We start from the raw sequence: 50,966 nt of genomic DNA on the forward strand, positions 1-50,966 counted from the left end.
CTTGTGCTTTATTTGGATAGATACGAAATTTATACGCTTTATTGATCATCCTTCGTTTCACCTCCATTTCGATATATGTCTATTATACACCGAACATACATTCGTTTGTTAGTGAAGTGATTATGACAAATTGTCCGGTAACACTTTACATATGTCGAACAATTAAGATGACTTCCTGTCATCTCTTGTTCGAAGCCAATTCATCTCCCACCTAATCGCTGGGCTACGTCCTTCACGCTCCTTGAGGAAGGAGTATTCTTGGCTAAATTGATAAAACTCGTCAACTAATAGTATGGAAACAATTAAAAAACTCTCTCTAGGAGAAAACTATTTAGTGATTTTACATAACAACTATTGATTCCTTCTCCCCTAAAAATGCTTACTATAGTAAATTTCTGTAGTAAAGTGCTAAAGAATATTTTGACTTTCTAATTTAAACGAAAAAAGCACTTAAGAATGTAATTTTTACAAATCTTAAGTGCTTTTTAATTTTTTATAAAATCTTCTTATTGCCCATTATTAGCAGGAGCTTCTCCTGCATTCCCGCCAGTATCTGGTTGTGTGGTCGCTGGTGGAGTTGTATTCCCTTGACCTCCCCCATTATTTGCTGGAGGTGTCGTATTTCCTTGGCCTCCTCCATTATTTGCTGGAGGTGTCGTATTTCCTTGGCCTCCTCCGTTATTTGCTGGAGGTGTTGTATTTCCTTGGCCTCCTCCATTATTTGCTGGAGGTGTTGTATTTCCTTGGCCTCCTCCGTTATTTGCTGGAGGTGTTGTATTTCCTTGGCCATTTCCTTCATTTTGTTTCTTTTGTTCTTCTTGTTTCTTTTGCTCTTCTAGTTTCTTTTGTTCTTCTTGCTTCTTCAGTTCCTCTTGTTGCTTTTGTTCTTCTTGTTTTTTAAGCTCTTCTTGTTTCTTTAATTCTTCTTGCTTTTTCTCTTCTTCAGTTTTTTGCTGTTGATCTTGTTTAGGTTGTTCTGTTGTATCCTGTACGCTCGTATTTGGAGAAGTATCACGTTTTTCTCCTTTTATACGTAGCTCATTACCTTCTTCGACAACACTATTTGGTATTTTAAAGCGTGATTTGTCAGTAGCAAACTGACCCATCATTTCTTTAAAGATCAACTGTGCAATTTTCGTATTTTTACTACTAATATACTCGTCTTTACCATCTTTCATATACCCAGTCCATACTGCCATCGTATATTGCGGCGTATAACCTGCAAACCAACTATCACGAGTTGCACTTTCTGGAATGTTATATTGAGCTAATTGTTTTGAAGCATAGTTTGTTGTACCTGTTTTTCCAGCTACATCTAAAGAACTTATATTTGCCGCTGTACCAGTACCTGATGTTACTACTGAACGAAGCATATCAGTAATCATATATGCTGTAGAGTCAGCTATAACTTGTTTTGGTTTTTGCTCAAAACTTTGTGACTTGCCGTCTGGATAAACTACTTTCTTAACAAAATGCGGTTTTGCATACTTTCCACCATTACCAAATGTCGCATAAGCACCCGCCATTTCAGTTGGTGATACTTCGTTTGTACCAATAGCTGTAGATTCTTCTGGCGCTTTATCAAATGTAATACCTAATTTCTCAGAGAATTCCTTTGATTTATTAACTCCTACTTCTTTTGCAGTTTTAACTGCTGGAACGTTACGTGACATTTTTAACGCTTCACGCATAGTAATTGGACCTAAATGACTTCTATCCGCATTTCGAAGTTCTTGTCCAGTTGAATATTTAAATGGAGAATCATCAATTTGATGATACGTAGCCCATTTTAAGTATTCAATTGCAGGACCATAATCAAAGATTGGCTTCATTGTCGAACCTGCTGCACGATCTAATTCAATCGCCATATTATGCCCTTTAAATACTGCTTTATTTTCACCACGCCCACTACCTATAGCACGAACTTCGCCCGTTTTCGTATCCATAAATGTGAATGCACCTTGGAAATTCTCATTTGGATAATTAATAATATTTGTATTCAAAATATTTTCAGCTAATTTCTGTGCATCTTCGTCTAATGTTGTATAAATTTCTAAACCATCAGATCCAATATTAGCATCGGGCAATTCTTTTTCTACTTCTTTCACAACTGCATCCATAAATGCAGGGTATGGCATTGCTTGAAGTTCAGTTGCAGGTTTAAGACCATCTGTTACTGAAACTTTCGATGCTTCTTCCATTTCTGCTTTCGTAATATAACCATGTCGATTCATTAATCCTAGTACAACATTTCTTCTTTCTGTCGCCTTTTGAACATTTGCTTGTTTCGTTGGATCATAGTTATTCGGTGCTTTCGGTAAACCTGCAAGCATCGCAACTTCTGGTAATGTTAATTCTTTTAATTCTTTCCCATAATAGTTTTGTGCTGCTGTTGCAATTCCGTATGAACGATTACCTAAATTAATTTTATTTAAATACATTTCTAAAATTTCATGTTTTGAATACTGTTGTTCTAGCTTATAAGCTAAATATACTTCTTGCGCCTTACGTTTTGATGTTTTTTTCATCGATAAGAAGTAGTTTTTAATAACCTGCTGCGTTATCGTACTTCCACCTTGAGAACCATAATCTCCTTTAAGACTCACCAAAACTGCTCGGGCAGTACCTTTAAAGTCTACTCCGCTATGCTCATAAAAACGTGCATCTTCTGTTGCTAAAAATGCATTTTCTACCAATTTAGGTATTTGATCATACGTAACATTCGTCCGTTTTTCTTTCCCGTATTCATATACTAATTTGCCGTTTTTATCATAAATTTTTGAGGATAAAGGATTAACAAGTTTTGCTTTCTCAAGTTTTGGTGCATCCTTAATCATGACGAAGAAGGTAGCAACACCTGCCACTAATCCTACAATACCAAGTAATAAACAAGTAATTAAAAACTTACGAAAAAATGATGTTTTACCTTTTGGTTTTTGTTTTTTAGAAGCTGGCTGATTTTTCTTTTTAACTTGTCGTCGCTCCTCTCGAGAACGATAATTTTCTGACATGTTACTTTCTCCTGCCTTTCAATTCTCCCGTTGATTTACTAAAAAATATTGAGGTCACTTTCTAAACTGAATTTAATTAAGAAAGTATATTGACCTGGAGCATTCAATATTTTCCTAATTCACAGATTATAAATTTTAGAATACTTCTTATACAAACTATTTTCACTTCTATTTTTCCTAATAATGCTGCCCCTTTAAGCATAGAATGTAAAAAGTGAATTTTTCATACCTCGTATAAATAATATACCTTTTTTTCAAATGGTCAATATTTTCTTATTTATAAATCAAAGGTGAAATAAAAATAGCACAACGATATGTACTTCGTGTGAACTTCCTTATAATTACGTATAACGAACATTTAATATATTGCATATAAGTATAATACCTCTTTAATTATATGGATTTCAACACCAGAACCCCAATATCTACAAGAAATTATTAAAAATGAAAAGTGAGGAATTCCGTAATGATGAAGCTATCTCCCGTGATTTCAAAAAGTATAGTTGCTGTTGGCTATAATCCTTTTTCTATGATTTTACGCATTCAATTAAAGAGTGGAATGTATGATTTCTTTAATGTGCCTCAAAACATTTACACTGGTTTATTAAGCGCACAATCTAAAACTAATTATCACAATACTTATATTAAAAATTCTTACCGCTATACTAAAATTTAAACTTAAACAGAATGAAAAAAGAAAGGCGGTAGTCTCCCTTTCTTTTTTCATTTTCCGACTTAGCTATCTGCTATCCCTCTTATTCATTTCATCATATGCTCGAATTTGTTTTTTCAAACGCCGATCTGCTTTTTTATCATGTACAACTAGTATCGCATGTATAACTCCTGGAACCCAAAATATTAATGTTAATATGAAGTTAATTATCGCTTGAAATGGTTTGCCGCAAAATAATACGGCTACAGGTGGAAGAAGAATTGCCAATAAATACATCATCTCTTGAAAACTCCTCGTTTTGTATTTTTTATCTCTCTTCATACACTAATAAAACCAAGTATCTTTGTATTTCATCTAATAACTGTTCTACTGTTATATATTCTATTCCAATGCAAAAAAACCTACCATTTCAACTTTTCTACTTATGTAAAATTGAAATTTTACATACCTCCTTTACATGAATAATTTCATACTTTTATTTTTATCTAATCTTTCTTCTTTCTCTATGACAGTCAATCCAATCGCAGAAATAGCAGTTCCTATCGCTTGTATCCAAATACCAATGAGTGCTATTATTCTCTCATTCTTCTTATCAACTATACTGTCTTCATGTTCCATTTCGTTCTTCGATACATTAATAATACCTTGATACGCTTGAAGTCCAGCGCCTAAACTTTGCAAAGAATTGCCTAGTATTATAATTCTTTGTATCGCTTTCATCTGAAGCAAAGCTGCTTCTACTCCTAAAAAAGCTCCTATCGATTGTAAACTGTTCCCGACAATAATGAGATAATCATTCTCTTTCAATTGTTCATTTATATTAAAATATGTTCCTATTACATTTGATATATTCCCTAACGCTAATAATTCAATGCCCATTTTATCAAGCATTTCACTTTTATTCTCCAAACATATATTTTGATTTTCTTTTTCGCTTTCCTCTTCGGTATCATTACTCGCTATAATTTGTAATATATACCCGAGGGCTTGTAACGAGCTTCCTACAATTACAAGATCTGATTCAACTTTCTCTTCTCCAATAAATCCTCTTGTCGCCCCAATAGCTGCCGTAAGATTTCCACCTACTTGATACCATGCTCCCGTCACTTTTAAACCGCTTGGATTCATTCTTATCACCTATTTAGAAATTTTCTATTGCTTTCGAAATACATAAATGACATCCTCTTTCTCATATTTATTTTCTATATGTAATTTTGTGCATTCTATAATGTGTTAAAAATACAAAAAAGCACCTTTAAGGTACTTTTTATACAAAATGTGTATCACTGAAAATATCGTAATTCAATGTATATTTACATACATTCTGGGCATGTCAATGAAGATCCATTTTTATCTATTGTTATATTTAATATATATTTAATCGCATTACGTGACCATATTTCAGGTGTGGGTGATTCATTTACATACTGTGGTGCACATGAATACAGCATTGGAGTGCTAATGCTCCCGCCTGGATCTAAAGCAACAACAGCCATACCATTGGGTAACTCAAGTGCCATAGATTTCGTGATACCTTCAATTGCAAATTTTGAGGCACAATATGGCGCCAGCTCAGCTTCTCCCTCTCGGCCCCAACTAGAACTCATATTAATAATCATTCCTTCATTCCTAGCTACCATCGCTGGGACAAATGCCCTAATTACATTTACTACACCATTTACGTTTACATTCATTACATTTTCGAATTCTTGAGCTGTTACTTTCCACAATGGCGCATTTTTATTAACAATCGATGCATTATTTATTAACAAATCAGGTGCTCTATGTCTATGCAGTATATAATTTGCCCAACTACTTACTTGCTGGGAGTCTGAAACATCAATTATTTGAAAATCATGTATATTACCGTAATATCTTTTCAATTCTTCAATTTTATCGTTTGAACGCCCACAGCCATATATAGTCCATCCTAATTCATGAAATCGATCAACCATCGCACGACCTAACCCTTGTGTCACTCCTGTAATTATTACAATTTTTCCATTGTCGTTTCGCTTCAAATATCTCTCCTCCTTTACAACATTTTACACTCTTCCTTTTCATTCAGCCATTTACTAAAGTATCAACTCATTTCATACTTTAGAAGGAGTTTTTATGTAAACAAAAAGAGTAACCATAACAGTTACTCTTGCTTATATATCAAAAAATCTTTATTTATTTCGTTATTGCTTGTATATTTCAGCTTCTTTTTCCCGTATTTCTTACACTGATACATTTAAGCTACACCTAGATTACCTAATTTTATTTAAATTCTCAATCTCATTTTGCAACTTTTTGAATTGTTCAAAATGCATAGTGATAGATTGACTATTGCCATAATCAACACTATGCTTCACAAATAAAACACCAGTGTCATGAAAAATTGCTTCCAGTTCTTTTCTGATGGATACTTTCATTATATGCGCTGTTTTAATAGCCGATAAAATTGCAATTTCATTAAACTTTAATTTTATTTCATTTGGACAAAATGCTTCTTCCACCAAAATAACTTCATTGCTATAAATAAGTGCAACAAGATTACTTGATTTTGCATCTGTTAAATCTACTTTTTTTATAACATTATTCATTACATTTTGCCTCCTTTGATTTCGTATATATTAATTATACAATTGTTTTTTAAAATTAATCGACCTTACATTAATTTTAACATACTTTTATTGTAGGATTAAGCTACACTTCAAACGTTTTACTATTCCACAATTTTTGTTACATGAACCATTTGGACTATAAGGCCATATAGTAGTATTAACAAATGATTGTAAAGCGGGTGAAAACTATGCCCTCAGTTGTAGGGAATTTAGTTGTACAAAATAGTAACGGTTCATTTAATTTAGGCGATTTCTACAACGTTTCTCCGAAAGAAAATACGAAGGCTTATAATGGATCTGGTGCTTCAAACGTTGGATTTGTTGTTAATACTTTTAATGGTGTGAGTGCGACTAATACGTTTGATTCTGACCTTGCAGATCAAAACCAAGTAGGTACAGCTTAGTCCTATTTTTTTCATCGTACTGTTTAGGAATGTTAAATTTGTCTATACTATAATCAGGCTGTTACACAGCTATTATTGATTTTTGGAGTACCCTATCTTTTTCTCCCTTTCCCTGGGGCTTAGCAGCTAGTATGAGGCTAGCTGCTTTTTCATTTCATTTTTTCTGTTCCTCATCTAACAAAAATAAAAAGCTAAAATTTAAATTTCAGCTTCCTTTACGTTATTTCAATAATATCTGTAGTATTAAATACGTAAGTTTTATAAAATGCGTCCGTACATATTACAATGCGCTTTAGCGGGTTTATATGCACAACTGTCATATAACTTGTAAGTATGTATCCATCTTCAAAATATGTCACCAATATTTCTTTCTCAGACAATAATGACGTTAATAATTTATCAGAAATTCTCTCTTTTGCTTCTTTTGTTAAGAGCGGTTTTTGTACTTTAAACTTCTCTCCAACAATCATTCGCGTACTTAATAACTGTTCCGACATTACTGTAAATGGAACCCATTCTCTTTCTGCTTTCTGCAGCTTTACATCATTCATTTCTTTATCTCCTTGATCATTTATCCATTCTATTTCACATATATTGTTACTCAATTATTTTTTCATAATGATAGGCTCATATTTCCCCAGCATTAACAAGTAGTAAAGCACCCACCTTAAAATCATCATATGTGATGTATATAAGTCGAAAATCAATCGCCCGTAGACGTCGAATTGATGAAAGCTAATAACCAATGGACGATAAGCACCTCACTAATTAATGTTTCACTTTATTTCTAATTCATATACTATCGGCATTCAAAAGAACACTCGTTCTAATTATACACGAACATACATTCTTTTGAGAAGAGATATAATTATATTTTTAACAAAATATAATTCAAATCATTTTCTTATACATTTATCCAACATTGATTTTCTTCTTCATCAAATGCGTTTTTCACTTCCTATTTAATAGAAAGTTCACATATTTACTAAAAAAGCGACTTCATACAAAATGAAGTCGCTTTTTTCTAATTACGTATATTTCTATATTTATTTTTCTATCCTGACAAGTGTTCTTTCTGGAATTCAAAATACTTCATATGAACATTTATCTAATCAAATATAAAATCCCTGCCTATACGAAAAAGTTTTAATTTTTCAGATTTATTAACCGACTATAAAATGAAAGCATATATTATAAAGAACGAACTCACAAAATTTAGGAGATTTATAACGAACCACAAATTCGTTCCTTATGAATTTCTATGAAAAGAGAGCAATGTAAATACTCTCTTTTCGTACATACTGTATAAAACTATTTATAAATAATTGGTCCTAATTATTAAATATATTTTGGTTGTACTATTATATGTAACTCCTTCTCTGTTTCTGCTTTTTTTGGATTACGAAAATACTCTAATTCGTACTTTAATACTTCATACTCAACCATCCCAATCTTAATCCCTTTCGTTACCTTTAAAATAGCTAATAAGTTACTTATATCTTCATCATACGATTCAAAAACCTTCCCTCCACCTTCTCTTTGAAAAATTACTTTCATATTTTCTCCTCCTACGTAATATATTTATCTATTAAATAATTCGTTTAAAAGTATTCTTTCTTTATCCTAAAAATTTCATACTAAAAAGAACATCCTTTTTTAGTAGAATGCTCTGCTTTTCATTTCATTTCACTTCATTTCGCATCAATATTTTTCAATAATATTGTATGTTTCATTCTGTCAATTATGCTTATCCACTTCAATAAAGTAAAAGTTAAATCAATTTGGATTTTTTTCATTCTCGACTAATAATTAACTTACATCAATCAGATTGCCTACGAATAGTGGGAGGAGATTAATAAATTTACTTTATATTTAATGAAATTAAGAAAACAAAACATTATAATATCAATATTCTTTGAAGCATTGCTCATTCCAATTTAAAATAATTACATAAATTCCCATTGTAATTCTTAATATTTAAATGTAATATTATGTTGTCTTACTATCTATTTATAACTCACACACTAATTAGAAAAGGGAACCTATATAGGTTCCCTTTTCTAATTACAATCATTATTTCTTTTCTAGAAATTCAAATGTATTTTTAAAGTCTTTATCGTTCACTTTAATATCAGCATCTTTCAATAAATCATTGACTACTTGTTGTTTCCATTTACCAGTCGTATCTTGTAGTCTTTGCTGTTCTAAATCTTTACGAATTTGATCTTTTACTTCATCAAATGGCTTTAATTCTTTTTTATCTGTCACTTTAATAATATGGTAACCGTGAGTTGTTTTTACTAGCTCACTTACTTGTCCTGCATCTAATTTATATGCAGCTTCCTCAAATTCCTTCACCGTTTGCCCTGGAGCAAAACCAGTTATTTCTCCGCCTTGTTCTTTTGAACCAGGATCCTCAGAGTATTGCTTCGCTAAAGCTGCAAAATCTTCACCATTATTTACTTTCTCTTTCACTTCTTTAGCAGTCTTTTCATCTTTCACTAAAATGTGACTTACCTTAATCTCTGGTTTATAGTTATCTTTTACATCTTTTTCTGTGACAGTCGCTTTAATCGCTTTCTCAAATGCGATTTCCGGCTTCATTTTTTCTTTTAATTCATCTTCATTTTTCAATCCAACTTGCTCTAAAGTCGATTTGAAGTTGTCACCCATTTTATCTTTTGCTTCTTCTACTTGTTTTTTTGCTTCCTCATCTGAAACTTTATATTTATCTAGTAACGCCCTACTTAACACCATTTGATATAAAGTACTTTCCCCATATTTTTGCCTTAATTCTTTACTTAACTCTTTTTCTGTAACATTTCCTACTTTTGATGTTACTACATTGTCTGAGGAACCACATGCCGATAATGCCAGTACTACGCATGAAATAATTGTTCCTACAAATAGCTTTTTCTTTTTCAATTCAAAATACCTCACTTTTATTATTATATAAGAATAACTATACAATATACTTGTGTTAACAATGTGTTTTCCACATGTAATTCATTTCATTTGATTGAACTATGGATCTTGTTCTTTTTTCAATAATTAAAGGTCATCTTACTATGTATCAGCAAGATAACCCTTTACGTATTCCTAAAAACATGTAACTACTTATAGTTACTTAATAGTTATATGTTCTTCCAATATCCAATTATTTTGCCCGATATCTACCGCATTTTTCGCTCTGTCCCACACACGAAAAGATTTTGACCCATCAATATTTCCTTTATAGTTTATACATTCAGGCTCTGCATAGTAGTTAACCCCATACCCAACGGGATATTTTGAAGATGCATAAAACCATTTCACATCAAAATGTTTTACATATACCCACTGTTTATCATTGCCTAAGCAAATCATATTTTTATCTGCGTCTTCCCAATAACCACGTATGACTACATATGGCGTTTTTTGAGTGATTGTACCTGTAAACTGAGGATTCGCAGGATTTTCATATACATTTATGCCATATCCATCATCATATTTTGAAACTGCAATACCAATACCATTTGGTTGCTGCGTATCCTCTTTGTCAGATAGAATAGATTGATTTACTTCATCTGAGCTTATAAACCAAGAAAGCGACTTATTTCCTATTAATTGATTCAAATCGCATTTCCCAATACCAGGAACATATCCTGAATCAGTATATTGCCAAATATCACACGGATACGCTGGCTTATTCCCTCCATAACGAGGAATCCACACAAAATCAACTTCAATATTACGTGATCCAAATGATACATACGTGTGATGCCCCACATATAGCCCTACTTTTTTCGCACCTAAACGGCGTAATTCATCTATAAACGCCTGTATCCCCCCTTGCATATCCATCATCGTTTGAATTTCTGCGTCCACCACCCAAAACTTAGCAGATTTATCTCCGCGATTCCAAAAATCTTGTGCCTCTTTCCTTGCATCAGCAATAGAAATGAAGCGACAAAATGCATAATTACCAAATGGAATACTGCGTTTCTTCATTTCATTCACATAATTTTGATACATAAAATCTACCATATTCGACCCATCTTGAACTCTAGCAATAACTAAATCTAGCTGAGATGCTGCAATATCCCAATTAATCGTTCCATTCCATTTTGAAATATCGATAATATACCCCAATACAATTCATCCCCTTTTTATTATCATATTCAAAGCTTGTCTTATTGAAAGCTCCTTATGCCTAATACTAGCTTTCTATAATATAAATAAGGAGAATCTATATTATTTTTCAAAAACGTATAATCTTTTAATTAAACCTCCACTAATTTTATTTATTTTTCATTCCGTCCATTCACAAATTCTAAATATGCACTATCATCTATTAGTAAATAATATCAATTCATTTACCTTTCATTAACGCTATTATTAGAAACGTTTTCATTATTACAACTCATCGATATTAATCTTCTTTAGGCTAATAAACATATGTATGACAGCTAACTTTCTGTGTTTCTTACGGTTACTCTATATTAACGAAAATAATTTATCTTTCATTTCTTATATATTTTCACATGAAACATACTATCTTTATACGCTATATATTTATCAGTGGAAATTTCAGTCACCATCCGCAATTAGCTAAACACTGTATCGTTAATGCATACAAAAAAAGACATTTTCTATTAAAGAAAATGTCTACTTACAATCTAGTAAAACAGTTTTGGTGTTAAATCTGTATTTTGTAATTGTTCACTCTCGCCGCTCGGAACACAGCTTGTGGAGAATAAAATTGGGATATCACAAATGTCATCGTTCATTACATCATGAAATACATTTGCAGCTACACCAGTAAATGTTTGACATAAATTTGAAATATCATCATTAAAAAATTGAATCACTTGCGCAGCAAAAACTGGAAAGACAACATTTGATCCACCAGGGAGCTGCGGCTGTACAACAACTTGTTCAAAATAAGGATTATTTTCTAACGCCACTTGAAATAAATGAGCAATTTCAAATGCATCTAGTGGACATGGAAGTGGATTTACAATGTTATTTTCATTATTCGTTACAATAACTGTTACACTTACATTCCCAAATTCAACAAAAGATTTTAGAAGCGTTGCTAACGCTATCGCTTTTTCATTACTTAACGCATGCACTAAAATAATATAATTCCCGCCAACTGGAATTAGCGGACCAACTGAAACAGTTGGATCAGCACCAATTGAATTTTTCAACTCATTGAAATATGTGATCCACGGTGGTGAAAGCTGAGCTTGTACATTTTCTTGCACTCTTTCATTACCTCCTAATACAATTCTTACTATTATAATATGTATCAAAGAAAAAAGTGTATTAGATAAATTACTTATTTTTTGCTTTTACCTATTATATCGATTAAACATTTTATAAAATATTCTCAGCTTTCAATGCATTTTCCACATTCTTACCACGCCATAAAGCTCCATATCGTTATCAACTCAACTAAAATTTCATATTATATTAATACACCTTTATAATCTGAACGAAAACGCGCAGTATATGATACTGCAGATGAGGAGCTGATTTTATGAAAAAAAAACCTATCGTGGTCAAAGTTCCACCAAATTCAAAACTGAAAATTACATTTTTCGGTCCTTGTAACGAGGTAATTACAAATGTTTCTATAATTAATCAACTTTCCACACCTAAGTGCCAAACTATTACGCAATATCCAAACTATAAGAAATACGAAACTGAAGTGCGATCTTTATCAAATTGCTAATCCATTCAATCTACAATTGGGTTAACTAAACGACTTCGGTAAAAGACTAATATTACTCATTTCATGATATTCCTTTGATAATCTATTGATTTTTCACACGTTTTTATTAACCGAGCATATATTATCGTATGGAGATTATCCACTCATAAAACCTATCTTTCTTTAGAGCGTACTTTTTATGTATGCTCTTTTTTTATTTATCCCTCATCCTGTACATATAAGCTTGTTCACTTTTATATTTCATAAGTGGTAAACCCATCTGCTACTTATAAGCAATCTAATCAAGGTGTACAACAATACTCCTTGATTTATTATACGTTCACTACTCTGTTAAATTCGTGTATTCATTCATCTAAAATATTTTCCTTCTTAATTGACCATAAATGTATTAAAATCTTTATATAATCAAGGAGGCAAACATGTTCAAGTTGCATCCGATTCTACTCATCTTAGGATTTATTTTATTTTTATATAGTGTAATCGCCTTAATGTTATTCCTTTCCATTCAATAACAATACCTACAAAAACTTATGTTAAATATGTAATTTCTATATAGTTAAGAAAAATCCCGTAATTATACGGACTTTTATGTATTTATAAGTTAAGATGTCTTTTCTATTCCATACGACGACTAGCAAATGTAATGCCAGAGAACTTTTACAATCATGTTACTCGTTCCGTTGTAGGCTTTTTATTGCCTGCAGAATATCTATTACTCATAATAAGATAGCACTTTCAGCCTTACATCCTAGCATGCAAAATTCTCTTGAAACAAACTATATTAAGCCTATTTACTTATATATTTTAGAAAAACAATAATAATCCCCCCACCACTTGGTAAAGGGGATTAACTAAACATGCTGAAAAATATTTTATTCTATTCGTTATTTAATTGGCGAAGGGAATCTTGCAGCTTCAAAATGTGAGCCGTCTTCCGAGGTACTTAAAACTCCGTCTATGCTACTTTGTGCATAAACCTCAACTTGATCTCCTTCATTCAATTGAATAATCGTCGAAACACTTACTACATTTCCAAAACTTATTGGACCAAAAAAATCATTATCTATAGCTATTGCTGCGTTTCCATTCACACGAATTTCTACACGAGCTCTATAATTTAAGTTAAAATCGTTTGGAAAGAAACCAATCGTTCCAATAATAGAGTAAACCCCTCTAGTCTTCGGAATAAAAGTAGACGTTGCCGGATTATACTCATTTGCTAAATCAAATTGTTCATCTTGGAACAATACCTTTACAAAAGTATTGGCAGGAACCGTTTGATCCACCGTATTTCTAGCTCTAAATGCTGATGCCCTTATAAGCATTTCCTTGTTGTTATTACACTTACTCGTGTTCTTACAACAATCATGCTGTTTCTTTTTATACTCTTTACAAAACTTACAGTAGTTATAGCAAGACATACTAGTTCCCCTTTCATGCTTATTCCTACATATTATGTAAGAGGGACTTGTAATGTTTGGACGAGCTATTATTTTAGTACTATACTTGCCACCTATTTTATGTGTACGTGAGCGAAAAAGATATCAATAAAACACAACCTAGATGTATAGTGCACTCCATTCAAATTTGATAGATTCTTCTCTTATTTATTTTACTTTCAATATAAAAAAGAGCGAATCTACATTCGCTCTTTCCCACATATTTATGGCCCAAAACTTATCATCCAACCTAACATAAATCCAAAGAAAGCAAACATAAGCATAAAAACAAATAAACTACAAGCCCACAATGCATATTTTCGACTTTTTCTTTTTGTGATCATACCTACAACTGAGCACACCACTCCAATACCAACTATTTGTAGAAAACCTTTACCTATAAATGTTTCTTGAATAAGCAATATAATGTTCAAATACATTAGAGCTAAAAAGGCGATAATTAATGAAATAGTCCCCATCCACGATTCTTGTTTATACATATGATTCTTTCTTTTTTTTAAGAATGCCAATTCCATAACCTCGCTTCACCTACTTTCAATTTTCTAACTTTTTCGTGGCTCATTAATTTTTCAACTTCTCCTTTAGGTCCAGTTACAACTGCCCCATAAGTTTTCACCCCATTTTTTTCAAGGAAAGAAATTCGCTTTGACAACTCTAATACTTTCGCTCTAGATAGCTTCACTGCTAAATTTTCATGCTTCTGTAATGACTTTAAAACAGTAATAAATTGTTCCTCATGAGGTGAATCACTTTCAAAAGCACCACTTGGACTTGCAATCATATCTGCTGGGAAGCCAATCGGGGCTACATACATACCCTCATCATTCGTTTGCTTCTCCTCTAATCCTGTATTAACGGCATACCAAACGATATCAATAGTAGGAAACATATCTGTTACTTCTTGTACACTTAATAATTCCCTAAAAGATACAAATGCTTCTACAACAGACTCTTGCGGAAGACCCTTTAATACCTGTGCTTCTTCGCTACTATTATAGGACGCATTATAATTATTAGGATGAGACAATACTTCGTAATCTATATACGGGATTTCTGGAATTTTTTCATCTGTTGTATATTCACGGCTTACTTTCGTTGCTGTACTTAATAAATAATCTGTTTTCTCTTCTCCTATTCGAATATCTTTCTTCCCTATCCTTTTATACAAATCAAAATGCAATTGTAAACTAAGTGGTAACAGCGTTTGCTCCATGTCCCTATCTTTCAAAAATACATTTGGTTCTGTTACACTTAACGTTTGATTTACTACATTCCGTATCTCCATCGCGTTTGTAGGTGCGAATGTATAATATAAAAGTGTAAATATATATAAAATAGGTTGAATGAGTAATAAAAAATTAAATACAATTAAAACATTTGTAATACGCGCTCTTTTTTTACCTATTTTCAACACTTGCTCTTGTTTTCCATCAGGTAGTGAAGCCGGTCTTTGCTGAAGAGCTTCTTGTAACAATTCTTTATAATCATCTTGTTCAGAATGAGGTTTATCATTTGTCATTTTGACTCTTTTCCTCCTTTAACAATTCTTTTAATCTCTTTCTCCCGCGAAATATGTGACTTTTATACGTGTTTAACTTTAAATCTAATACAGATGCACCCTCTTCGTACGTTAATTGATGTACGTCACATAATAAAATAACTTGCGCCTCCACCACTGGTAAAGTATGAATAATCTGAATTAATTTTTCATAACTATTTTTTGCGACCACATACTCTTCTGTGGATTCCCCTGCTTGTATTGTCTCTAATTCCTCCGTTCCTACAAAGGTTACTTTTTTCTCTTTCCTAACAAAATCAATAAACGAATGATATGCCACTTTAAATAGCCATGATTTTACCTTTTGGTTTTCATAGTCTTCTAAATAAAGATACGCCCTATAAAAAGTCTCCTGCATCAAGTCCTCCGCTACGTGATGGCTACGAGAAAGGGAAAATAAATACCGGTACACATCGTTTATATAAACCTTATATATTTCTTCAATCTCCATCCCCCTCCCCCTTTCATATATAACACGAATAAAGAAATTAAAAAGTTGCATTATTTTTTCTTTTTTATTAATAAAAAAGAAATTTTATACATTTTAATAACTATTTACAATTATAAACAAAATATAAGATATTATGGCTGTAAATATCTTTAAAAACCAGCCAAAAAACGATTCAGCTGTTCTCTTAATCTTGTAATTTGATAGCCCTAGGACAATCATACTGTATGATATAACCACAGATAGAACTTCGTTGTTGCATCTTAACCTGGTTCGCGTAAATAAACGTTCATGTTTCCTTTCATGCAAAGCCACTAGTCATCATTTGTCATGATTAGATAATTCCCATTCTTTTTTTAATCGATATCTTCTCATCAAAAAACTCCACTTGTATTATGTACGGAGATTATCTCATCGGTTATTTACAAATTGTAGGTGAGGACTATTTGACGCTTATACATACACAGTTTCATCCCCCTCAATTGTCCCCGTCATTTACGGGCAATAAGACTCACACCTCAAAATTCGGCACTTGCAAGAAAGTTAGGCGGGAGCCGCGCTGCTCATAAAATCCGTTTGGTGAGGGCTAATAACCGGTTTTGGATGCCCGCCCCATACTGATTGAACTTTCCATTTATAAATTAAATACAGTTCCATATGGGATAGTAAGAAAAGAACTTCCATACGGTGTAATAGGTTGCACCGGATAAAAATATTCCATGGATGAATAATATGGCTGGATACTTTGTTGCTGCATTTGCATTTGTTGTTGCATTTGTAGCGCTTGTTGAACAGCTTGAACTGTACTTTGTGCTCCGCTAAACGTTATTGATGTACCATACGCTGGGCGTATACCAGCTTGAGAAACATAATATGAATAAAACATTCTCTCCACTCATTTCCATTTCATTTATTAAAAACTGTTAAGCTACTTTACTTTCGTCTTATCCCCAAGAGAAATGATAAATATATTCCCCCGTTACACTTTGATTAATCCCAATAATTCTAGCAAACCTCATTAAGTCCGCCCCCTGAAGAAAATACATCGCAAGCGTAACTGGTACTTGTGACCACATAAATTGATAAAACTCCTCGACTCTCTGGTTTGTTGAAACAATTAGATCATTTACAGGCCCTTGATTCCATACAGAAGTTCTAACTGAATTAAACGGAAGATCTTTCCCATTAACGACTATTCGTGCCATGCTTTGAGTTATGTCCACATCAATTCCCTCCATCATTACAAAAATCGGACCTGTGTATTTACTCCTATTGTTATAAATATTCTTTACTTTCATAAATGTCTAAGGCAAATCTCTATTTTTCACTTCTATTCAAATTAATTTATTTATTAAAGTAAAAAACAAATGAACTTTTAGTATTCATCTCCCGCAACTTTCATGACATTTAGATATTTGATAACCTTGTTCACTTTCAACAATCTGATATGCAAAATTATATATCTTATTATCTCAATATCAATTTATTAACTACAATTTAATAAGAATCCATTTCAATCCCCTGATAAATCAACGTTTGTAAATTAATTACTTACTAAAAACACTATGCTCACGTAACACACATCTGTAAATCAATGAATATGCATTCGCTTTATAAAGAAAATAAACAAGCACGTTATTTGTCATTTTAACGATAACGCGCTTCACTCATCTACTTTATTTAGTTTCTTTGATTTTTCATTCTCTTCTTTCTGAGCTTTCTCCACTACTTTTAAAAACCCTTCCAATGCTTTTTCGTATTATTACCATTTAGTGAGGATAGATCACCTCCTCTTAGAAAGTATTCCATGATTACCAAGCTCAATAAGAAACACAAAAGCAACGGCACTCATGCACCGTTGCTGATTATATAAAATGAATTGGTATTTTTGTCATTCTTGCGCATCAGCTTTACAATAGCCATTGTGTATGAACATCGGTTTTTCTAGCATCTAGTTCACCGCCTTAAAAATGCAGGATTTCCCTTTCCAATATCGAATTGGTAATGTTTAGAAAGGGGGTGTAACATGGCGGAAATTAAAGTGGGACTTACACAATTTTTAGACTTCACACTGAAAAGTAGTGCAGCTAAAACAAATTTTGTAAAGACTCTAAAATCTCAACCTGAGTATCACCCAGTTTTTGATTACTGGAAACAATTACGAGAAACTATTATTAAATTTCATAAAAACGAACTACCTTTTGACTGTTTTGAAACATTAGTACAAACTGTTGACCAGAAGAAAAAGCAAAACTACGTTGATGTTATAAAGCAGTACAAAAAATTTATTAAAAACAAAGACGTTTCTTGGTTTGATCCAGGTAAATCACATTGGTTATCAAATAATTTAATCGTCCGCTCATCACCTGAACTCGGTTTGCTCATTAATGATGAGCCGCATCTTATTAAACTGTTTTTCAAAGGAAAAAAAGAGCGAATTGATAAATATAACATCAACTCAACACTAACATTATTAAATGAATCAACATTTTCAAATGAATATAACGATGTGAATTATACAGTCCTTAACATCCAAAAGAACAGAATGTATACGAATAACTCTATTAATAATGATCATTTAATAGCTCTTGAATCAGAAGCCCACCAGCTTTCTTATTTATGGAATAAGGTGTAAAAGGGTATAGGTATCTATTTCAATACCTTGTACATGCGTAATTTGGGCACAATTTTCACAAATCCAATTCGTTTCTTTTAAGTGAAGCTCACCTTCTTGTTTCTCACAAACAATGCAGGGTGGGCTTTTTTTGAAAACAATTTCTTTCACCATCTGTTAGTCACGCTTCTTTCACCCACATCACTTTATTTGGTTGTGATTATTGCTAGAACTCATATAACCCCGCCCTAACCTCTTCTCTCACAACTTCACGAATAAGTTCTTATAACAATTCCTCTAAATTCATATATGCATCCCCTACATCTTTTTTGAATTTCCTGCTTGTTGTTTCATTCACTCATAAAATTTATGAGTAATGATTATCCACCGTTTCCCTTCTCTAAGTACCGGAAAGAGATTGCTTGTTTTATCCGACATTACATTACAGGCGCTTCATAAACATCTGAGGAAAAGAACGTTATAACGATGGCTATCATGAATACAATTTGATCTACCCTACTTATACCTTATAATTCAGAAGTTTGACACAGCTCATGAAAAAGCTTATAAAGAAAAGTAAGGTTCCTAATATTCGTTTCTATGATCTAAAAGATTACAAATAAACGTTTAGTAGGTATCACACTGGACACTTATTGAGATGTTGTACCAGGAATTTAAGAAACTACGGTGAATCAATTTGCAAACGAATTATTCGGAAAGAAGACTCTCGTTAGAAGTTTTCGTTTCACAGCAAATACACCAACTAATCAACCTAAAATATTAATAGTGAAAAAGGAGAAACAAAACATGAAAGAAATCAAATCAGAACAGGAATTCAAAGACATCATCGCAAGTGAGGAGCCAGTAGTTGTTAAGTTCTTTACTACATGGTGCCCAGATTGTGTTCGTATGGATAACTTTATCGGAGAAGTAATGGAAGAGTTCAATAAGTTTGAATGGTATTCTATTAATAAAGATGAGTTCCCAAGTATCGCTGAAGAGTATCAAGTAATGGGTATTCCAAGTTTACTTGTATATCAAAATGGCGAGAAGCTAGGCCACTTACATAGTGCTAATGCAAAAACTGAAGAGCAAGTTACTGAGTTTTTAGAAGCATACTAAGATTAAAACCCTCTGAAAAATATTTTCTAGAGGGTTTTAATCTTTTTTCACAATTATCTTTCGTAGTTGTTTCGTCATTTCTTCAGAAGTATAATATACAGTGTCTTCATGACCAATGTACATAATTACACTCCTTTCCCCTTCATCTCCAAGGTATAAATGTATACCTTTCGTATCACTATTTTCATATGTAATTAGTAAATCGTATTGTGGTACTTCACCTCTTCTCTTTTGTTTTTTCACGTCATGAAACATATTATTAATTCCATTGATTATTTGCTTATCTTCTATGTTTAGAAAATAACTTTCATTTAATCCACCATAGCCATTAAAAGTAGATATGGATACTTTAGAAATATTATGTTCCTTCTCATTTTCAATCTTTGATGAATTACACCCAGTCATTATAAGAACAATACATAGAAAGAACAATATTAGTTTTTTCATCCTTTTACCCTCCCATCTTTCAATTATAAAACAATTCCAATTATTTCCACGCCTTAACTTTGCACTTTACAACATATTTTTCCTTCGCGAAACTTTGTTATCCCCTTCTTAAAAAGCTAAAAAACGTCAACAATGTTTGTATAGACCCACACGAGTTTCGTTTGGTACTCTATTTATAGAAAGAAATTCCTTGTAGAAAGGTGAGTGATTAAAGTGGATACTCTTTCTCATAAAGAAGCTGATAAAGGTGCGATTGTCAGCATTATGGCCTACATATTTTTATCCTCTATGAAAATCATCATCAGTTATATTACCCTCTCTAGCGCATTACGTGCTGACGGTTTAAATAACTTAACGGATATCGGTGCTTCTTTAGCAATATTAATTGGTCTAAAAATTTCTCGTAAGCCTCGTGACCCAGATCACCCTTATGGGCATTCGCGCGCAGAACAAATTGCATCACTTGTTGCTTCTTTTATTATGGCAACGGTCGGATTAGAGGTTGTTATTAGTGCCATTCAATCTTTTTTCAATCCGAAACAAGCAGCGCCTAATGTACTTGCTGCATGGGTAGCCTTATTTTCTGCTGTCGTTATGTATTTTGTATATTTGTATACGAAAAAAATTGCAGCGCGCACAAAAAGTAAATCATTAGAAGCTGCTGCGAAAGATAATTTATCAGATGCTCTCGTAAGTATCGGTACAGTAGTAGGTATTGTCGGTTCGCAGTTCCAAATGCCTATTTTAGATCCTATTGCTGCTTTACTTGTCGGCCTTATTATTTGTAAAACTGCATGGGAAATTTTTGTAGAAGCTTCTCATATGTTAACGGATGGAATCGATCCAGATAAGATGGAAGAGTACGCTGGTGCTATTGAACATATTGGCGGCGTGGAAAACATCGTAGACATTCGCGCGCGTATGTACGGGAATCAAACGTACGTTGATATTACAATTGAGGTTGATGCTCATATGGATGTTGGTGAAAGCCATTGTATTACTGACAACATCGAGGCTATGCTTCGGAAAAAGTTTGGGATTTACCATGCACACATTCATGTTGAACCAATGAAAAAAGAACCTATTATGACATAGGTTCTTTTTTCATGAACGTTTTATGAAATATAACACATAAAACGAGCCAGCTACCCCCAGCCGCCCATCCTGCTAATATGTCAGATGGATAGTGCACGCCAAGATAAATTCGGCTAACTGAAATAGATAATACAACAAAGCTCGCTATAAAAATAATCAACAATTTTTTATGCAATGTAATTCGTTCTTCAGTAATGGTGACGTAGGCAATAAATCCTAAAAAAGCAGTAGCATTCATCGTATGACCGCTCGGAAAACTATATCCAGTTGCCGTAACAAGCTGCGTTACATCAGGTCTTGCTCGTTCGTACCATAGTTTAAGCATACTGTTTAAATAACGAGATCCATAATAATTAATTGTTAGAAGTAATGCACTAAGCAATTTTTTTCTAACGAGAAAATACATTACAAGAATAATGAGCAACGGAAAATATATTCTTTTGGAACCGATAAATGACACCCAAGTAAAATAGGCTGTCAAATAATCGTTTCGAAAACTTTGAATAAAATGCGCGACTATATTGTCAAATTTCTCAATACAAGCGGTATGATACGAAAGTGATAATACGACAAAACAAATGAGTAGCGTAGAACTTAACAAGTATAAATGTCGATATCGTTTCACATACATAACCTCACTATGCAAAAAAATGGAGCGGTTGTTTTAGTTTTCCTCTCCATTTCTTTTTTATGCATAGTTTATTAAAAAATATAATTGTTAATTTTTTCTTTCATTGCTGGAATATCTTCATTCGTTACTGTAAAGCGAATCACTTTCTCATCAAGATCAAGCGCTTCTGCAAATAACCCTGCTAATCCGCGAGATTTTCTGTCTACTTCCATAATAATCTCTAGTCGATCGTAGGCGCTTGGCAAGATTAATAATTCTAGTTCATCTAATTTCCCATAATACTCTCCGGAAACCGGAACAAACTCAAATTCTTGAGCAAATGGAACTTGCTTACGTAATCGGTACGGTAATTCTTCACATTCTATATGACGCGCTTTAAAACCTAATTGTTGTACACTCTCTAACACACTATTTAATAATTCATTTGGCAACACTTGAATGTAATCACGATCACTTGGATCTATACTGCGTTTAATATCAAGGCCTGTATGCACCCAAACTGTTTTCATTCCAATTGTAAGCGGTGTTTCAACTGGCATTATAAATGAAAATGGAATTTCCTTTTTTTCATTCGGCTCAACAGAAAAAGGTTCTGTTAAACGAACTCGCTCTAGATCATATGTTGCTGTTACTTTTTTATCATCCACTTCTCGTACATACGATGTTGATAACGTTAAGTAAATGCTTTCAATTTGTTGGCTAACTGAACCTCCAGTTATGTGAACCTTTCCTAGTATCTCTTCTCCAACAATATACTCATCTTTTTCAAGAACTGTATCTACTTTTGCATTACCAATACCAACGCTTGCTAAAAACTTTTGAAACATGGATCCTCCATCCTTTCTAAAGCAAAAGCTACATCTTTTTTTAAATCTTGTACATTTTCATAGTACGGCGTTTTTATTTGTAACATTCGCATAAGCATTTCACGGTTATAATTTTCTAAAGTTAATTCGTCATACCATGGTTTTTCATATTTTTCATTAGATTCATAGCCTGCATATAATAAAAATAATGAGAAATGACCAAGCGCATAAAAATCGCTACGAAACTGAACTTCTCGCATCAAAGCTTGTTCACCTTCATAAGTTGTAGCTCGTTCATCACCCTCACCCTTCAATTTAGCCAAACCAAAATCAATAATACTAATTCGATTTTCTTTCATTAATATATTCGGAATACGTAAATCTCGGTGAATAATACCTTTACTATGAAACACCGATACAATTTCTAATATATCGTATAAAATTTTAAAAACTTCACGTTCTGTATATACATACCCATCTAAGAAAATATAATCTTCGAAATTCTCACCCGGCATATATTCCATCACAAAAAAGCTTTTTTTCTCCCATACGAAATGATCATATAAACTAGGAATTGCATGATGATCTAATTTTTGTAAGATCATTTTCTCTTGTTCAAACGATCTTCTACCAGACTCATACCTTTGTTTACTTTGTCTTAATTGTTTTAAGACTTTATATCTATTTATTTGTAAATCATTAACGACATATGTAACCCCATAACTGCCCATTCCAATTACTGATTCAATTTTATAACGTTCTGCAACGATTGTATTTTTTCGCAGTGGTCTATCAAATAAAGCTAGTATACGACGCCATTCCATCAGCTACTTGAAAAGAAGCTACGGCTTTTACGCTTTCTTTTATAATGCTGATGTCCATAACCAGATGAACGTCGTTTATAATCGCTACTTGAATAAGAGCGACCTCTATGGCGATAATCACTACTAGAATACGAACGATATTTTTTCCTACCTAATAAAGAATCAATAATTTTTTTGAACATCCCTTCACCTCTTGAGTAAAATTTTCTTTTAATTATACCAACTATTACCGACTATATTTGTGACAAGTTTGTAAAGAGTAAAAAACGACGAGTAAACCCCGTCGCTACTTTCACTCATCCTCTTCATCAAACACTTCATCAATCATACATTTCTCTAATAGGTACTCGAATGTAATGTCTGCGAGATCTTCAATTTCTTCTCGTTTTGGGACGTATCCTCTTTCAATTAGTTGCTCATAAAAAAACTCCGCAATCTCTTCCGTATCAATTACGACTTCAATTTCCTTCATGAGCATCACTCCTTTATTTCTGTTTTATGAAAAAATCTCAAAAATATGTATATGAGATTAGAAAAATAGTTTTTCTTTTTTTATAGGTCATATCCTTTGGACGAGATGCATACGATGGTAGTACAAGCTATCAAAAAGGGGGATTTAATTATGGAATACCAATATGAGGTAGAACAAGAAGTAGGGCAAACAAAAGAAGAGTTCATGCATGAAGATCAATGGGCAGACTCTCTTATTAAATGGCTTTTTATTTTTTTAATAATTGTAGGCATACCTTATACTGCATATGTTGTTGTTCAATTCATTCTCTCTTTCTAGTTAACTATTTTTTCTCTGTCAATTTAACTAAATAATTATGAACAACATCCATAACAATTTTGTATTCTTCATCTTTAAATGTATCGAATAACAATTGGTAATCGTTATAAATATCAAGTAATCCATCAATGATTTCTTGACGATTTGTCTTAACACTCACTTTTTTTGAGTTGTTAATTGACTTTAATTTTCCTAAATCTAATTTATTCATACCAGCTTTATCTTGTTTCATTTTCTTCAAAATTGCATTTGCCGTTTGAGCATTTGCAAGTAGCGTTAAATCTGATTCATCTGCTTCTAACCATTCACCATCCGTAATTCGTGACAATTCGTATATTGTATCTTCCCATGCGTCATTTTTATATCTCCATACTTCTGTACGAAAACCAACAATTCGAAACACATCTTTATCATATCCTGTTACTTGCACGAGATCACCAAATGTGAAATTATAATTTAATTCAATCCACTCAGTTTCACCTTTTTTCATATCTTGCTCAGAAACGTGCTGCAATGTTTGCTCTACGTAAAACCCATCGTGATTATTTACTTCGTAAACGTAAACTCCATCTAAAACCTTCATATTTGTGATTTTACCAACGGTTCCATATAGCGTAATCACGACTATGTCCCCTACGTTATATTTAGGTTGCTTTTTCCTTGCCATCTATATCTCTCCTTTTTTTGACGTCGTGATTTTGATAACAGTATATGCAACCTACATAAAAACGCTTATCACAGAAGCGTATATTCATAAATTTTTTCAATAAAAAATATCACCATATGAATTTTTTTTGCAATGTAAAAAAAGCTAGCAAATAGACTAGCTTCACGTCAAAATTTTCATATTGTTTTATCTCTCTTGTATGTATAAATCCCACGCTTCATCAAATATAGACATACTTTCTAGCATTCCACTTAATTCTAGGTATGAACTAATTTCATCGTAATCTTCAGATTGCTTCGGAAAGCTTAAATCATCGTACATTGCCTCTGCTAAATTCGAAATTTCATTACTAAATAGAGCGGCACGATGCTTCATCATATAGTGGTAAAATGTCTTTTTCAAAAATATTCCCTACCTTTCTAACTTGGATACATTATACAAGGCAAAATAGAAAAAAACCAGCATAAAAGCTGGTTAAAAGTCGAAATAATTTCTTTTTAATAGACGTGGTCTTCCCATTAATTCTTCATATGTTAGTTGTTTTGGTAAATCTTTCGTATAAATTAGAAACAATTGATCTTCTATTTCTTTCACTGTTTGATCTGCTTGATAGTCCATACCACATGAGGAACAAGAAATGCATGGTGTCTCTTGGATTTCAATGGCTTTCGTACCATCTGGCAATTCCCAATATACAGTATTCAAGCTTTCTTTCGCTTCTGTACTGTCACACCACATACAATTCATACTGCATCACCCTCAGTTTTTTTGTCGTTTTCTTCTAATTTAGCCATTTGTGATTGATACTTTTTATCTTTCAGTTGATCACGCTTATCACGTTTATCTTTTAGTGATGCATGAGTTTCATTATCTTCATAGTCTTTACGACGGTTCATACGCTGTAAGTCGTCTGGAACAAGGTTAAATTTCTTATCACTCATAAGACCTGCGATACCAACATCTGAACGTTTTTCTTCGTAGTTTGGATAGATTTCTTTAAAGTACCCTTCTGCTCTTCCTGGGATATAGCTCTCTGGCTCTGGATACGTTGTAATAACACCTTCAAAGTTACGAAGCACAACTTTATCTGCACTTTGCGAAATTAAATAGTTTGGTTGAAGCGCAATTTTGCCGCCTCCTCCTGGTGCATCAACAACGAATGTTGGAACTGCATAACCAGACGTATGACCGCGTAAACCTTCAATAATTTCCAGACCTTTAGATACCGGTGCACGGAAATGACCAATACCTTCAGATAAGTCACATTGATAAATGTAGTATGGGCGTACACGGATTTTTACTAAGTCATGCATAAGTTTTTTCATAATTGGAACGCTGTCATTAATACCAGCTAAAATTACTGCTTGGTTTCCGATTGGAACACCAGCATTCGCTAGCATTTCACATGCTTTTTTCGACTCTTCTGTAATTTCAATAGAAGTATTGAAATGTGTATTTAACCATACTGGATGATATTTTTTAATAATGTTACATAAGTTTTCTGTAATACGCTGCGGGAATACTACCGGTGCTCTCGTTCCGATACGAATAATCTCGACATGCGGAATCTCTCGTAAATTTTTTAATACATATTCTAAAATTTTATCGTTAATAAGAAGACCATCACCACCAGAGATTAATACATCTCGTACTTGTGGTGTATCACGAATGTAACCAATTGCATCATCTAATTGTTTCTTTGGCACACCCATTCCAATTTGTCCACTAAAACGACGGCGTGTACAGTAACGACAATACATAGAACATTGATTCGTTACTAAGAATAATACGCGGTCAGGATAACGATGTGTTAACCCTGGAACTGGTGAATCTTCATCTTCATGAAGCGGATCTTCTAAATCATATTTTGTTTTATATAACTCTTCCGAGATCGGTACAGATTGCATCCGAATCGGACAGCGTGGGTCATCAGGATTCATTAGCCAAGCATAGTACGGTGTAATATTTAACGGGATCGTTTTCGTTGAAATTTTAACGCCTTCTTCTTCGTCAGGTGTTAAATTAATCACTTTCTTTAAGTCATCTAACGTTTTGATCGTATTCGTTAATTGCCAAACCCAGTCATTCCATTGTTCTTCAGTAACATCCTTCCACAACTCGATATCTTTCCAGTGACGATTTGGTTTGTATACATCATGTAACATTGCTATTCCCCCTTTTTATACGCTCATCCTTTATATAAGCAATAGTTATGCCAACTTTACATTATTGATAAGTAAATGTACGGAGAACGCTATTACATAAGCAAAAAAATATTTTTAAGCACTGTATGAAATCCATACATACTATCATATTCATTACTTTTTATATATGTAAACGCTCTTTTATTGGTGCAAATACACAAAAACCGCCAATTATTCGGCGGTTTTGTCGTACTTACTCAGCTTATATTGCAGCGTTTGACGAGGGATACCTAACATTTTTGCAGCTTGTAGTATATTCCCTTCTGTTTCAATTAACGCTTGATCTATTAATTCTTTTTCCGTTTGATGAAGTGCTTCTCTAAGAGGCAATATGCTCCTCTTCTTCGGGAGATTCTCTTTCCGAAATGTACGCGGTAAACAATTGGCTGTTAATGTATTACCTTCTGCAATTATGACAGCATGTTCAATCGTATGTTTTAACTCCCGAACATTTCCAGGCCATTGGTAAGCTTCTAGTCGTTCTTTCGCTTCCTTATCCATTTGAAGTACACCTTTTTTATAACTTTTATTATATTCTTTCAAAAAATAAGACGCTAATAATAATACATCCTCAGTTCTTTCACGGAGCGGCGGAATATATAATGAAAAGACATTTAATCGATAATATAAATCAGTGCGAATTTTATTCTCTTTTAAACATATTTCTGGTGGCTGATTCATTGCGGTAATAACGCGAACGTCTACTTTTCTCGTCTTATTATCACCAATACGACGAATAACACCATCTTCTAATACACGTAGCATTTTCGCTTGTAAATCGAGTGGCATTGAATTCAGTTCATCTAAAAACAATGTCCCTCCATCTACAAGTTCAAATAATCCCGCTCGTTCAATTGCCCCTGTATAGCTACCTTTCGTCGTTCCGAACAATAAACTTTCTAATAGCGATTCTGGCAAAGCTGCACAGTTTTGTGCAATAAACGGCTTGTTCTTCCGTTTAGAAGCTTCATGAATCGCTTGTACAAATAGCTCTTTCCCTGTTCCTGTTTCCCCATATATTAAAACATTTGCATCCGTTGGGGCTACTTTTTGTGCTAATTCTTTCGTCTGTTTAAACCGAGCATCATTCGTCACGATCGTCTCAAATGCAATATGCTTTTTAATTGCTTTTTTTCTAGATGACCGCTTTATTTTCGACTGCAAATCGACAATTGTATCCGTAAGTTTTTGAACTGTGGAATAATCCTTAGCAATTTCAACAGCCCCAGCAATATTTCCATCTATAAAAATAGGTAACGTCGTATTTACTGTACAAATGTCTTCCCCATTTAAATTTTGATAATGTTGCACTTGATGAACGATTGGCTTTTTTGTATCTAACACTTTCATCAACGTACTTGTTTCCCTAGATAAAGAAGGAAACGCTTCTAATAAATGTTTACCTAACACTTTTTCAATTTTTGATCCATCGTGTTTTGCAGCTACGGTATTATAAAAAATTGTAATACCATTTTCATCTACTGCGTGTATAGCCTCATCAATACTGCCCAAAATCGCTTCAATGACCTCTTGTGTCGAAACTGCTAGCAATGTCATCCCCCCTTTTGCCGAAAATTCAGCAATCACGTGCCGAATTTCCGGCATACCTATATGCGATTATAAGCATGACGATTCCGTTCTATTTTTATACCGTACTATTTAGACAAATCTTTCACCCATATATTCATATCTTCCAGCTTATCGAAAATGTAGCAATTGTTCGCAAGTCTTCCTGTATACGTATAACCTAACTGATGAAAGGCCGCATTCATTCCGAAAGAAAGTGATCGAGCAATTGTATAGGAGCAGAAAATCGATTTTTCTTGCAGTTCTTCTTCTAACTTAATTAGTAAACTTTTCATAAACCCATGCTTACGATATTCGGGTAACGTAGCACAATTCGTTAATTCTGCATTTCCTTCTTTTATATTCATTTCTGCAGATGCTGTACTAATTATTTTCCCCTCGAATTCATACACATAGTATATTGTATCGTCTTCTTTCATCGTTTGTTTTACATAACTTGCTTCGTTTAAAGGAGTCGGATAAACTTCAAATACTTTTCCAAAGACGACCGCTAATTCTTCCGCATCCTCTTCGGTCGCTTTTCTTAATAGAAATTTCTCTGGAACTATTTTTTCCTTTACTTCTTTTGCTTTAACTCCGCTTAAAATGGTATCTTCCTCAGCCCAATGAATACTATTTCGTCTTTCATCATTAATAAATTTCACGAAGAAGTATGCATCATGACCTTGAAAATAATGCGGTATTGTTGCTTCCAATAAAAAACCGAAAGAGAGCCATGTAGAAACATGCTCTCCCTTTCCTTTAATAATACATTTAGTGAAAGAATGCTTCTCTGCTAATTCGTCAATTGTTTGTATAATCCTCTCAATATTTCCTGTGTAGTGGTCTACTCGAATACGTTTATTAAAATAGTCTACAACGCCTTCTACTGTATAGCCATTCGTCTGTTCGCTAAAAGATTCATAGTATTTCATTTTTTCACCTCACACCAATCTAGTAATGTACATGCAATAACTTTTGCGGCAGCTATCATTTTATCAACTTCTATATATTCGTTTGGATAATGTGCTACTTTCGTCTCTCCTGGACCAAATACTATCGTTGGTACGCCTGCGATTTGTGTAAATAAACCTCCATCAGTCCCCCAAGGAGACGCTTCAATAATCGGTTTGTTCCCTTCGATTTCAACAAAGTTATGCTCGAGTGTCGTAATTAACTCATGATTTTCTTCTAGTTCACCAGGAACCCATCTCGCTCCAAACCATTCTACTTCTACAGGATTTTCAACAAACCAATTGTCCACATCATTTAATTCAGCAATCCAATTCTCGAACTCTTCTTTTGCTGCCTCTATAGTCTCATTCGGCGCAATACCACATCTTCCTTCTAAAATTAACGAATCAGGAACAGAACTTGGCCAGCTCCCGCCTTCAATTTTCCCAATATTAATTGGAATTGGAATCGGGATTCCTTTAAATAATGGATCTGTAATTCGACCATTTCTCTTCTCTTCCAATTTTCTCAAATGATCTACAACAAACATACTTTTTTCAATTGCACTTACTCCTTCATAACGCGTTCCACCATGTGCTGCTTTGCCTTTCACATGTAGACGAAACCACATGGACCCTTGTTGTTTCGGGAAAAACTTCATATTTGTCGGTTCTGGAATAATGACACCATCCGCTTTATATCCTCGTAATATAGTCGCTAATGTTCCTGCCCCGCCGCTTTCTTCTTCTATTACACTTTGAAAATAAATATTTCCTTTTAATTCAATACCAGATTCAATAATGGCTTCCATCGCAAGCATTAGTGCGACGTTTCCGCCTTTCATATCCGTTGTTCCACGACCATATATACGATTACCTATTTGCTCACCACTATAAGGGTGATGGTCCCACTGATTCACATCTCCTTCTGGTACGACATCAATATGTCCATTTAATATCATAGATTTTCCGTCGCCACTTCCTTTAAGGGTTGCCACTATGTTCGGGCTATCTGAAAAACTTGTACGCGGTGATACAAAATAAGGATGATCTTTCATTTTAGAAAAGGATGGTTCCCAAATATCTAGATCTAAACCTAGCTCACGTAATTTTTCAATCACAATTGCCTGTGCACCACTCTCATCACCAGATACGCTCTTTTCTTGAATTAATCGTTTTAAAAATTTTACGCTTTCCTCTTCATGACTCTCGATATAATCACAAATTTTCTTTTTTAATTGCTCCATATATTATATCTCCCCTCATTCAATTACTAGTAAGTTAGAGCCAATTTTGAAATCAGCTTCTGTATGTTGTTTTATATCTTCCACTGTGTATGGGCTCATTAACTCTTGTAAAATGAGTCCACCCTCCGTCACTTCCATAACTGCCATATCTGTAATAATTAAATCTACACATTTCTTTGAAGTTAACGGTAATGTACACTCCGAAACAATTTTTGCATTTCCGTATTTATCGACATGATTCATTACAACAACGACCCGCTTCGCTTTTTGTGCCAAATCCATCGCTCCCCCAATACCTGGAACGCGTTTTCCTGGGACAATCCAGTTGGCTAAATCACCATTCTCACTTACTTGTAATGAACCAAGAATCGTTATGTCTAATAAACCTTTTCGAATCATCCCAAACGCTGTGCAGCTATCAAAATAACTCGCTCCTGTAATAAGAGAAGTTGGTAAGCCTGCTGCGTTACATAAATTTTCGTCTTCATTCCCTTTGCTTGGCGTAGGTCCCATACCTACAATTCCATTTTCCGCATGAAACATAACGTTTATATCGTCAGGAAGATGATTCGGTACAAGCGATGGTATACCAATACCTAAATTTACAATCATACCATTTTGTATTTCTTTCGCTGCGCGCCTAGCAATCTTATCTCTCACTTCTACGCCCATACCCATTTCCAATTCACTCCTTCCGACGGTACAATATAATTTACAAATACTCCTGGGACAACAATTTCTTCTGGATCTAAACTTCCAAGTGGGACGATTTCCTCTGCTTCTACAATCGTTATATCCCCTGCCATTGCTACGTGAGGGTTCATGTTACGAGCGCTTTTATCAAACACAAGATTACCAAACGGATCCGCTTTTTTTGCATATACAATCGCAACCTCAGCAGTTAATGATGTTTCAACTAAATATGTCTTACCATTCATTTCAACTGTACGTTTTCCCTCTTCTACAATCGTATCAACACCTACATCAACTAATACGCCTCCAAGTCCTACACCACCAGCACGAATACGCTCTGCTAATGTTCCTTGAGGAGAAAACTCGATTTGTAACCTTCCTTCATTTAGCTGTCTTCCCGCATTTGGATTTGAACCAATATGTGAGGTAATTAATGATTTTACTCTTTCATTCGTAACGAGACGACCGATTCCTACATCAGGAAATCCCGTGTCATTTCCTATTAAATTTAAATTTGTAACTTCTTTTTCTAAAATCGCCTGTATTAAAGATGGAGGGGATCCAATCCCCCCAAATCCTCCGAACATTAATGTCATATCATCGTGGAACAAAGAAATTACTTCCTCTATTTCTTTTAATTTACCGAATGTATTCGTAATAGTTGTCATGCGATACTATGCCCTCCTTTTTGCATCATTTCTTCTACACTTTTTGCAAAAATTGAAAGTAATTCATCTAACTCGGAATATGTAGTTGTCATTGGCGGTGCTACAAGCAGTGCACTATCTTCTTTTCCTGCTTGCCCTGAAACAGCTTGGTATAAAAGAAGACCATTTTTAGCTGCAACCGAAATAAGTTCTGACGCCTTTGTAAACGGTTGCAATTCTACTCCAATCAGCAAACCTTTTCCTCGCACATCAGCAATGATTGTCGATTGTTGCTGAACTTTTTGTAGTCCTTTTATTAAATACTCTCCTTTTTCTGCTGTTTTTTCAGGTAGATTATGTTTCTCCATATACTCAATAACAGCTAGAGCTGTTGCTGCTGATAATGGATTTGCACTTAACGTATGCCCACTCATTACTGAACGTGATCCTCGTAAAATTGGCTCCATAACACGGTCACTTACAATCGTCGCTGCCATCGGTGTATATCCAGCTCCTAAACCTTTACCAAGAGTCATAATATCCGGTTCTACACCCCAATGCTCCATCGCAAACCAAGCACCAGTACGACCAAGTCCAGTCATTACTTCATCGGCAATAAATAAAATATCGTAATGACTACAAATATCTTTAATAACTTTATAATATTCTTTCGGCGGGACGACTGCGCCTCCAGCTGCTCCGATAATCGGTTCAGCGATAAAAGCTGCGATATGTTCTGCACCAATTCTTTCAATTGATCTTTCTAGTTCAGTCGCACAAGCAAGCTGACAAGTTGGATATACCTTTTGTACCGGACATCTAAAACAATATGGAGCTGGAATAGTTGGATAATCTTCTAAAATTGACACGAAACGTTGTCTGCGCAGTGGATGCCCAGACATTGATAAGGCTCCCATCGTAATACCGTGATAACTCATCCATCGTGACAAAATTTTATGTTTCCCTTGAATACCTCGCTCTTGAAAATGCTGGATTGCAATTTTCATAGCTGTTTCATTTGCTTCCGTACCACTATTCACAAAAAAGCTCCAGTTCAAATCTCCTACACTTAAATCGCTTAATTTCTTCGCTAATTTTTCAGCTGGTTCACTCGTGAACTGTGATCTATAAACGAAAGCAATCTCCTCTGCTTGCTTTTTGATAACGTCCGCAATCTCCTTTACGCCATGCCCAATACCTGCCGTAATTGCCCCTGACGAGCCATCAAAATATTTATTTCCGTTTTGATCATACAAATACACACCTTTTCCATGTGAAATCATTGGATACGGCTGACCAACAAGTGGTTTAATTAAGTAATCGCGCATAGCGCTCCCCCATTTCTCCAATTTGTATATATATATGAAGAAAATTGACGTTTCTTTCATAAAAAAGAACCCTCTGCGAAAGCAGTGATTTTATCAAAAAACTATTATAAAATATACAAATGAGTGCTTAATACCAACTTTAAAAACAGAAAATTCAGAACTAAATTCGAAGACCAACCCTTATTTATACGCTCAACTAACCCTCCTTTATATAAAATAAATGTTTCACTACATGTTTTCTTAACATAATGTCAGCTTCCCTCAATTGCCGACATTGTGTAAACTTCGACGAAACTCCCTTTAAACTCCTTCCTATTCTCCTACTTTATATTGCATATTTTCAAACAAATCTCGACAATTAATCCCACTAAATGCATAGCAATTATTTTAAAGAAACCAAGATTTCACATACATCATCATCCGTTTTATACATTAAAAAAAGAACCGATTAACCACATTAATCAGTTCGGCACGACGCTCTTTTATCAGTTAATACCTTCACTTGCTAACGTAAATAGAAACAATAGCATTACAAATTCAAATTTCATCCTACAGCCTAAAGCACAAAATCTTCCATAACTCCACTCACAAATCCTTGCGGGATATCCCCATCCCAATATTTCATTCCTTTCCTCAATTTCAAATTACCTTTCCTTTATAATTTATGTAGGACAATTATCACTTTGTATGTGTATTCGCCCATAATTTAAAAAATCCCTAGTTTTCTAAGAATTTGGGACATGTTTTCGATATTTCACTTGTTTCACTCTTAAGTCTTCATTTCAAAATACGAACTTCATCAGCTCATTTGGAGGAAATATTATTGTGTCCTCTAGAAATTTATAACTCTCGTTCACCTAAACTACACTTACCATAAGCAATATTTTTTACTTATTTTCAACTTTCCTCCTTTTAGAAACAATTTTTTTGCATAACCTCTTTCTTGCTAAGCATATAGTGTTAATGATGACAAAGGAGGAATGTTCATGTCTCAATCTGAAATCGAAAAATATGGACAAGAAGCTGCACGTTACGAACAGCTCGCTCGTTACTATCAATTTCATAATCCGAAAAAATATGTAGAACTATATATGAAATATTATGATACGCTTACGAAACTTGTACAGGCATATGAAAAAAGAGATTCACAAGAAGCTGCTTTACCATCACATATAAGGTTTTTTCACTCAGCTTCCAATACACCTGCGGTTGACATTTTAGTAAACGGACAAAAGGTTATTAAAAATATTTCATTTAAACAATTTAGTCCCTATTTAACATTAGTACAAGGTAAATACCGTATAGATATTGTTCCTGTCGACAATGAAACTCCCATCTTTTCAGCTTTAGTACCGATAATGGGAAATCACTCTTATACTTTTGCCGCAATAAATAGTGACAATCATCTACAATTACAACCTATGCTTGATAATACACATTTACCAGCTGGTCAAGCAAAAATACGCTTTGCACATTTTTCTCCGGATACCCCTGTTGTAAATGTAAGTTTAAAAGGTGGAGATCATTTATTTGAAAATGTACTCTTTAAACAAATTACAGATTTTTTAGAAGTTAGCCCTGGTACAGCAGATATTGAAGTTTCACTCGCAGATAATGCAAGTGTCTTGCTAACTATACCGAATTTCAAAGTCGAACCGAACATCATTTATACCATTTCAATTTTAGGTTATTCAACGAAGGATCCTAAATTAGAAGCCGTTATCCTTACAAATTAAAACAGTCTACACCATTCATTTGGTGTAGACTGTTTATTTTTGAAACTCAATTTGAAATTCTGTCCAATCGTTATCTGAACGACACATGATGGACCCATTATGTTTTTCTACAATTTGTTTACATACAAATAACCCAATACCAGTTCCTAACTTTTTAGTAGTTACAAATGGTTCGAAAATCGTTTCTACATTTTCAGCTGGAATCATTGGTCCATTATTTTTTATTACAATTCGAATTGCTTGATTTTCTTCAAATACATCAACGATAATTTTTCGTTCTTCTTTTATCGATTCAAGAGCGTCAATTGAATTCATTAATATATTTAAAAATACTTGTCTCACTTCACTCCGATAACCAACAAGCGGAATTGGGTACGGCAAATTCTTTTCAATCGATACATTTGCATTAACCAAACTAGGATATAAGAACTGTATAATATCTTGAAACAAATCATTAAGCCAAAATTGTTCTGATTCCGTCCACATTTCTTTTTTCGATACGAGTAAAAATTGCGAAATCCGAAAGTTTAATTGGTCTAATTCATGCGAAATAATATCTAAATACGATAAACTCGGATGATCTGCCTTTAATAATTTGACAAATCCCATAATCGAAGTAAGTGGGTTACGAAATTCATGTACAAAACTAGCTGACATTTGCCCTAATATCGTCAGCCTTTCTTTATGTGTTTCGTTAATATATTGCTGTTTTTCCTCTAAATTTCTTGATATAATTTCCGAGTATTTTAAAACAGTATAATAAATTAATTTATCAAAACAAGTATGTATTTGAGCCATAATTGGTTTCAATTCACGTGCGCTAACCTCTAATTCACACATCGCTTCAAAAAGCTCATTTCTTCCCACGTTTGCATTATAAACAAAATCTCCAATATTCGCATCTGCTCCTGCACGTTCAATAGCAATTTTCTCGCATAATGGCTGAAGATAATCTATATCTTTTTCTTCCATTGTAAGTTCGATAATTAACTCTAATAAATCCTCTCCATTTTGAACTGCTTCTAGTTTAAATGGATCTTTATCGGAAATTATCATTTTGTTTTTCCAGTTCTCAACGAATTGGTGCCTGTTGTTTTTCAAGTGCGAACAAAATACTTCTTTAATATCCTTATCGATTGGAAAAACCCCCATTCCCTCCATTTCCATACGACGAACACCCTTTATATTTTGAATATTAACACAAAAAATGCGATTCGTTAATAGATTATTGTCACATTTTGTTAATATGTGTTGATAAAATTTTTAATGCCTTTATTAATTGTTTAGATTGATACATTCTATTTTCCTTCCTTTCATTCAATTTTTTTTACATTCGATGCGACTTTTTTTGCATCCTGCCTCATTCTTTCGTACAATAGAAAATGAAAGGTGTGAAAAATATGGTAAATAAAAATGTGGAAGATTATCTCCAAGAAGGCATTTACGGCCAAAAGCAGAACAAACCAGAAGAACGTAATATGTATTTAACTACATTACGTGAGCGTGTAGAAATCGCTTTAACCATCGGTCAAGTAATGCAAAGTAATGTATATTCTGAAGTAGCTAGTAACATGCGCTCTTCTCAATCATTACAAATATTCCTAAATGGTGGCATTGCTTACCCACATTTATCAAAATACATTAAATTAGCAAATGAAAAAAATGTTCCTTTTACAATTGTTCAAAATAAAGGTATAGAAACACCAATCGGTTTAGTATTATCCCATAGTACAGCTGTTGACAAAGAACAAATTTATGTAGAAGATGCTATTTTCAAACAAGAAATGAAGTAAAAGGTACACTTGATTAAATGAAATCGTATCGAGAAACATAAAACAAACAATAAAAAACGAGTATGGAATCGTAAACATTTCCTGCTCGTTTTTTATTACGATGTTTTAGCTCGATCTACTTTATTTTTTAATACACACTAATTTCATTTCTGTCATCTCTTCTATTGCATATTTAATTCCTTCACGCCCTGTGCCGCTTTCTTTCACACCACCGTATGGCATATGATCTACCCTAAACGTTGGAATGTCATTAATCATGACACCACCAACTTCTAACTCATCAATTGCACGCATTGCTTTAAACAAATTATTTGTAAATACACCTGCTTGTAGACCGTAACGTGAATGATTTACTTGCTCTATTGCTTCATCAAATTCTTTAAATGTATTTACTGTCATAAGTGGACCAAATACTTCTTGGCACTGTACAGATACATACTCTGGAACATTTGTTAATACAGTTGGTTCAAAAATCCTTGCATCATGTTTCTTACCACCGTATAAAACAGCTGCCCCTTCCTTAATAGCTTCTTGCACCCACATTTCAATTCGCTCTACATCTTTTTTCGAAATTAAAGCCGATACATCCGTTTCTTCAAGTAATGGATCACCAACAACAACTGTTTCCATCGCTTTCTTTAGCTTTGAAAGAAATTCATCCATTCTCTTTTCATGTACAAAAACACGTTGTACCGAAATACAAACTTGTCCATTATTAACAAATGCACCCCATTTTACACGTTCAATTAATTCATCTGTTAATTCTACATCTTCATCAATAATAACAGCAGCGTTTGATCCTAGTTCTAACGTAACTCGCTTTAACCCAGCCTTTGCCTTAATTCCGATTCCAACTTTCGGACTTCCCGTAAAAGTAATGGAAGCAACATCATCATTTGTAACTAGCGCCTCACCTACAGTTGAACCAGGACCAGAAATAATATTTAAAGCCCCTTTTGGCAATCCTGCCTCTTCAAATAGTTCAACTAATGCGTAAGACGATAATGGCGTTTGATCAGCTGGTTTTAACACAACTGTATTTCCAGCAGCAATTGCAGGGCCAATTTTATGTGCCACTAAATTTAATGGGAAATTAAATGGTGTAATAGCTCCTATAACCCCAATCGGTTTTCGTATTGTGTATGCAATACGTCCATCTGCACCAGGTGCTGCATCAAGTGGCAGTGTCTCGCCGTATATACGCTTCGCTTCTTCCGCCGCAAATTTGTATGTCTGAACGGTACGATCTACTTCTCCCCTAGCAGCACGAATTGGTTTTGCAGCCTCTTTTGCAATAATTTCTGCAAATTCTTCTCTTCTTTCATCCATTTTTTGTGCAACCTTCTCTAAAATAGTCGCACGATCATATGCAGATAATGTATTCATTTTTTTCATTGCATTTTTTGCAGCAGTAACAGCCTCTTGTACATCTTCTTCCGTTCCTTGTGCAATTTCCGCTAACGTTTCTTCAGAATATGGTGCGTATAATGGTTTATACGTGTTTACAGACTTCCAATCTCCGTTTATATATAAATGCTTTTTCATAATTCTTCTCCTTCCAAATATATGTATACAACAATACTTCACCTAGTGAAAGGTCTGACTTATGCCATTGTATCATAGCCCTTATTCTGTCAAAAACATTATGCTCAAAAAAACTCTGCCATATAGCAGAGTCTACGAACTAATTTGTTCTTGAAATTTAATTTGTTTTTCATCTTCTAAAATAACAATTGATTCTACAGTTTTTGTAACTTCTAGTCTCTTTATATAGTGTCCATCTAATTCTTTCACACAAAACTTATAATTTTCAATTTCAATGAAATCCTCTTCAGCAATTTCTATATTTTTCGTTAAAATCCAGCCACCTATTGTATCAACACCATTATCATCAATCGTTAAACCTAATAACGTATTCACTTCACTAACAAGCACTTTTCCCTCTAGAATTGTTTTCGTTTCACTAACTTGTTGAATTTCTGGCTGTTCATCTGTATCAAACTCATCTTGAATATCTCCAACTATTTCTTCTAAAATGTCTTCAACTGTAACAAGTCCAGATGTACCACCATATTCATCTATCAATATGGCAATATGCGTTCTTTCTTTTTGCATTTTTACAAATAAGTCGTGTATTGGGATAGAGTCGATAACTAAAATGATTGGCCTAATATACTGCTCTACTTTCTTATTACTTACTGCATTATGCTGCACAAAATCTGTGAAAATATCTTTAAAGTTTACAAAGCCTATTACGTGATCTTTGTCTCCATCTACAACTGGATATCTCGTATATTTTTCCCGAGACATTTTTTGCAAAGCTTCTTCAGCAGGCATTTCTTTACTAATAATATGCATCTCAGTTCGGGGTACCATTATTTCTTTTGCGATACGATCATCAAATTCAAAGATCTTATTTACATATTTATATTCAGATTGATTAATCTCTCCATTTTTGTAACTTTCTGAAACTAATAACCGTAATTCTTCTTCTGAATGAACCTCATCGTGCCCTTTCGGTGGTTTCAGCCCTAACAATTTCGTAATAATTCGAGCTGATCCATTCAGGATCCAAATAAATGGAAACGCCATACGATAAAAGAAAATTAACGGTTTAGCAACAAATAAACTCACTTGTTCAGCTTTTTGAATCGCGAAAGTTTTTGGGGCCAATTCCCCTATTACAACATGTAAAAATGTAATAAACAAAAATACTAAAATTACAGCAAAAATGTCTGCCAGTTGAGTAGAAATGTTCAAATTCACAAAAAGCGTGTCAAACATTTGCTTTAACGCAGGTTTACCAAACCACCCAATCCCCAGAGCTGTAACTGTAATTCCTAGCTGACAAGCAGATAAATATTCGTCTAAGTTTGTAATGACTGTTTTGACAGATGTTGCGCGATTATTTCCTTCTGCAATTAAATAGTCAATTCGTGAACTTCGCACTTTAACAATTGCAAATTCTGCTGCAACGAAAAATGCCGTTAAGGCAATTAAAACAATCACTATACTTATACTATATATGTCCAAATACTTCTCCTTACTTACATTGTAAGCAAGGAAGCCACCTCCTACTTAATTTTATTCAAGTGAAGTAAGCATTCTAATACTTTAACAAAATTCTACATTAGCAACCACCTTTTTATATATTATATGCATACATAAAAAAGATATTTATCATTATGATAATCTAATTCATTTCCCTTAGTCAAATGATTCTAAATCTTACAATAAAACATTTTTATATACACGATATATTCTTCATAGCTTCATTTCGTGAAAAAACACTTTCTTTGCCGATTCCACACTTCTTTTGTCACACTTGAAGGGAACTTCCTTCATAGATCGAAATCATTCAACAGGATATATATAGGAGGGATTATTTTGGAATATAAAACACCATTTATCGCAAAAAAATTAGGTGTTAGCCCAAAGGCTGTTGTCCGGATTGCACAACAATTAAATCTTACGATAGAAAAAAATAAATATGGTCACTTTATTTTTACACAAGAAGATTTAGATCGAATGTTAGAATACCATCTTTCACAAATAGAGCAGTCTCCAAGCTCTCACCCAACTCCAAAAACATCATCAAACGATGTTGTAGAATTAAAAACGCAAGTAAATACAATTGTTCAAAACATATCATCGCATGATTTTGAGCAATTAGCAGCTCAATTAAACACAATTACAAGAAGGCTAGATCGAATGGAAGAACAGATGCAAGATAAGGCAAATGATGTTGTTACGTATCAACTTTTACAACATCGTCGTGAAATGGAGGAAATGTTAGAGCGAATTCAAAAGCTAGAGGCTACACTCAAGAAAGAAGAGCCAATATATATAACTCCAGATACGAAACCAACATATGAACGCGAAAAGAAACCGAAGCGCCGCAAAATGATTTTTAGTATATTTGGATTATAACTTTTAGACCCTTATTACAATAATAAGGGTCTTTTTTCATGAAGAATGATTTCATATTAAAATAGCATTCTCTTTATTGCATATATTTATTTCGCTTTATTTGGTTAACATAATATTCTTACTGTATTCTGCGATTAATGCCTGTGCATGAGCATTCCCTTGAATTACATCTCGAAATTCTTTTAAAGAATACAAATGCGTAGCCCCTTTCCGGGCATGAATTCGTACTGGTACACCTTGTAAAGTATCATGAAACTGAAATGGCTTATCTATCGGTTCAATTGGAAAACCAAGTGTTACTAAATACATATACATTCTTTTTGTAACTGCTGCAATATACCATTCTGCTTTCGTTTCTAATGCATGCATAAATAAAATAGCTGTTAGTCTTTTGAAGTGTCCTCTCCCACGAGACGTTTTCGCAATACTTAACTTGCCTATTTCATATACATTTTTCAAATCTTTTACTAAATCATTTTTAGAAAACGGATAGAAAAACTCAGAATTTGATTGCTCTGGTACCGTATACTTAATACATTCTACTGTACCGATATGATGTTCATCTTCTATTAATAAAAATCGTGATGGATTTAAATTACGTTCTACGAACATTAAGTTTCTTTCTTCACAAAAGTCTCCCCATAGTTGCTCGAACCAAAAATGTTCTTCCTTTGTTTGAACCCGCTGGAACATATTTCCCCGCCTTTCCCATCGCCGCTCTGTTTTTGATAACGCTTTCACTATCTATCATATAAGAACACATCTTCGTATGCAACTAAAAATATTTACAACTTATTATATTCTGCAAAATGAATTAAATTCCATCTTAATTGTCTTTTATCCCTCATGTACCGTTCTTCTAACACCATATTTATATTACTTTCAAATTCAAATCATATGAAGCTTCCTTCTATACTGCATATAATTCTTCTTAATCTAAAAAAATCCTTTATAAAAAAGGATTTCTTTTACTTCTTCATACTTTTTAACCACTTCTCAAAAATTTGTACCATCCCATGTTTTCCGGCTAATTTCTCTTCCCCTTGTTTCGTTTTATATGGATATAATTGTAAGAACACACCACACCCGGACTCAATTTTTTTACTATGCATATGACTTCCTGGATATACACAAATAACTTCATAAATGGCCCTTCGATAATAGACTCTCTTTCCATCCTGTTCTTCTACATATTTGATAGACCAATACTTATACATTTGCTCAGTTGCTTTCGTATTTCCAACGTGCTGAAAAATATTGTACATTGGGCTATACTTCACTTCAATAATAATAGAAGATTGATATACGTATTTCCCTTCTTCCTTTACATAACAGTCTAAACGAATATCTGGCTTCTTCGTATCTTCTCCATTATAAAAATTACTCCCTTTACTTAATGCAATAAGAGGATGTGTTTCAATTAAATCATTGAATGCGACATGTACTCTCATATCCTCTCGGTGTAAAACAACTGTCGTTCCATCCTGTAATCCATCTACATAAAAATGTTCTTGTATTTGTTCACGGATGGAATTTATAGCCTCAAAACCAATTTGCTCTAACATGGAAATAACGATAAAAAAAGCGTAATATTCATACACTAAAAATGTTGGTTTATAAACAAATAATAAAGATGGAGATTGATCTGTATATTGTGGAAGTAAATCTAAATGCTGTAGTAGTTGTTGATGTGGTATCGGTAAATTATGTGAGTCCATGTTACCCGTTTCGGAAACTTCTCTCCAAAATGGAGAATGCATTAAAGTTTGAAAGTATTGTACACTTTCATGTACAAAATGCGCTAATATTTTATATTCTTGTATCTTCATAGAACTTTTTCGCAAATCCGCCTCTTTTAGTAAATGTATATTTTTATATTTTTGTTTCTCTCTATCAGTCACTGATCCATTACGCTCAATTGTTTGTATAATCGTTTTTACAGCCTGAAATTCTTCTGATTTCTTCTTTTTTGCTCTTTCTAATATTTCAATTGTTTGACGTAAAAAACTTTCAGCTTCAAGTAAATAGAGATTAAATTGCATCGCTTTAAATTTAAGAAAAGCATTTTCCTTACTATTTTTTTGTTCTATAAACTTACGATTATATTTTTTTGCATAAGGTTTTCTTTCCGCCACTATGGCTCCTTTTCTCGTTGCTTTCCGCTCCTTTTCTTCCCATTTATATTCATGTATAAAATTTGAACTCAATTCTATTTTCTTAAAAATTTGCTTTATCTTTTTCATTTTTTGCGGCAACTTTCTAAGTAACACTAAATAAGAAGAATCTTCAATATCACTGAGTGCAGAGAAAGTCTTTTTATAATAACCTCTATCTAAAATCAACTCATTTAAAATTGACTTTACATAGTTTTGAATCATTTCAAATTGATCATCAAAAAAATTTTTTGGAACGACTTGAAAAGCGCCATAATACGTTTTATCTTCTATATTCACTTCAAAATGATATAAGCCACAACGCCATGGATAAAAGAATTCCGTTTTTCCATGTTCATATATTAATACCTTTTGTTTTTTTTCATTTATTTCATATTTTGATTCCTTTATATTTTTCTGTCCCTCATATACTTTATTCCATATAAAAGTAATATTCATTGGACTTTCATAATGGTAATGCAATCTTATTGGTTTTAATTCTTGTACTTTATAAATACATTGAACTAATGCTGTAGTAGATGTACAAAGACGATTTAATAATATATTTTCCCCTTTTGCCTCCGATCCAATGATTAACTTTAATACAAAAGGGAGTGTTTCTTTCGTATCAACGATTTCTGTTTCATATCGCCCTTCATTTTGCATAGCCATACAACTCCAGTTCTCTACGCTTTTCTCTTATATATGCTAAAGAGTGTTCAAATGTAGATACTCTGTTTGCAAGTTGCGATTGTAAAAGAGGTACTAATGTCGCCCCCCTTTTTACTTCTTCAGAAAGTAAAGAGCCCACCATCATTTCAGTCCCTCTTATTTTCGTCAATACACGCTGCTTGATTTGTAAATCAAATCCTTCTTCTCTACTGATCATATAGGAATGATTATTTTGAAACGGTATATTTTGCAAATAAGTAGCGATTGCATTTGCACATCGAAATGAAATTCCCTTTGACATATCGTGTGATGACAATACAACATGTAACTTATCTAATAGCTCTAACTCTTCTTCAGAAAACACCTCGATCATCGCTTTATTTCTGACCCAACTTATACGAAATTCTCCTGCAGTTACTTTCAAAGGTGGTTGTAATACAATTTTCTCTTGTTCCATACACATCTCACAAAACGGAATCTTTTGTAACGTTATTAAATTCGTCCGATCTAATAATCGATCTGAGAGCTCTTTCGTTGTTTCATCAAAATTTACTGTACCTACAAATATAATATTTTCACCAATTTCAATTGTTGGTGGAATTGGATTTTCTTTTTCTTGTACACCTTCATACAAATTTAAAATACGGTTTTGCTTTTCAAGTTGAAGAACAGATAGAAATGGAGTAAACCAATGCTCAATATGTGACATATTCATTTCATCAAAAACGATTATATAAAGCTGATTTTGATTTTCTTTTGCCTTCATTAACGCCCGAACTAATTTTGTTTCACTTTCAATAAAAGTACCATTTGGGTGAAGATAACCAAGTAAATCATGTGGTTCTTGATACGATGGTGAAATCGGAATCCACACCAATTCTTCCCCATACTGTAATCCAAGTGCTTCTGCATAAGCTTGCACAAAACGGGATTTCCCGGCGCCTGGTATACCACCAAGAATCGTCAACATATTTGTTTTCGCACTTATATGGAAATTATAAATGTCCGTTTCATCCAAATAGAGCCCTTTATTACGTACAAAACTTTTTACATACTGTAAAAAGACGGATTCACGCTCATCCCATTCCCATTCATCCTTGTGCACTTTTATTTCCTCTACTTCTACACGCTTACCTTCTTCAGTCATTCGTTTTTTTAATTGCTCATACATGTGATTACTTACAAAATACAATTGATCTTCTACCGCTATTTCTACATGCTTCACCCAGTCATTAAAGTCTATATACTTACATTCCCGCTGCTGTTCAAAATAGGCAATTGAGCTAATTGATGATGACTTTAAAGATATATTTCCATATAACCTTCCATCGTGCCACAATAATTCAGGAGGCTCAAAGTCTTTCGGATATTTTGGCATTAGAAATGACAAATAGCCATTTCCAAGTTTTCTTTCTAAAGACTCTCCTTTTTTGTATTCAGAAACTTTAGGTACTGGAATCATTTTATAGCCATTAGCCATTTCTCGCGGTTCTTCTGCACAAATTAACTCCACATATATATGTCCTCTCTCGTAATAGAGACGAAACATAACCAGTTGCTTTTCTAATTTTCTTTTCTTTAATTCCGAAAAGACTTTTTCATTCTTTTTATTGCTACATAAACCTTCAAATACGTATGGTTCATTTTTTAATTGCTCTTGTAACGTGAATGGTATTGGCGATAGGCATTGTACAAAGAAGTTCTCTCCATTCTTCTCTCTCTCTGCTTTTGTAAACTTTCCGATAAACCTCATATAGTACATTCTTTTTATAAAACTTGGCTGAAGAGCTTTATGTAATTTCACCTTCGTCACCTTCTTTTTTTCATACTATTCTTAGTGTATGAGAGAAACGAAAAACTAGAAACAAAAAACCTGACGTTATCCGCCAGGTTCAAAATGAAAACGTATATTAATGAGATGGAAATGCTTTTTTCTCTTGTAAAATGGCATTATGTGCAATTTTCATTTTAGCAAGTACATATCGTAATCGATCTTCAGCGTTTTCATCTGTATTTTGCTGTAATTCCGCCAAATTCTCTACAGCACTTGCTAAATTTTCAATCACTCCTCGTAGTTCAGGATGATGATTAAAAAAGGATTCTTGCACTAATACTTTCCTTACTTCACTCGCTAAATCAACAATTCTGGTTAACTGTTCTTTTTCTTCCATTTTCATCCCTCCTGAATATCTTATGTATTAAATATTCTCTAGACAAAGAAAAAAGCCCTTTATTTAAAAGGACTTTTACATTTTTATATTTCCAGTCAATAACATATAGATTGATGTGATAGCTGCAATAACAATTGCCCACATTACATATCTCTCAATACCTCTAAAACAACGATTTCCTTTTTCTTTTCTTGCATACACGTAAACAATAATCCCGATTCCATATACGATTGAAACAAGTAATAAATTTTTCAAACCTGCTGCATATAGAAGCCATACAGAATAAATAGAAGCAATTAAAGCTAACGAGCCGTTTTTTACTTTTGCATCTTTTAGTTCGTTTGTAATAACTAATTTGAATTGGAATAACGCTGATAATAAATATGGTACTAAAATTGATGTTGACGCTATGAAATACATAATTTGATATGTCGATTCTGAAAACAGAACGATTATAAATATAATTTGGGCAACGCCATTTGAGATCCATAATGCCATATGTGGCGTTTGTTTTTTATTTGTTTTCGTAAAGACTTTCGGAAACACGCCATCTTTTCCTGCTACGTGGGAAATTTCAGAAACAAGTAAAAACCAGCCTATTAATGTACCTACAAGTGAAGCAACTAATCCGATGTTAATCGCAACTGCGCCCCATGTCCCAACAACATGCTCTAATACATGTCCCATTGACGGAGTTTCTAACACGGAAAGCTCTCCTCTTGACATCGCTCCCATTGACAAGACAGAAATTAAAATATAAATAGACATTACTAAAATAAGTCCAAGTACTGTCGCTTTACCAACATCTCGGCTATTTTTCGCTCTACCAGATAATACAACCGCTCCTTCAACCCCAATGAAAACCCAAAGAGTTACAAGCATTGTATTTTTCACTTGGCCCAGTATAGAGGAAACTGAGATCGTTCCTTCTCCCCAAAAATCATGTGTAAATGTATCCCAGCGAAACGCTGTTACCATTACAACAATAAATAATACGATTGGAACTAATTTCCCTATCGTTGCAATAACATTCATAATAGATGCTTCACGAATTCCAAATAAAATTAGAAAATGAAGTGTCCATAATAAAAGTGATGCTCCTACGATAGACGCAACATTATTTCCACCTTTAAAAATTGGGAAGAAATAACCTAATGTACTAAACAGTAACATGATTGTTGCAACGTTTCCTAAAATTCCTGCTAACCAGTATCCCCAAGCACTGTTAAATCCAATATATTCACCGAAACCAGCACGTGCATAACTATAAATTCCGCCCTCAAGCTCTGGTTTTTGTCTTGCTAACGTTTGATATACGAGCGCGAGTGGAATCATTCCCATCGCTGTAATACACCAGCCAATTATTATAGAGCCGCTATTTGCTCCTACTGCTAAATCATGCGGTAAACTAAAAACACCGCCACCAACCATTGTTCCGACTACTAATGCAATTAATGGAAAAAATCCTAACTTCTTTTCTATTTGTACCACCCCATCTGTCATTCTAGGTGTTATGTTCGTTCAACTATTAAAGTCACCTTTTTCTCTAATAGACGTTTCTCTTATATTTTTTCAGGAAAACATTACTTATTCTAAAAGAAAATGAAGAAAAATGGAATACTTTTTTGAAAAAATGTATAAGTATGCACAAAAAAACCGTTCATTTTGTAATGAACGGTCATTTCATACATATAAATTTGTATATTTCTTGTAAAATTAACGAAGTAAATTCTCTTTTTGTAAAAATTGTTTTGCTACTTCTTCACTACCTTTACCATTCACATTTACTTCATAATTCATTTTTCGCATTTCTTCATCGGTAATCTTCCCAGATAATTTATTTAATACTTTTTCAAGTTCAGGATATTTCTGTAACGTCTCTTTTCTTAATAACGGTGCACCTTGGTATGGTGGGAATAATCCTTTATCATCTTTTAGCACTTTCAGTCCGTATTGCTCAAGTTCACTATCAGTTGAATATGCATCGATTACGTTAACATCCCCTGATTGAATTGCACTATAACGTAGTTTCGGTTCCATCGTTTTCACATTTGCAAACTTATAGTTATATAATTTTTGCATTCCTTTATAACCATCTTCACGATCAGCAAATTCTAATGTGAATCCTACTTTCGCATCCTGTGCCATTTTTCCTAAATCAGAAATTGTATTTATATTATTTTGATCTGCTATTTTTTTCGGCATAGCTAGTGCATACGTATTGTTATACTCCATCGGCTTCAACATCACCATATCGTATTTCTTTTCCATTCCAGTGCGAGCTTGCTCATATACTTCATCCCGATTTGTGCTTTTTGGCTCTTCTTTCACGAAAGTAGATAAAGCTGTTCCCGAAAATTCAGGGTATATATCTACTTCACCTGATTTCAATGCTTCAAATACAAATGCTGTTTTTCCAAGACCTGGTTTTAATTCTACATGTAAATCGGTATCTTGTTCGATAAGTTGCTTATACATTTGAATTAAAATTTCAGGTTCTGATCCAAGTTTGCCAGCAATAACAATATCTTTCTTTTGTGTATTCCAAAGAAATGGAGAAGCAATCATTATACAAACAATACATATCGTCAATATAACACGCTTAGAAGAGCGTTTTGGACTCTCAAGTACTCGAAGTACTACATCAAAGAATAAAGCGAGTAACGCGGCTGGTACGGCCCCTAAAATGATAAGTGCATGATCATTTCGATCGATACCTAGCAATATGAGTTTACCGAGCCCCCCAGCACCTATAAGAGCTGCTAATGTAGCCGTTCCAACAATTAATACCATCGCCGTACGAATACCGGCCATAATAATTGGTAATGCAAGAGGAAGCTCTACCTTCCACAGTCTTCTCCAGCTATTCATCCCCATAGCTCTCGCTGCTTCGATTAAAGATTCATCTAACTCCCTTATTCCTGTATATGTATTTCGTAAAATAGGTAATAGTGCATACACAACTAATGCAATAATAGCTGGAAGTTTTCCAATTCCTACTAATGGAATTAAAAGTCCGAGTAATGCCAGTGATGGGACCGTCTGCATAACTGCAGAAGTTCCTATAATAAACTCCGCCATTCGTTCTTTTCTCGTTAATAAAATGCCAAGCGGCACTGCAATAATTACTGCAAAAAATAATGAAATAAGCGATATTTGTAAATGCTCACTTAATGCAGTAAGTAATTCTATTTTTCGTTCTTGGAACGTTTGTATAAAATCAGTCACTGTTTAGCCTCTTTCCTTCATTTGTTCAACTATGTAATTGACAATATGACGACTTGTTAAAGTTCCAACATATTGACCATTTTCTTCAACTGGCACTGATTCTTCAGCTTGTAAGCGAATAAGTGCTTCTTGTAAAGGAGAATGCAAAGATAAAGCAATCCCTTCAACTCGTGTGCGATCGTCTAGCGGCATTACATCTCCTATATTCATGCCCTCATACCAAGGTCGTCCACGATTTCCAATGAACTCCTCTACAAATTCATTTTTCGGATTATGTACAATTCCTTCTGGTGTATCTAATTGAACAACTTTTCCTTCTTTCATAATGCAAATACGATCGCCAAGCGATAACGCTTCTTGCATATCATGCGTTACAAATACAATTGTTTTTTGAATCTTTTTTTGCAATTGTACAATATCCTTCTGAAGCTGCTCCCTACTTAGTGGATCTAATGCACTAAATGGTTCGTCCATAAGAACGATTTTCGGATTTACGGCTAATGCCCGTATAACACCAACGCGCTGCTTTTGACCTCCTGACAATTCATCAGGCATACGATCGCGATATACGTCTGGATCTAGCCCGACCATCTGTAGCAATTCATCGACACGGGCTTTTGTTTTTTCTTTGCTCCATTTTCTCATTTCAGGAACAACTGCAATATTTTCTGCAATTGTCATATGCGGGAACAAAGCGATTTGTTGCAACACGTATCCTATATTCCAACGTAACTCGTTTATATTATATTGTTGAATATCTTTTCCATCGATTAAAATCGATCCTTCAGTCGTTTCAATTAAACGATTAATCATTTTCATTGTCGTTGTTTTCCCGCAACCACTCGGACCAATAAGGACAAAAAACTCTCCCTTTTTAATTTCTAAATGCAATGAATCCACTGCTTTCGTGCCATCTTCATACGCTTTTGACACATGATTAAATTGAATCACAAATACAACTCCTTTATCGTTGTTTCCTTTATTTTGATGGAAGATGGAATTCATTTCAAATGATACGCATTATTCTACAAAAAAAGAGCTCCCATTTGAGCTCTAACGGTCGAACAATATTGTTTTCATTACTGCAGCATATTCACGTACATACATTTTCCTCTTAGATCGCATTGGTGTTTCAGCGGCTAGTGCCTCCATCTTCATGCCTAAACGCTTTGCAATTATTTTCGTTCTATATAAATGATACGTATTACTTACAACTACCGCATGTTTCACATTATATAAATCCATACTAAACTTTACATTCTCATACGTATTTGTAGATTGATCTTCTATTAAAATACGACTCTCCTCTATACCATGTACCATTAAATAGTTTCTCATACTATGAGCTTCCGGTATATCTTCATCTTCCCCTTGACCACCTGAAACAATTACTTTCGCTTCTGGATGGGAATATAAATATTCCAACGCTACATCCAAACGGTTTTGAAGAGATAAAGACGGTCTATCTCCAAATAACTTTGCACCTAATATAAGAACGTATGGAGAGTGATTACTCAATTTTTCACGAGCAACATTCTTCATTCGAAACGTCATATAAAGAATGTATAGTGGTGGTAATAATAAGATTATAAGCAAGATCCATTTGTTCATAAATAAGTTTGCACTCCGATACGATAAACTTAACTAAATCTATACAATTTAATCAAATTTACACGAGTTAGTGCTTCATCGTGTTCTCGCAGCCCCAAAGGGACGAGGGGTATAACACTCCACACGAGGCAGTATCGTTACCTCCTATTATCAAGC

General features: G+C 33.8%; 54 protein-coding genes. 10 read left to right on the forward strand and 44 right to left on the reverse strand.

The window, feature by feature from the left end:
- Both MR115_RS26520 and MR115_RS26525 read right to left on the reverse strand, forming a co-directional pair.
- A partial coding sequence (locus tag MR115_RS26520) for a helix-turn-helix domain-containing protein (RefSeq protein WP_309243111.1) occupies positions 1–67 on the reverse strand: 67 nt, incomplete at its 3' end.
- Positions 68–506: 439 nt separating this feature from the next.
- The gene (locus MR115_RS26525; protein WP_242243273.1) at positions 507–3,011 is read right to left on the reverse strand and encodes a PBP1A family penicillin-binding protein; all 2,505 of its coding nucleotides are present in this window, start codon (positions 3,009–3,011) and stop codon (positions 507–509) included.
- A 466-nt stretch (positions 3,012–3,477) separates the two neighbouring features.
- Between MR115_RS26525 and MR115_RS26530 the strand changes: the two genes are divergently transcribed.
- Complete coding sequence (locus MR115_RS26530; protein ID WP_242243274.1) at positions 3,478–3,687, forward strand: KTSC domain-containing protein; 210 nt, start codon at positions 3,478–3,480, stop codon at positions 3,685–3,687.
- A gap of 63 nt (positions 3,688–3,750) precedes the next feature.
- Here MR115_RS26530 and MR115_RS26535 read toward each other — a convergent pair whose 3' ends face one another.
- From MR115_RS26535 to MR115_RS26550, 4 genes are all read right to left on the reverse strand, one after another.
- A complete protein-coding gene (locus MR115_RS26535) occupies positions 3,751–3,963 on the reverse strand; it encodes a YqaE/Pmp3 family membrane protein (protein ID WP_242243275.1) in 213 nt (70 codons plus the stop codon).
- Positions 3,964–4,137: 174 nt separating this feature from the next.
- A complete protein-coding gene (locus tag MR115_RS26540; RefSeq protein ID WP_242243276.1) occupies positions 4,138–4,812 on the reverse strand; it encodes a DUF6944 family repetitive protein in 675 nt (224 codons plus the stop codon).
- Positions 4,813–4,997: 185 nt separating this feature from the next.
- Positions 4,998–5,705 carry an SDR family oxidoreductase gene (locus MR115_RS26545; protein WP_242243277.1) on the reverse strand — a complete coding sequence of 236 codons (708 nt, stop codon included), beginning with the start codon at positions 5,703–5,705 and terminating at the stop codon, positions 4,998–5,000.
- A 231-nt stretch (positions 5,706–5,936) separates the two neighbouring features.
- On the reverse strand, positions 5,937–6,272 hold the full coding sequence (locus MR115_RS26550) for a hypothetical protein (protein WP_242243278.1): 336 nt from the start codon (positions 6,270–6,272) through the stop codon (positions 5,937–5,939).
- A gap of 209 nt (positions 6,273–6,481) precedes the next feature.
- Here MR115_RS26550 and gerPF point away from each other — a divergent pair, with 209 nt between their 5' ends.
- Positions 6,482–6,697 (forward strand): spore germination protein GerPF, encoded by a 216-nt coding sequence (gene gerPF / locus MR115_RS26555; RefSeq protein ID WP_001141565.1) that lies wholly within the window; start codon positions 6,482–6,484, stop codon positions 6,695–6,697.
- A gap of 215 nt (positions 6,698–6,912) precedes the next feature.
- Here gerPF and MR115_RS26560 read toward each other — a convergent pair whose 3' ends face one another.
- From MR115_RS26560 to MR115_RS26580, 5 genes are all read right to left on the reverse strand, one after another.
- A complete protein-coding gene (locus MR115_RS26560; RefSeq protein ID WP_242243279.1) occupies positions 6,913–7,248 on the reverse strand; it encodes a YolD-like family protein in 336 nt (111 codons plus the stop codon).
- A gap of 787 nt (positions 7,249–8,035) precedes the next feature.
- Entirely contained in the window at positions 8,036–8,254 is a 219-nt protein-coding gene (locus MR115_RS26565) for a hypothetical protein (protein WP_242243280.1), read from the reverse strand.
- Positions 8,255–8,770: 516 nt separating this feature from the next.
- A complete protein-coding gene (locus MR115_RS26570; RefSeq protein ID WP_242243281.1) occupies positions 8,771–9,622 on the reverse strand; it encodes a peptidylprolyl isomerase PrsA in 852 nt (283 codons plus the stop codon).
- Positions 9,623–9,820: 198 nt separating this feature from the next.
- Entirely contained in the window at positions 9,821–10,828 is a 1,008-nt protein-coding gene (locus tag MR115_RS26575) for a glycoside hydrolase family 25 protein (protein ID WP_242243282.1), read from the reverse strand.
- 527 nt (positions 10,829–11,355) lie between these two features.
- Positions 11,356–11,946 carry a hypothetical protein gene (locus MR115_RS26580; RefSeq protein WP_098342560.1) on the reverse strand — a complete coding sequence of 197 codons (591 nt, stop codon included), beginning with the start codon at positions 11,944–11,946 and terminating at the stop codon, positions 11,356–11,358.
- Positions 11,947–12,221: 275 nt separating this feature from the next.
- On the opposite strand from MR115_RS26580, the gene MR115_RS26585 reads away from it, so the two are divergent.
- Positions 12,222–12,416 (forward strand): hypothetical protein, encoded by a 195-nt coding sequence (locus MR115_RS26585; RefSeq protein WP_016717419.1) that lies wholly within the window; start codon positions 12,222–12,224, stop codon positions 12,414–12,416.
- Positions 12,417–13,300: 884 nt separating this feature from the next.
- Here MR115_RS26585 and MR115_RS26590 read toward each other — a convergent pair.
- The 6 genes from MR115_RS26590 to MR115_RS26615 all read right to left on the reverse strand — a co-directional run bounded on the left by MR115_RS26590 (position 13,301) and on the right by MR115_RS26615 (position 17,180).
- Complete coding sequence (locus MR115_RS26590) at positions 13,301–13,837, reverse strand: complement C1q domain-containing protein (RefSeq protein ID WP_242243283.1); 537 nt, start codon at positions 13,835–13,837, stop codon at positions 13,301–13,303.
- A 242-nt stretch (positions 13,838–14,079) separates the two neighbouring features.
- On the reverse strand, positions 14,080–14,391 hold the full coding sequence (locus MR115_RS26595) for a hypothetical protein (RefSeq protein ID WP_071724115.1): 312 nt from the start codon (positions 14,389–14,391) through the stop codon (positions 14,080–14,082).
- A complete protein-coding gene (locus MR115_RS26600; protein WP_242243284.1) occupies positions 14,373–15,395 on the reverse strand; it encodes an anti-sigma factor in 1,023 nt (340 codons plus the stop codon). Before MR115_RS26600 ends, MR115_RS26595 begins: the two co-directional genes overlap by 19 nt.
- The gene (locus MR115_RS26605; RefSeq protein WP_242243285.1) at positions 15,385–15,885 is read right to left on the reverse strand and encodes a sigma-70 family RNA polymerase sigma factor; all 501 of its coding nucleotides are present in this window, start codon (positions 15,883–15,885) and stop codon (positions 15,385–15,387) included. The genes MR115_RS26600 and MR115_RS26605 overlap by 11 nt, the downstream gene beginning before the upstream one ends.
- A 631-nt stretch (positions 15,886–16,516) precedes the next feature.
- The gene (locus MR115_RS26610; protein ID WP_061678419.1) at positions 16,517–16,768 is read right to left on the reverse strand and encodes a DUF3947 family protein; all 252 of its coding nucleotides are present in this window, start codon (positions 16,766–16,768) and stop codon (positions 16,517–16,519) included.
- 58 nt (positions 16,769–16,826) lie between these two features.
- Complete coding sequence (locus MR115_RS26615) at positions 16,827–17,180, reverse strand: hypothetical protein (protein WP_081110263.1); 354 nt, start codon at positions 17,178–17,180, stop codon at positions 16,827–16,829.
- Positions 17,181–17,908: 728 nt separating this feature from the next.
- On the opposite strand from MR115_RS26615, the gene MR115_RS26620 reads away from it, so the two are divergent.
- Positions 17,909–18,517, forward strand: coding sequence for a hypothetical protein (locus MR115_RS26620; protein WP_242243286.1), 609 nt, complete (start codon positions 17,909–17,911; stop codon positions 18,515–18,517).
- Positions 18,518–19,303: 786 nt separating this feature from the next.
- Positions 19,304–19,618, forward strand: a complete 315-nt coding sequence (locus tag MR115_RS26625) for a thioredoxin family protein (RefSeq protein ID WP_016717403.1) — start codon at positions 19,304–19,306, stop codon at positions 19,616–19,618.
- 36 nt (positions 19,619–19,654) lie between these two features.
- On the opposite strand, the gene MR115_RS26630 is transcribed toward MR115_RS26625, so the two are convergent.
- On the reverse strand, positions 19,655–20,065 hold the full coding sequence (locus tag MR115_RS26630; protein ID WP_242243287.1) for a YhfM domain-containing protein: 411 nt from the start codon (positions 20,063–20,065) through the stop codon (positions 19,655–19,657).
- Positions 20,066–20,278: 213 nt separating this feature from the next.
- Here MR115_RS26630 and MR115_RS26635 point away from each other — a divergent pair, with 213 nt between their 5' ends.
- Positions 20,279–21,160 carry a cation diffusion facilitator family transporter gene (locus tag MR115_RS26635; RefSeq protein ID WP_140384339.1) on the forward strand — a complete coding sequence of 294 codons (882 nt, stop codon included), beginning with the start codon at positions 20,279–20,281 and terminating at the stop codon, positions 21,158–21,160.
- On the opposite strand, the gene MR115_RS26640 is transcribed toward MR115_RS26635, so the two are convergent.
- From MR115_RS26640 to MR115_RS26660, 5 genes are all read right to left on the reverse strand, one after another.
- Positions 21,150–21,785 (reverse strand): phosphatase PAP2 family protein, encoded by a 636-nt coding sequence (locus MR115_RS26640; RefSeq protein ID WP_061678422.1) that lies wholly within the window; start codon positions 21,783–21,785, stop codon positions 21,150–21,152. The genes MR115_RS26635 and MR115_RS26640 overlap by 11 nt on opposite strands.
- 77 nt (positions 21,786–21,862) lie before the next feature.
- Positions 21,863–22,618, reverse strand: coding sequence for a sporulation protein (locus MR115_RS26645; protein WP_242243288.1), 756 nt, complete (start codon positions 22,616–22,618; stop codon positions 21,863–21,865).
- Positions 22,600–23,421, reverse strand: coding sequence for a serine/threonine protein kinase (locus MR115_RS26650; protein ID WP_242243289.1), 822 nt, complete (start codon positions 23,419–23,421; stop codon positions 22,600–22,602). The genes MR115_RS26645 and MR115_RS26650 overlap by 19 nt, the downstream gene beginning before the upstream one ends.
- The gene (locus MR115_RS26655; protein ID WP_000473374.1) at positions 23,421–23,603 is read right to left on the reverse strand and encodes a hypothetical protein; all 183 of its coding nucleotides are present in this window, start codon (positions 23,601–23,603) and stop codon (positions 23,421–23,423) included. The genes MR115_RS26650 and MR115_RS26655 overlap by 1 nt, the downstream gene beginning before the upstream one ends.
- A gap of 110 nt (positions 23,604–23,713) precedes the next feature.
- Positions 23,714–23,893 carry a YozD family protein gene (locus MR115_RS26660; protein ID WP_000658451.1) on the reverse strand — a complete coding sequence of 60 codons (180 nt, stop codon included), beginning with the start codon at positions 23,891–23,893 and terminating at the stop codon, positions 23,714–23,716.
- Positions 23,894–24,043: 150 nt separating this feature from the next.
- On the opposite strand from MR115_RS26660, the gene MR115_RS26665 reads away from it, so the two are divergent.
- Positions 24,044–24,211 carry a DUF3930 family protein gene (locus MR115_RS26665; RefSeq protein ID WP_000456535.1) on the forward strand — a complete coding sequence of 56 codons (168 nt, stop codon included), beginning with the start codon at positions 24,044–24,046 and terminating at the stop codon, positions 24,209–24,211.
- A gap of 4 nt (positions 24,212–24,215) precedes the next feature.
- Here MR115_RS26665 and MR115_RS26670 read toward each other — a convergent pair whose 3' ends face one another.
- The 10 genes from MR115_RS26670 to MR115_RS26715 all read right to left on the reverse strand — a co-directional run bounded on the left by MR115_RS26670 (position 24,216) and on the right by MR115_RS26715 (position 33,516).
- Entirely contained in the window at positions 24,216–24,878 is a 663-nt protein-coding gene (locus MR115_RS26670) for a hypothetical protein (RefSeq protein ID WP_000101496.1), read from the reverse strand.
- A 186-nt stretch (positions 24,879–25,064) separates the two neighbouring features.
- The gene (locus MR115_RS26675) at positions 25,065–25,280 is read right to left on the reverse strand and encodes a YozE family protein (protein ID WP_000750725.1); all 216 of its coding nucleotides are present in this window, start codon (positions 25,278–25,280) and stop codon (positions 25,065–25,067) included.
- 72 nt (positions 25,281–25,352) lie between these two features.
- Entirely contained in the window at positions 25,353–25,625 is a 273-nt protein-coding gene (locus MR115_RS26680; protein WP_000995761.1) for a YokU family protein, read from the reverse strand.
- The gene (gene kamA, locus MR115_RS26685; protein WP_242243290.1) at positions 25,622–27,043 is read right to left on the reverse strand and encodes a lysine 2,3-aminomutase; all 1,422 of its coding nucleotides are present in this window, start codon (positions 27,041–27,043) and stop codon (positions 25,622–25,624) included. Before kamA ends, MR115_RS26680 begins: the two co-directional genes overlap by 4 nt.
- A gap of 210 nt (positions 27,044–27,253) precedes the next feature.
- The gene (gene rocR / locus MR115_RS26690; protein WP_098375569.1) at positions 27,254–28,639 is read right to left on the reverse strand and encodes an arginine utilization transcriptional regulator RocR; all 1,386 of its coding nucleotides are present in this window, start codon (positions 28,637–28,639) and stop codon (positions 27,254–27,256) included.
- A gap of 98 nt (positions 28,640–28,737) precedes the next feature.
- Positions 28,738–29,583: a putative beta-lysine N-acetyltransferase gene (ablB, locus tag MR115_RS26695; RefSeq protein WP_242243291.1), complete on the reverse strand. Its 846-nt coding sequence runs from the start codon at positions 29,581–29,583 to the stop codon at positions 28,738–28,740.
- Positions 29,580–30,848 carry a peptidase gene (locus MR115_RS26700; RefSeq protein ID WP_163095303.1) on the reverse strand — a complete coding sequence of 423 codons (1,269 nt, stop codon included), beginning with the start codon at positions 30,846–30,848 and terminating at the stop codon, positions 29,580–29,582. Before MR115_RS26700 ends, ablB begins: the two co-directional genes overlap by 4 nt.
- Before the next feature lie 15 nt (positions 30,849–30,863).
- Positions 30,864–31,526: a CoA transferase subunit B gene (locus tag MR115_RS26705; protein WP_061678429.1), complete on the reverse strand. Its 663-nt coding sequence runs from the start codon at positions 31,524–31,526 to the stop codon at positions 30,864–30,866.
- Positions 31,511–32,209, reverse strand: a complete 699-nt coding sequence (gene atoD, locus MR115_RS26710) for an acetate CoA-transferase subunit alpha (protein WP_242243292.1) — start codon at positions 32,207–32,209, stop codon at positions 31,511–31,513. Before atoD ends, MR115_RS26705 begins: the two co-directional genes overlap by 16 nt.
- A complete protein-coding gene (locus MR115_RS26715; RefSeq protein WP_001205889.1) occupies positions 32,206–33,516 on the reverse strand; it encodes an aspartate aminotransferase family protein in 1,311 nt (436 codons plus the stop codon). The genes atoD and MR115_RS26715 overlap by 4 nt, the downstream gene beginning before the upstream one ends.
- A gap of 986 nt (positions 33,517–34,502) precedes the next feature.
- Between MR115_RS26715 and MR115_RS26720 the strand changes: the two genes are divergently transcribed.
- Positions 34,503–35,252, forward strand: coding sequence for a DUF4397 domain-containing protein (locus MR115_RS26720; RefSeq protein WP_242243293.1), 750 nt, complete (start codon positions 34,503–34,505; stop codon positions 35,250–35,252).
- A gap of 33 nt (positions 35,253–35,285) precedes the next feature.
- Here the strand turns inward: MR115_RS26720 and MR115_RS26725 are convergent, their stop codons facing one another.
- Positions 35,286–36,419 (reverse strand): BA2291 family sporulation histidine kinase, encoded by a 1,134-nt coding sequence (locus MR115_RS26725; RefSeq protein ID WP_375337827.1) that lies wholly within the window; start codon positions 36,417–36,419, stop codon positions 35,286–35,288.
- Between the two features lie 233 nt (positions 36,420–36,652).
- Between MR115_RS26725 and MR115_RS26730 the strand changes: the two genes are divergently transcribed.
- Positions 36,653–37,045 (forward strand): YueI family protein, encoded by a 393-nt coding sequence (locus MR115_RS26730; RefSeq protein ID WP_242243294.1) that lies wholly within the window; start codon positions 36,653–36,655, stop codon positions 37,043–37,045.
- Between the two features lie 120 nt (positions 37,046–37,165).
- On the opposite strand, the gene MR115_RS26735 is transcribed toward MR115_RS26730, so the two are convergent.
- Positions 37,166–38,590, reverse strand: coding sequence for an aldehyde dehydrogenase family protein (locus MR115_RS26735; protein ID WP_242243295.1), 1,425 nt, complete (start codon positions 38,588–38,590; stop codon positions 37,166–37,168).
- A gap of 132 nt (positions 38,591–38,722) precedes the next feature.
- The gene (locus tag MR115_RS26740) at positions 38,723–40,078 is read right to left on the reverse strand and encodes a hemolysin family protein (protein ID WP_063262796.1); all 1,356 of its coding nucleotides are present in this window, start codon (positions 40,076–40,078) and stop codon (positions 38,723–38,725) included.
- 354 nt (positions 40,079–40,432) lie between these two features.
- Here MR115_RS26740 and racA point away from each other — a divergent pair, with 354 nt between their 5' ends.
- Positions 40,433–40,975, forward strand: a complete 543-nt coding sequence (gene racA, locus MR115_RS26745; protein ID WP_242243296.1) for a chromosome-anchoring protein RacA — start codon at positions 40,433–40,435, stop codon at positions 40,973–40,975.
- Between the two features lie 96 nt (positions 40,976–41,071).
- Here racA and MR115_RS26750 read toward each other — a convergent pair whose 3' ends face one another.
- The 8 genes from MR115_RS26750 to MR115_RS26785 form a co-directional block, all read right to left on the reverse strand.
- Positions 41,072–41,668 carry a hypothetical protein gene (locus tag MR115_RS26750; protein ID WP_061678435.1) on the reverse strand — a complete coding sequence of 199 codons (597 nt, stop codon included), beginning with the start codon at positions 41,666–41,668 and terminating at the stop codon, positions 41,072–41,074.
- A gap of 275 nt (positions 41,669–41,943) precedes the next feature.
- Positions 41,944–43,794: a hypothetical protein gene (locus MR115_RS26755; RefSeq protein WP_242243297.1), complete on the reverse strand. Its 1,851-nt coding sequence runs from the start codon at positions 43,792–43,794 to the stop codon at positions 41,944–41,946.
- Positions 43,784–45,604, reverse strand: coding sequence for an AAA family ATPase (locus tag MR115_RS26760; RefSeq protein WP_061678437.1), 1,821 nt, complete (start codon positions 45,602–45,604; stop codon positions 43,784–43,786). Before MR115_RS26760 ends, MR115_RS26755 begins: the two co-directional genes overlap by 11 nt.
- A gap of 106 nt (positions 45,605–45,710) precedes the next feature.
- A complete protein-coding gene (locus tag MR115_RS26765; RefSeq protein WP_000391452.1) occupies positions 45,711–45,971 on the reverse strand; it encodes a hypothetical protein in 261 nt (86 codons plus the stop codon).
- Positions 45,972–46,046: 75 nt separating this feature from the next.
- Positions 46,047–47,474: a basic amino acid/polyamine antiporter gene (locus tag MR115_RS26770; protein WP_061678438.1), complete on the reverse strand. Its 1,428-nt coding sequence runs from the start codon at positions 47,472–47,474 to the stop codon at positions 46,047–46,049.
- Between the two features lie 213 nt (positions 47,475–47,687).
- On the reverse strand, positions 47,688–49,199 hold the full coding sequence (locus MR115_RS26775) for an ABC transporter permease/substrate-binding protein (RefSeq protein WP_097864345.1): 1,512 nt from the start codon (positions 49,197–49,199) through the stop codon (positions 47,688–47,690).
- A 3-nt stretch (positions 49,200–49,202) separates the two neighbouring features.
- A complete protein-coding gene (locus MR115_RS26780; protein WP_242243298.1) occupies positions 49,203–50,150 on the reverse strand; it encodes an ABC transporter ATP-binding protein in 948 nt (315 codons plus the stop codon).
- 102 nt (positions 50,151–50,252) lie between these two features.
- Positions 50,253–50,810, reverse strand: coding sequence for a YdcF family protein (locus tag MR115_RS26785; RefSeq protein WP_242243299.1), 558 nt, complete (start codon positions 50,808–50,810; stop codon positions 50,253–50,255).
- Positions 50,811–50,966: the final 156 nt, after the last annotated feature.

The sequence above is a fragment of the Bacillus cereus group sp. BfR-BA-01309 genome, assembly GCF_022664315.1.
GTDB classification, from domain to species: domain Bacteria; phylum Bacillota; class Bacilli; order Bacillales; family Bacillaceae_G; genus Bacillus_A; species Bacillus_A mobilis.

Bases quoted from the DNA above. Each gene is read 5' to 3' on its own strand.
- MR115_RS26525 (WP_242243273.1), bottom strand. From the start codon at position 3,011: ATGTCAGAAAATTATCGTTCTCGAGAGGAGCGACGACAAGTTAAAAAG.
- MR115_RS26655 (WP_000473374.1), bottom strand. From the start codon at position 23,603: ATGTTCAAAAAAATTATTGATTCTTTATTAGGTAGGAAAAAATATCGT.
- MR115_RS26660 (WP_000658451.1), bottom strand. From the start codon at position 23,893: ATGAAGGAAATTGAAGTCGTAATTGATACGGAAGAGATTGCGGAGTTT.
- MR115_RS26610 (WP_061678419.1), bottom strand. From the start codon at position 16,768: ATGTTTTATTCATATTATGTTTCTCAAGCTGGTATACGCCCAGCGTAT.
- MR115_RS26665 (WP_000456535.1), top strand. From the start codon at position 24,044: ATGGAATACCAATATGAGGTAGAACAAGAAGTAGGGCAAACAAAAGAA.
- MR115_RS26560 (WP_242243279.1), bottom strand. From the start codon at position 7,248: ATGAATGATGTAAAGCTGCAGAAAGCAGAAAGAGAATGGGTTCCATTT.
- MR115_RS26645 (WP_242243288.1), bottom strand. From the start codon at position 22,618: ATGTTTCAAAAGTTTTTAGCAAGCGTTGGTATTGGTAATGCAAAAGTA.
- MR115_RS26630 (WP_242243287.1), bottom strand. From the start codon at position 20,065: ATGAAAAAACTAATATTGTTCTTTCTATGTATTGTTCTTATAATGACT.
- MR115_RS26670 (WP_000101496.1), bottom strand. From the start codon at position 24,878: ATGGCAAGGAAAAAGCAACCTAAATATAACGTAGGGGACATAGTCGTG.
- MR115_RS26720 (WP_242243293.1), top strand. From the start codon at position 34,503: ATGTCTCAATCTGAAATCGAAAAATATGGACAAGAAGCTGCACGTTAC.
- MR115_RS26605 (WP_242243285.1), bottom strand. From the start codon at position 15,885: ATGGAGATTGAAGAAATATATAAGGTTTATATAAACGATGTGTACCGG.
- MR115_RS26725 (WP_375337827.1), bottom strand. From the start codon at position 36,419: ATGGAAATGGAGGGAATGGGGGTTTTTCCAATCGATAAGGATATTAAA.
- MR115_RS26565 (WP_242243280.1), bottom strand. From the start codon at position 8,254: ATGAAAGTAATTTTTCAAAGAGAAGGTGGAGGGAAGGTTTTTGAATCG.
- MR115_RS26715 (WP_001205889.1), bottom strand. From the start codon at position 33,516: ATGCGCGATTACTTAATTAAACCACTTGTTGGTCAGCCGTATCCAATG.
- MR115_RS26785 (WP_242243299.1), bottom strand. From the start codon at position 50,810: ATGAACAAATGGATCTTGCTTATAATCTTATTATTACCACCACTATAC.
- MR115_RS26590 (WP_242243283.1), bottom strand. From the start codon at position 13,837: ATGTCTTGCTATAACTACTGTAAGTTTTGTAAAGAGTATAAAAAGAAA.
- MR115_RS26595 (WP_071724115.1), bottom strand. From the start codon at position 14,391: ATGGAATTGGCATTCTTAAAAAAAAGAAAGAATCATATGTATAAACAA.
- MR115_RS26650 (WP_242243289.1), bottom strand. From the start codon at position 23,421: ATGGAATGGCGTCGTATACTAGCTTTATTTGATAGACCACTGCGAAAA.
- MR115_RS26750 (WP_061678435.1), bottom strand. From the start codon at position 41,668: ATGTTCCAGCGGGTTCAAACAAAGGAAGAACATTTTTGGTTCGAGCAA.
- MR115_RS26540 (WP_242243276.1), bottom strand. From the start codon at position 4,812: ATGAATCCAAGCGGTTTAAAAGTGACGGGAGCATGGTATCAAGTAGGT.
- kamA (WP_242243290.1), bottom strand. From the start codon at position 27,043: ATGTTACATGATGTATACAAACCAAATCGTCACTGGAAAGATATCGAG.
- atoD (WP_242243292.1), bottom strand. From the start codon at position 32,209: ATGACAACTATTACGAATACATTCGGTAAATTAAAAGAAATAGAGGAA.
- MR115_RS26755 (WP_242243297.1), bottom strand. From the start codon at position 43,794: ATGCAAAATGAAGGGCGATATGAAACAGAAATCGTTGATACGAAAGAA.
- MR115_RS26600 (WP_242243284.1), bottom strand. From the start codon at position 15,395: ATGACAAATGATAAACCTCATTCTGAACAAGATGATTATAAAGAATTG.
- MR115_RS26530 (WP_242243274.1), top strand. From the start codon at position 3,478: ATGATGAAGCTATCTCCCGTGATTTCAAAAAGTATAGTTGCTGTTGGC.
- ablB (WP_242243291.1), bottom strand. From the start codon at position 29,583: ATGAAATACTATGAATCTTTTAGCGAACAGACGAATGGCTATACAGTA.
- gerPF (WP_001141565.1), top strand. From the start codon at position 6,482: ATGCCCTCAGTTGTAGGGAATTTAGTTGTACAAAATAGTAACGGTTCA.
- MR115_RS26620 (WP_242243286.1), top strand. From the start codon at position 17,909: ATGGCGGAAATTAAAGTGGGACTTACACAATTTTTAGACTTCACACTG.
- MR115_RS26535 (WP_242243275.1), bottom strand. From the start codon at position 3,963: ATGATGTATTTATTGGCAATTCTTCTTCCACCTGTAGCCGTATTATTT.
- MR115_RS26730 (WP_242243294.1), top strand. From the start codon at position 36,653: ATGGTAAATAAAAATGTGGAAGATTATCTCCAAGAAGGCATTTACGGC.
- rocR (WP_098375569.1), bottom strand. From the start codon at position 28,639: ATGACATTGCTAGCAGTTTCGACACAAGAGGTCATTGAAGCGATTTTG.
- MR115_RS26625 (WP_016717403.1), top strand. From the start codon at position 19,304: ATGAAAGAAATCAAATCAGAACAGGAATTCAAAGACATCATCGCAAGT.
- MR115_RS26585 (WP_016717419.1), top strand. From the start codon at position 12,222: ATGAAAAAAAAACCTATCGTGGTCAAAGTTCCACCAAATTCAAAACTG.
- MR115_RS26615 (WP_081110263.1), bottom strand. From the start codon at position 17,180: ATGAAAGTAAAGAATATTTATAACAATAGGAGTAAATACACAGGTCCG.
- MR115_RS26705 (WP_061678429.1), bottom strand. From the start codon at position 31,526: ATGGGTATGGGCGTAGAAGTGAGAGATAAGATTGCTAGGCGCGCAGCG.
- MR115_RS26680 (WP_000995761.1), bottom strand. From the start codon at position 25,625: ATGAATTGTATGTGGTGTGACAGTACAGAAGCGAAAGAAAGCTTGAAT.
- MR115_RS26735 (WP_242243295.1), bottom strand. From the start codon at position 38,590: ATGAAAAAGCATTTATATATAAACGGAGATTGGAAGTCTGTAAACACG.
- MR115_RS26765 (WP_000391452.1), bottom strand. From the start codon at position 45,971: ATGGAAGAAAAAGAACAGTTAACCAGAATTGTTGATTTAGCGAGTGAA.
- MR115_RS26770 (WP_061678438.1), bottom strand. From the start codon at position 47,474: ATGACAGATGGGGTGGTACAAATAGAAAAGAAGTTAGGATTTTTTCCA.
- MR115_RS26700 (WP_163095303.1), bottom strand. From the start codon at position 30,848: ATGGAGCAATTAAAAAAGAAAATTTGTGATTATATCGAGAGTCATGAA.
- MR115_RS26550 (WP_242243278.1), bottom strand. From the start codon at position 6,272: ATGAATAATGTTATAAAAAAAGTAGATTTAACAGATGCAAAATCAAGT.